This window comes from Kineococcus gurbantunggutensis (assembly GCF_050871925.1).
Lineage (GTDB): Bacteria > Actinomycetota > Actinomycetes > Actinomycetales > Kineococcaceae > Kineococcus.
Genome location: NZ_JBJLSG010000017.1, coordinates 1 through 56,067, shown reverse-complemented (window position 1 = coordinate 56,067; position 56,067 = coordinate 1). Strand labels below are relative to the sequence as shown.

Sequence of the window (56,067 nt, the reverse complement as noted above, 5' to 3'; positions counted from 1 at the left end):
CCCCTCCACCTCCACGCCCAAGACGACGCCCCCCCCCCCCCCGCGCCCCCCCCCCACCCCCCCCCCCCCCCCCCCCCCCCCCCCCCCCCCCCCCCCCCCCGGATCGCGCGCGAGGTGCACGACATCGTCGCCCACAGCGTCTCGGTGATGGTGGCCCTCTCCGACGGTGCGGCCTCAGCCCTGGACCGCGCCCCGGAGGCTTCGCGCCGGGCGCTGGCCGAGCTGTCGAGGACGGGTCGGGAGGCCCTGGGGGACATGCGCAGCGTGCTGGGTTCGCTGGGACCGGACGACGCCGGTGGTGCGCTCGAGCACGGCGCACCGACCTGGCCGACCCCGCCGACCCCGCCGGCCCCGCCGACCTCGCCGACGGAGACGGACCTCGACACGGTCGTCGAGCGGTTCCGCGCCGCGGGCCTGCCCGTGACGACCAGCGGTCTGGAGACCCCGTTGCCGGCCGGGACCGCGCTGCGCCTGGCCGTCGTGCGCATCGTCACCGAGGCGCTGACCAACGTGCTGCGGCACGCGCCGGGAACCCCCTCCGCCGCCGTGGCGCTGCGGCGCACCGGCACCACCGTCGAGGTCGAGATCCTCGACGCCGGCGGCACCCGCGCGGGGGACGACAGCGGGACCCACCGCGGTCTCATCGGCATGCGCGAGCGCGCCGCGCTCCTCGGCGGCCACGTCCAGGCCGGCCCCGGCGACGCGGGCGGCTGGCGGGTCCGCGTCGTGCTGCCGACCGGCGGAGCGGACGAGGGGGACCGCGCGTGACGAGCGTGCTGCTCGTGGACGACCAGGCCCTGCTGCGCATGGGGTTCCGGCTGGTCATCGAGTCCGAGCCCGACCTGGAGGTGGTCGGTGAGGCGTCCGACGGCGCCGTCGCGCTGGAGCAGGTCCGCGCGCTGGCCCCGGACGTCGTGCTCATGGACGTCCGGATGCCCGGGGTGGACGGCATCGAGGCCACCCGGCGCATCGCGGCGGAGCACCCGTCCTCGCGGGTGCTGGTGCTGACCACGTTCGACGTCGACGAGTACGCCTTCGCCGCGCTGCGGTCGGGGGCCAGCGGCTTCCTCGTCAAGAGCGCGCAACCCGCCGAGCTCGTCGACGCGATCCGGATCGTCGCCTCGGGCAGTTCCGTCGTGGCGCCGCGCGTCGTGCGGCGCATGCTCGACCTGTTCGCCCCGCACTTCCCCACCACCGCGGAGGGAGCGCGCGACGGCGGGCTGGACCCCCGGTTGCGGTCCCTGACGCCGCGCGAGCTGGACGTCCTGCGGTGCATCGCCGAGGGGTCCTCCAACGCCGAGATCGCCGAACGCCTCGTCCTGTCGCTGACCACGGTCAAGACCCACGTGGGGAACGTCCTGGCCAAGCTGGGGCTGCGCGACCGGGTGCAGGCGGTCATCGCGGCGTACGAGTCCGGGCTCGTCGGACCGGGCCGGCGGTGGGACGGGCCGGCCTGACGCCGCGCCGGCGCTCTGCGCCGGTCCTGGCCCACGGCACGCCCGCAGACCCCCACGTGCGAGACCGCCTGATCGCGCTCGGCCACGCCGCCGTGCTGGAGCGCACCACCGACGCCGAACTGGACGTCGTCAGCGCCCTGCTGGCGGAGGCGACGGAGGGCGTCGTGCAGCAGCTGAGCCGATCGCCTGCGGCGCAGCGGAGCGCGAGCGCCCGCGGCGCTGCGGGGCGGGTCAGTGCCCGGTGCCCAGGTGCCCGGACAGGCGCTCGTGCACGGCGGCGCTGGCCCGGTTCAGGCCGTGGATGGCCACCCGCTTGCCGCGCGCGGCGTACCTGGTCTCGACCGCGTCCAGGGCGGCGACGGTGGAGGCGTCCCACACGTGCGCCCCGGACAGGTCCACGATCACGTCGTCGGGGTCGTTCGCGTCGTCGAACTGAGCGACCAGGTCGTTGGAGGAGGCGAAGAACAGCGCGCCGCTCACCTCGTAGCGGCGCACCAGGCCGTTCTCGCTGAGCACGCTGGTCACCTGCACCAGGTGCGCCACGCGCCGGGCGAAGAGCAGGGCCGCGAGCAGGACCCCGACGACCACGCCGACGGCCAGGTTGTGGGTGGCCACCACCACAGCGACGGTGGTCACCATCACCGCGGTCTCGGAGCCGGGCATGCGTCGCAGGGTGGCCGGGCGCACGGAGTGCCAGTCGAAGGTGCCCACCGCCACCACGACCATCACGGCGACCAGCGCGGCCATCGGGATGAGCGCCACCACCTCGCCCAGGCCGACGACCAGGACCAGCAGGAACACCCCGGCCAGGAACGTCGACAGCCTCGTGCGCGCCCCGGAGACCTTCACGTTGATCATCGTCTGGCCGATCATGGCGCAGCCGCCCATGCCGCCGAAGAACCCGGTGATGACGTTGGCCACGCCCTGCCCCCAGGCCTCGCGGGTCTTGGACGAGGGCGTGCCGGTGACGTCGTCGACGAGCTTGGCGGTCATCAGCGACTCCATCAGCCCCACCAGCGCCATCGCGAAGGCGTAGGGGGCGATGGTCCGCAGCGTCTCCAGCGTCAGGGGGACGTCCGGGAACAGCGGGGCGGGCAGGGTCCGCGGCAGCGCGCCCTGCTCGCCCACGTCCGGCACCGCCAGCCCGCCGGCCACCACCGCCACGGTGATCACGACGATGGCCACCAGCGGGGCGGGCACCGCGGTGCTCACCCTGGGCAGGAGCACCATGACGGCGATGCCGACCACGACCAGCGGGTAGACCGCCCACGGCACCCCGCGCAGGTGCGGCAGCTGCGCGGTGAGGATCAGGATCGCCAGGGCGTTGACGAAGCCGACCACCACGCTGCGCGGCACGAAGCGCATCAGCCGCGCCACGCCCAGCAGCCCCAGCACCACCTGGAACAGGCCGCCGAGGACCACGGTGGCGATGAGGTGGTCCAGGCCGTGCTCGCGCGCCACGGGGGCGATGACCAGCGCGATCGCCCCGGTGGCCGCGGAGACCATCGCCGGGCGCCCGCCGAGGAGGGCGGTGGAGACGGCCATGGTGAAGGAGGCGAACAGCCCCACCCGCGGGTCGACCCCGGCGATGACGGAGAAGGAGATCGCCTCGGGGATCAGCGCCAGGGCCACCACCAGGCCGGCCAGCACCTCGGTGCGCAGCAGGCGCGGGGAGGCCCAGGCGGGCCGGCGCGGGGAGGCCGCGGGCCCACGCGGTGCGGGTCCGCGCGGTGCGGGCAGGGGGGCGGTCGCCCGTCCAGAACCGGTCAAGGAGCGTGTCCGATCGTGCTCGCGGGGCGCGCCGCAGCGCGTCCCTGGTGGGTGGGGTGCCGGTGGTGTCCACCAGGGCGCGGCGCTGCGCCGGTCGTCGGGGGGTCGCGTCCGGCCCGCCGCGCGCCGGCTCGCGGCGCGTCGGGGGGCGGGACGGCTGACGGCCCTGACTCTAACGTTACGTCAGGGTTGGTGTCCACGAGCGGCCCGGTGCTCGCTGGGGCTGACGCCGAACCGGCGGGAGAACGCCGCGCTGAGGGCGTAGGGGGACCCGTAGCCGACGCGGCGGGCCACGGCGCCCAGGGTCGCGCCCGGCTCCAGCAGCAGGTCCGCGGCCAGGTCCAACCGCCAGGTCGTCAGGTAGGCCATCGGCGGCTCACCCACCAGGCGGGTGAAGCGCCGGGCGAGCGTGGCACGGCTGCTGGCCACCTCCTGCGCCAGCGCCTCGACGGTCCAGGCCCGCTGCGGGCGCTCCTGCAGCAGGTGCAGCGCGGGACCGACCACGGGGTCGGCCGCGGCGGTGTACCACCCCGGCGCCGCACCGTCGCCGGAGTCGAACCAGGTCCGCAGCGCGGCCACCAGCAGCAGGTCCAGCAACCGGTCCAGCACCGCCTCCTGGCCGGCGGCCGCGTGGGCGACCTCCCGCGCCAGCAGGGCCGAGACCGCCGGGACCGCACCGGTGGCGCCACCGCCGCGCACGACGGTCAAGGGCGCCAGCGCCTGCAGCAGGCGACGGCCGAGCGCCCCGTGCCGGGCGTAGGTCCCCGTCAGCACCCGGGTGCCGCCAGCACCGCCACCACCGCTGTCGCCGCCGCTGTTGCCCCACACCCGGGTGCCCCGCCAGCCCAGGGGGACCCGGACCCCCTCCACGGTCGTGCAGCGCTGGCCCGGGCCGATCAGCGCCTGCACGGGCGTGGCGGGTCCGTCGGCCACCACGTAGGGCTCCGGTCCCCGCAGCACCGCCACGTCCCCGGGGCCGATCACCTGCGCCGCCGCCCCCTCGGGCACGACCCAGGCGGAACCGCTCACCACCGCCACGACCGTCAACGGCGCACCGTCGTGCACCCGCAGCGACCACGGCGCGGTCAGCTCGCAGCGCAGCACGAACGCACCGCGGGCCCGGGGACCGGCCAGCAGGTCCGCGAGGGGGTCCACGAGCAGCCACCCTAGGTCCGCGCAGCACGGCCCCGGCAGCGGTTCCCGGGGCGGGTCGAGACGCCGGCGCATCCCCTCGCGCGCCTGGACGATGTCGCGCGCCCGCCGCGCGCGCTTGGCTGCAGCCATGACGACGAGAACCCCCGCGACCACCCCGACGACCACACCGACGACCACACCGGCGGCAACCCCCGCGAGGACGCCGGCCGGCACCACGGCCGGCACCACGACCGGTACCGCGACCGGCGCCGGTGCGCGGCCGGTGCTGGTGCTCGGCGGCACCGGCACCACCGGGCGGCGGGTGGCCCAGCGCCTGCAGCGGGCCGGGCGGGAGGTGCGGGTGGCCTCGCGGGCCGCGCACCCGCCCTTCCGGTGGGAGGAGCCGGGCACGTGGGACCCGTCGCTGGACGGTGCCGGGGCGCTGTACCTGGCGTACTCCCCCGACCTGGCCGCCCCGGGTGCCCCCGAGGTGGTCACCGCCCTGGCCCGCGCCGCCGTGCGGCACGGGGTGCAGCACCTGGTGCTGCTGTCCGGGCGCGGCGAGGAGGAGGCCCAGCGCGCCGAGGCGCAGGTGCGCGACGTCGCGGCGCAGGCGGTGGTCGTGCGGGCCAGCTTCTTCATGCAGGACTTCGACGAGAAGTTCCTGCGCGAGCCCGTGCGCGCCGGCCTGGTGCGCCTGCCGGTGGGGCCGGTGGCCGAGCCCTTCGTCGACGCCGAGGACGTCGCCGACGTCGCCGCCGCGGCGCTGCTGGACCCGGCGCGCCACGCGGGGGCGACGTACGAGGTCAGCGGTGCGCAGCTGCTGACCTTCCCCGAGGCGCTGGCCGTCGTCTCCGCCGCGCTGGGCCGCACCGTGCGCTACGAGCAGGTCCCGATCGCCGGCTACCGGCGGGAGCTGGCCGCGCAGGGCGTGCCCGCCGAGGTGGTGGACCTGCTGACCCACCTGTTCACCGAGGTGCTCGACGGTCGCGGGCAGCGCCTGAGCAGCGGTGTGCAGCAGGCGCTGGGGCGCCGGCCGCGCTCCTTCACCGACTACGCCGCCCGGACCGCGGCCAGCGGGGCGTGGGGTTGATGCACGCCCTGCACCTGGTGGCCGGCACCGGCTGCGCCGTGGTCGGCGGGGTGTTCTTCGCCTTCTCCACCTTCGTGGTGCCGGCGTTGAGGCGCCTGCCCGAGGCCGAGGCGGGGCGGGCGGTGCGCTCGATCAACGCCGCCGCGGTGCGCCCGGCGTTCATGTTCGCGCTGTTCGGGACCGCGGCCGCGTGCGCGGTGCTGGGGGTGGCGGGCGCGCGCCGGGGCGATGCCCGGCTGCTCGCCGGGTGCGCCTGCTACCTGGTGGGCGTGGTGGGGGTCACCCTGGCCGCGAACGTGCCGCTGAACGAGCGCCTGGACCGCCGGCAGGTGGCGTTCGAGGACTTCGCCGTCGCGTGGTCGCGCTGGAACCACGTGCGCACCCTCAGCGGCATCGGTGCCGCGGTCCTGCTGCTGAGCGACGCGGCGGGTCGGGCACCTGTGCCGGTCACGTGAACGGTGCGCCGACGACGGCAGGTTCCCCACCGCACCGCGGGCTCGGCGCTCCACCCGTCAGCGCCGGGGCCCGTCAGCGCGGGGCACCCCGGCGCAGGCGCGCGTGCACGAGCGCGGCGGCCAGCAGGTACGAGCCCGCACCGGCCGTGGCCAGCAGGGTCCGGGCACCGTCCAGCGGCAGCAGCAGGCCGGCGCCGGCGAGCAGGGCGAGGACCGCGCCGAGGCGGTGGTGCACGGTGTCGCGGCGCAGGGCCCCCTCGGCGAGGTAGATCAGCCCCACGACCAGCGCGGACCCGGCCGCCCACAGCAGCGGCTGGACGTCGGGGTCGGCGGTGCTGCGGGTGACGGCGCCGATCAGCAGGAACAGGCCGGCGAAACCCGCCGGCCAGGTGAGGCTGAGCAGCCTGTCCGCACGGGCCTGCTCGGCGGGCGCGCCGCGCTGCGCGCGCACGGCGGTCACGGTGCTCGCGACCGTCCCCACGGCCAGCCCGGCGGCGAGGAGCACCGGGGGCAGGTTCGCGGGCAGGTCCAGCGGTGCGCCGGGCCCGGCGCCCAGGGCGGCGGCGCCGTGGCCCAGGGCGTACGCGGCGGCGAAACCCAGGTACCCGAGGCGGTTGTCGAGCGCCGGGGCCGGGGCCGTGCTCGCGGTCGGTGCGGTCGGTGCGGTCGGTGCGGTCGTCGTGGTGCTCACGGTGGGGTTCCTCTCGGGGTCGTGGGGGTTCCGGGGTCGTGGGGGTTCCGGGGTCGTGCGGGTTCCGGTGTCGTGCGGGTTCCGGGGCGTGGGGGTTCCGGGGCGTGGGGGTTCCGTGGCGTGGGGGTTCCGGGTGGTGCGCGCGGCCGCCGGTTGCGGCGGGGTCACCGCGGCAGGAGGACGACCTTGCCCGCGACGGTGCGGCTCTCGGCGAGCTCGAGGGCCTCGGCGGCCCGCTGCAGCGGCAGGCGGGCGGCGACCTGCGGCTGGAGGACGCCCTCGCCGAGCAGCGCGGTGACGCGGGCGAAGGCGTGCTGCTGGCGGGCGTGGAACCGCCGGGGCCGGCGGCTGCCGCTCCAGAAGTTGTAGAAGGTGGCGCGGCGGCCGTCGGGCAGGGCGCTCCACAGGGCCAGGCGCGCGAACAGCTTCAGGACCGGCAGCCGGGAGTTCCCCTGCTCGTCCCTGGTCGCGGCCGTGCCGTAGGAGACGAGCACGCCGCCGCGCCGCACGAGCCGCCGGGAGTCGCGGATGCCGGGGCCGCCCACGTGGTCGAAGACGGCGTCGACGCCCTCGGGGGCGAGCTCGCGCAGGCGCGCGTGCAGGGCGGGGTCGTGCGCGTCCACGGCTTCGGCGCCGAGCCGGCGCAGCAGCGGGTGGTGGCGCCGGGCGGCGGTGCCGATGGTGCGGATGCCGGCGTGCCGGGCCAGCTGCACCAGCGTGGAACCGACCCCGCCGTTGGCCCCCAGGACCACGACGGTGCCGCCGGGGCGGACCCCGGCCACCTCGTGGAGCATCTGCCACGCGGTGATGCCGTTGACCAGGAGCGTCTCGACGTCGGCGGGATCGAGGCCGTCGGGGACGGGCAGCAGGTCCGCGGCCGCGACCTCCACGTGGCTGGCCCAGGCGCCGGTCTTGACGACCGCCGCGGCGCGCCGGCCGAGCAGTTCGGCGGGCGCCCCCGGGCCGGTGGCCACGACGGTGCCGACGAGGTCGTAGCCGGGCACGAAGGGGAAGGCCGGCTGGTCGTAGTACTTGCCGCGGCGCATCTGCTGCTCGGCGAAGCTGACGCCCGTGGCCTGCACGCGCACCAGGACCCGTCCGGGGCCGGGCGCCTGCTGGGCCACCGAGCGCACCACGAGGCCGCGGGGTTCGACGAGGCCGGGCAGCACGACCTCGGTGCGGGTGGGGGGCACCGCCGGGGTGCCGGTGCGGGTGCTCGCCGGGGCGTTCGCGGCGGCGTCCGGGACGGGTGCGGGGGTGGTGGTCATGACGGGCCTCCTGGGCTCACGACTGAATGCTTACAGCCGTAAGCCTAAGGCCTCAGTGAACAGGTGTAAAGTGACGGATGTGAGCGCACAGCGGACCGAGCGGTCGTCGACGGCGCCACGGGTGCGCAACGCCCGCGGCGAGGGCGCCCGGCTGCGCGAGGAGATCGTGGCCGCGGCCACAACCCTGCTGCAGGCCGGACCGGCCGAGGCGGTCACGCTGCGCGCGATCGCCCGCACCGCCGGCATCGCGGCGCCCTCCATCTACCGCCACTTCCCCGACGTCGACGCGATCCTGCGGGCCGTCGTGGACGAGGCCTTCGACGAGCTGACGGCAGCGTTGCGGGACGGCGCGCGCGGCGAGGACGCGGTGCAGCGGCTGTTCGGCGTCTGCCGCGGCTACCTGGACTTCGCCGAGGCCTTCCCCCAGCGCTACCGCCTGATGTTCGGCGGCGCCTGGAACGCCGCGGCCACCGACGACGAGGACGAGCTGGCCGAGCGCTCGCGCATCGGGCTCGCCACCTTCGCCGTGCTGACCGATGCCCTGCAGGAGTGCGTGGACTCCGGGGCCTCGAGCAGCTCGGACGTCTTCGCCGACACCACCGCCCTGTGGGTGGCGCTGCACGGCCTGGCCGGGCTGCGCCGGACCGCCTCGCTGTTCCCCTGGCCGCAGGGGCTGGACGAACGGCTCGTCACCGCGCTCGCGCGCCTGGGGTGACCCCGCCGCCCCGGGGGGCGTCGCGCAACCGCCCGGGCGCGGAACCCACCGCCGGCGGCAGGGAGCGGCGGGGGCGCTCGCGCGCTGCGGGTCTCAGGAGCGCGTGGCCGTGATGCCCCCGTCGACGGCGATCTCCGCGCCGTGCACGTACCCGGCCCGCTCCGAGAGCACCCACGCCACCACCTCGGCGACCTCCTGCGGGGTGCCCGGGCGCCCGGCGGGGGTGCCGGCGGTCATGGCCTCGATCACGTCGCCGGCCGAGGCGTTGACCGGGGTGCGGGTGGCGCCCGGGGAGACGGTGTTCACGCGCACCCCGCGCGGGCCGAACTCCGCGGCCCAGCTGCGCGCGAGCTGGACCTCGGCGGCCTTGGTCGCGGAGTACAGCCCGACGAAGGGGTGCCCGACGTGGGCCATCCAGGACCCGAGCACGACGATCGCGCCGTGCCCTCGCTCGGCCATCGCCGGGGCCAGCGCGGCGGTCAGCACGTGCGGGGCGCGCACGTTCACCGCCAGCGCGGCCTCCAGGTCGGCGTCGGCGAGGCTGACGGTGTCCACCGCCGGGCACAGGGCCGCGTTGTGCACGAGCGCGTCCAGCCGGCCGCCGGCGGCCTGGACGGCGGCGGCGGCGAACTCGCGCAGCACCTGCGGCGGGGCGCTCAGGTCCGAGGGGACGAACACCGCCCGGCCGGTACCCGTACCGCCACCGGCACCGGCCTCGACGTCCGCGACGACGGACTCGCCGCGCACCGCGTCGCGGCCGGTGACGACGACGTGCCAGCCCTGCGCGGCCAGGGCGCGGGTGGTGGCCGCGCCGATGCCGCTGGTGGAGCCGGTGACCAGGACGGTGCGGGTCCCCTCGGCGGGGGTCCCGGCGGCGCTGCTGCCGGTGGTGGTGCCGGTGGTGGTGGTGCCGGTGCTGCTGCTGGTGGTGGTGCTGCTGGTGGTGGTGGTCATGGCGCCCATCCGATCCGGGCCGCGGGGTGCGCACCAGGGCGCGCGCTGCCTGGTCACGGCGTGACCAGGTCCGTACCGCGGCCCGCTCCTACGCTGGGCCGGTGCCCGCCGACCGCGCCGCCCTGGGAGCGTTCCTGCGCTCGCGCCGAGACCGCCTCACCCCCGCGCAGGCCGGCATCGCCGCCTTCCCCGGCCCGCGGCGCGTGCCGGGCCTGCGCAAGGAGGAGCTGGCGGTGCTGGCGGGCCTGAGCCCGGACCACTACAGCCGCCTGGAGCAGGGCCGTCAGCACACCGTCACCGAGGAGGTGCTCCAAGCGCTCGGCCGGGCGCTGCAGCTGGACGACGTCGAGCGCGCCCACCTGCGCGACCTGGCCGCCCCGGCCTCGCGCCGGCGACGCCCCGGGCCCGAGGCCCCGCAACGACCCGAGCCGGGGATGCTGCGCCTGGCGGGCGCGCTGGAGCACGTGCCGGTGCTGCTGCTGGGACGCCGCTCGGAAGTGCTGGCGCGCAACGGCTTGCTGAGCGCGGTGCTGGGTGCCGCGCTGGACCCGGGGGACTCCTTCGCCCGCTGGTTGTTCCTGGACCCCGGCGCCCGGGTGCGGATCGTGAACTGGGCCGACTTCGCCGCGGCCGCGGTGGGGGCGCTGCGGTACGAGGTGGGGCGCCACCCCGACGACCGGGCCCTGGCCGCCCTGGTCGCCGAGCTGCGCCGGGGCGATCCCGACGTCGCGCGGTGGTGGGACGACCAGCGGGTCACCTTCCGCACGTCGGTGACCAAGCACGTCGCGCACCCGACGGCCGGCCCGCTCACCTTCGGCGTCGAGTCCGTCGTCGGCCCGCACGACCCCGAGCAGCGCCTGGTCGTCTACACCGTCGAGCCCGACTCGCCCACGGCGCGGGTGCTGCCGCTGCTGGCCAGCTGGTCGGGCGCGCCGCCGGCGCCGGCGGGCCGGTGCTCGGGCGCGGGCGGCGTTCAGGGCCGCTGAGCGGCGGGGCGGACCACGACCTCGTTGACGTCGACGTCGCCCGGCTCGCCCACCGCGTAGGCGACCGCCCGCCCGATCGCCGAGGGCGCGATGGCGTTGCGGCGGTACTCGACCATCCCCGCGCTGGCCGCGGGGTCGGTGATGTGCCCGGCCAGTTCGCTCTCCACCACCCCGGGGCTGACGGTCGTCACCCGCACCGTCGGCGGCAGGTCCTGGCGGACGCCCTCCATCAGCGCCCAGACCGCGTGCTTGGTGGCGCAGTACACCGCGGCGGTGGGCACGACCTCGTGGGCCCCGATGGACGCCGTGGTCACGAAGTGGCCCGAGCCCTGCCGCAGGAAGTGCGGCAGGGCCGCGGCGATCCCGTGCAGGACTCCGTTGACGTTGACGTCGACCATCCGGCGCCACTCGTGCGTCAGCAGGGAGGCCGTCGGGGACAGCAGCATCACCCCGGAGTTGGCGACGAGGACGTCGAGGCGGCCGTGCTCGGCGACGACCGCCTCGACCACCCGGCGGTAGGCGTCGGCGTCGGTGACGTCCAGGGCCGCGCTGGAGGCGCTCCCGCCGCTGCGGGCGATGTCGGCGGCGACCTGCGCCAGCCGGTCCTCGCGGCGGGCGGCGAGGACGACGTGGTGCCCGGCGGCGGCCAGCTCGCGGGCGACGGCCTCGCCGATCCCGCTGGAGGCACCGGTGACGAGGACGGTCCTGCGCCCGGCGGTGTCGATGCGTTCGCTCATGACCACGACGGTGCCCGCGCGCCCGCAGCAGGAGGAGACCGCGCCGAGGGTGGTAGCGCCACGGCCACCCCCGCCGCCGCACCGCGCCCTACGGTGCAGGGGTGAGGAGATCGAGGACGGTGGCGGCGTGAGCGGCCTCGGGGAGTACCTGCGCGCCCGCCGCGCCGAGCTCTCCCCCGCCGGCGCCGGCCTGCCGGCCGGGACGCGCCGGCGGGTGCCGGGCCTGCGCCGCAGCGAGGTCGCCCTGCTGGCCGACATCAGCGTGGAGTACTACGTCCGCCTCGAGCAGGGCCGCGAGCGCAACCCCTCACCGGCCGTGCTCGACTCGCTGGTCTGCGCGCTGCAGCTGTCCCGCGACGGCGCCGAGCACCTGTACCGGCTGGCGGGCTTGGCCCCCGCCGCGCGCGCCGCCGGTCCCGAGCGGGTCGGTGCGCGGCTGGCCGGGCTGCTGCTGGCCTGGCCGGCGACCCCCGCACTGGTCCTCGGGCGCGCGCTGGACGTGCTGGCGGCCAACCCCCTGGCCGAGGAGCTGTTCGAGGGTTTCCCGACGACCCGCAACCTCGTGGAGCTCGTCCTGCGCGACCCGCTGGCGCGCTCGCTGTACCCCGAGCGCGACGTCGTGGTGCGCGACAGCGTCGCCGCCCTGCGCCTGGCCGACGGGGCGCACCCCGGGGACGCGCGCATCCGCGAGGTCCGCGAGCGCCTGAGTGAGGACCCGGAGTTCGCCCGGGCGTGGGAGCGGCACGACGCGCGCGGCAAGAGCGCCGAGCGCAAGCGCTTCGCGCACCCGCGGGCCGGCGAGCTGACGCTGCACGTGCAGGCGTTCGACGTGCGCGGTTCGGCGGGGCAGCAGCTGGTCGTCTACCACGCCGAGGCCGGGTCCCCCAGCGCGGACGGGCTGGCGCTGCTGGGCATCCTGGCCGCGCAGCGCACGTCCTCGCGCCCCCGGCCCCGGTGACCGGTCGGGCCGACGGCAGCACCCGCCGCCGGTAGGGTCGCGCCGATGGCTACCGACGGCACGGACGGCGACCTGCTGGCCGTCAGCGACCTGCACGTGGCGTACGAGGAGAACCGCGCGATCGTCGAGCGCCTGCGACCGCGCTCGGAGGGCGACTGGCTGATCGTCGCCGGCGACGTCGGCGACGTGGTGGAGGACGTCGAGCGCACGCTCACGCTCCTGAGCCGCCGCTTCGCCCGCGTCGTGTGGGTCCCCGGCAACCACGAGCTGTGGACGCTGAAGCGCGATCGCCACCCGCTGCGGGGGGTCGCGCGCTACGAGCACCTCGTCGAGGTGTGCCGCGCGCTGGGCGTGCTGACCCCCGAGGACCCCTACCCGGTCTGGACGGGCGCGCGGGGCAGCGTGCGCATCGCACCGCTGTTCACGCTCTACGACTACTCCTTCCTCACCCCCGGCACCTCCACCCCCGCCGAGTCCATGGCCGCAGCGCGCGCCGCCGGCGTCGTGTGCAGCGACGAGCACCTGCTGCACCCCGATCCCCACCCCACCCGCGAGGCGTGGTGCCACGCGCGGGTGAGCGCGAGCGAGCAGCGCCTGGCGGCGGTGGCCGGTGACCTGCCGCTGGTGCTCGTCAACCACTGGCCGCTGGTGCGCGAGCCGACCCGGGTCCTGAGGCACCCGCAGTTCGCGCAGTGGTGCGGCACCGAGCGGACGGCCGACTGGCACACCCGCTTCGGCGCCGCCCTCGTCGTCTACGGCCACCTGCACGTCCCCCGCACCACCACCCACGACGGCGTGCGCTTCGAGGAGGTGTCGATCGGCTACCCGCGGGAGTGGGGGCACCGGGGGCTGCGCGAGGACCTCGCCCGCGTCGTGCTGCGCGGCGCCCGGGCGTGATCGGGCCTTCCGGGCGCACGGGCGTTCGGGCACACTCCGACCGTGGAGCGGCACGAGTTCGGCGCGGCGGTGCGCCACCTGCGCGAGAGCACGGCCCCGGAGTACGTGGGGCTGGCGGCGGGCGGCCGGCGGGTGCGCGGGCTGCGGCGCGAGGAGCTCGGTGAGCTCGCGGGGATGTCCGCGGACTACGTGCGCCGCCTGGAGCAGGGCCGCAGCCACCCCTCGGCCGGCGTGGTCAACGCCATCGCCCGGGCGCTGCGGGCCGGGCGCGCGGACTACGAGCGGCTGTGCGCGCTGGCCGGCTACGCCGCCGCCGAGGGACAGGTGCCCACCGACCTCGGCCCGGGCGCGAGGCGGCTGCTGGAGCGCTTCGCCGACACCCCGATGGTCGTCTCCGACGCGGCGATGAACGTCGTGGCGGTCAACAGCGCGTTCCTGGCCCTGGAGCACTGGAACCTCACCGGGGACCGCTGGCAGTGGAACGTCGCCTGGCGCGCGTTCCGCGACCCGTTCGAGGCCTTCAAGCAGTCCGGGGCCGACGCGGACGACCACGAGGCGGTCCTGGTGACCCAGCTGAGGAACTCCCTGCTGCGCTACCCCGCCGACACCGCCCTCGCCGCGATGGTGGACGACCTGCGCAGCACCAGCCGACGCTTCGACGCGTTGTGGCGCGCACCGCGGCCGGTGGGAGCTTACGAGAGCAGCGCGACGTTCACCCAGTCCGACGGCGACTCCGTCACCCTGGTGGGCAACCTCATCGCCATCCCCGGCGACGACCTGGCGGCCGTGGTGCTGACCGCGGCGCCGGGCTCGGCCGACGAGGCCCGCCTGGCGGAGGTGGTCGGCGCGGTCGAGCGGCGGGCGGTCGTGGAGGTGGGCCGAGCCGGCCCAGGCTGACCGCGTCGGGACCTGCGACGTTGAGCGCGTCACCGGGACGCCTCACGAGCGGCGGCCCGACGGAGCAGCGAGAGGACGAGCACCGTGAACACCACCCGCGCCACGAAGGTCCCGAGCACCACCGGCACCGCGGACACCCCGGGAACCGCGAACGCCCCGGAGACCGCGGAGAGCCCGAGGACCATGCGGGCCGTGCGCTTCCACGAGACCGGCGGGCCGGAGGTCCTGCGCCGGGAGGAGGTCGCCCTGCCGGTCCCCGGCCCCGGGCAGGTGCGCGTGCGGGTGGCCGCCTCGGCGTTCAACGCCGCCGACGACGGCATGCGCGCCGGCTTCCTGCCCATCCCCATCGTGCTGCCGCACGTGCCCGGCTACGACGTCTCCGGAACGGTCGACGCCCTCGGCGAGGGCGTGGAAGACCTGGCCGTCGGAGACGCCGTCATCGGCTTCCTGCCCATGGAGCGCGACGGCGGTGCCGCCGAGCACGTCCTCGCCCCCGCGCAGGCGCTGGTGGCGGCCCCCACCAGCGTCCCGCTGGCCGACGCAGCAGCCCTGCCCTCGGTGGCGCTGACCGCGTGGCAGGCCCTGTTCGACGACGGCGAGCTCACCGCCGGGCAGCGCGTCCTGATCAACGGCGCCGGGGGTGTGGTCGGCAAGTACGCCACCGCCCTGGCCCACCGAGCCAGCGTGCACGTCATCGCCACCGCCAGCCCCCGCAGCGCCGAGGCCGTGCGCGCCGCCGGCGCCGACGAGGTCGTCGACCGCACCACCACCGACCTGCTCCACGCCGTCACCGAGCAGGTCGACGTGCTGCTCAACCTCGCTCCGATCGAGCCCGAGCGGTTCAGCGCGCTGGTGGCGCTGGTCCGCGACGGCGGCAAGGTCGTCAGCACCACCGCCTTCATGGCCACCCCCGGCGACGAAGCCCGCGGCGTCAGCGCGACCACCGTCTTCGTGAGGCCGAACCGCGAGCGCCTGGCCGAGCTGGTCTCCCTGGTCGACGCCGGGCAGCTGCACGTGGAGGTCACCCGCCGCATCCCGCTGGCCGACCTGCCCGCCCTGCACGCCGAAGCCGCCGCCGGCCGCGTCCCGGGCAAGGTCGTCGTCCTGGCCGGGTGAGACCCGCACGGGGCCGCACCGGGCCGCCCCCGGTGCGGCCGGGTGCGGTCGGGTGCGGCCCGGTGGGGACCGGCGCCGGCGGTTCCACCGCTCCTCAGCGCGGCACCGGTGCCGTCGTCCCCGCCGGTGCCCCGTCCGCTCCCGCCGCCCGGACCGGGGCGACGAGGTCGTCCGGGGCCCGCCGGGACCGTCCGGCGCCGGTGGTGATCGCCAGCCCCTCGCGCACCCAGTACTCGAAGCCGCCGATCAGCTCCTGCACCCGGGTGTACCCCATCGAGGCCAGGGTGAGGGCGGCCCTGGTGGCGCCGTTGCAGCCCGGCCCCCAGCAGTAGACGACGATCGGGGCGTCCAGGTCGGGCACCACCGCCGCGATGCCGTCGCGCACCCGCGCGCCGGGCAGGTGCACCGCACCGGGGATGCGGCCCTGGTCCCACCCCGCTGCGGAGCGCACGTCGAGCACCAGCGGTGCTGCACCGCCGGCGCGGGCTGCGGCCAGGTCGGCCGGGTCGGTCTGGTGGGTCAGCTTGGCGGCGAAGAAGTCCACCGCGGGGATCGAGGTCTGCACGCCCACGATCGAACCCGCCCGGGGCCGCGCGCACCAGGACCTCCCCACGGTCCGTGTGCCGTCCGGCCGTCGATCCGCTGGTACTTTCGCCCTCGTGGCGGTGAATCCCCGGTCGGCCCTGGACGCGACCGACCACGGCATCCTGGAGCACCTGCAGCGCGACGGCCGGATGAGCGTCGCCGACCTGGCCCGCGCGGTCAACCTGTCCGCCAGCGCCACGGCCGAGCGGCTGCGCCGCCTCACCGACACCGGCGTCATCACCGGCTACAGCGCCACCCTGGACCCCGAGGCGCTGGGCTACGCCGTGACCGCCTTCGTGCGCCTGGCCTACCCCACGGGCAACTACAAGCCGTTCCACGACCTGCTCGGCACCACCCCCGAGGTGGTCGAGGCCCACCACGTCACCGGCGACGACTGCTTCGTCCTGAAGGTCCTGGCCCGTTCCATGCGCGACCTGGAGCGCATCACCGGCAAGCTGGCGACGCTGGGCGGCATCACCACCAGCGTCGTCTACTCCAGCCCGCTGCCGCGCCGGCGCCTCAGCCCCGCGTAGGGGCGGCGGCGTCCGGGGCCGCGGACTGGCCCGCGGCGGCGGGGACGGCGGCCCGGGCCGCCCGCGCGGGCCGGGTGAGCCGGGTGAGCCGGGTGAGCCGGGTGAGCCGGGTGAGCCGGGTGAGCCGGCCCAGCGCGGCGCACACCGCGAGCACGAGCAGGACCAGCACCACGATGGTCGCCCCCGAGGGGGTCCCCAGGGCCGCCGAGCCCAGGACGCCGCCGACGCTGGTGAGGGCGCCCAGCAGCCCGGCCAGGCGGCACAGCGAGGCGAAGCTGCGGCTGACGTGCTGGGCGGCGACCACGGGCAGCACCATCAGGGCGCTGAACAGCAGCAGGCCGACCGTGCGCATGGAGAGCACGACGGTCACCGCGGTCAGCACCGCCAGCGCCGCGCTGAGGGCCCGGGTCGGCAGCCCCGAGGCGCGCGAGTGCTCCTCGTCGAAGGAGAAGGCGAAGAACCACGGCCGCCACAGGACCGTGACCACCAGCAGGACGACGGCCAGCGCCGCGAACACCCGCACGTCGGTGGGGCTGGTGGTGGTGATGGCCCCGAACAGGTAGCCCTCCAGGTTGGTGGTGGCACCGGCCGGCGCCAGCGACATCAGCAGGACCCCCAGGGCGATGCCGCCGTAGAAGATGACGGCCAGGGCCGCGTCACCGCCGGTGCGCCCGCGGTCGCGCAGGAACTCGATGAGCAGCGCGGCACCGACGGCGGTGCCCAGCGCCGTCCACACCGGCGCGGTGCCGGTGAGCACGCCCGCCGCCACCCCCGCCAGGGCCACGTGGCCCAGCCCGTCGCCGATGAGGGACAGCCCGCGCTGCACGACGAAGACGCCGACCAGCGGTGCGGCGAGGCCGACGACGAGCGCGGCGAACAGCGCGCGCCGCATGAAGCCGTAGTCCAGGACGGCGAGCAGCTCGCTCACGCGGCACCTCCGTGGCGGGGGGTCAGCACCGGCTGCGCGGCGGGGGCGGCGGTGGGCGGGTCGGCGGGCGGCGGGTCCGCGAGGGTCGAGCTGGTGCGCGGGGTGAGCGGGGCCGGTTCCAGGCCGGCGCGGGTCAGGGTCAGCGCACGGGTCAGCGCCGCGGCCACGGCGTCCAGCTCGTGGGTGACCACCAGGACGGCGGCGCCGTCCGCGACCACCCGGCGCAGGGCCGCGACCAGCAGGCGCTGGCTGGCGACGTCCACCCCGGCGGTCGGCTCGTCCAGCAGCAGCAGCCGGGCCCCGGAGGCCAGGGCGCGGGCCAGCAGCGCGCGGCGCTGCTGGCCGCCGGAGAGCAGCCCCCAGGGGGTCTCGGCCAGCTCGCCCAGGCCGACGTCGCGCAGGGCGGCGGCCACGGCCCGGCGGTCCTCGCGGCGCTGGGCGGCGCGCCAGCGCGCCAGCGGCCCGCGCTGCAGCAGCCGGCCGGCGGCGACCACCTCGCGCACGGTGGCGGGCACGCCGGGTGCGCCGGTGTGGCGCTGGGGGACGTAGCCGACGGGCCCGGCGAGCACGTGCAGCTCGCCCTCCACGACGTCGGCCAGGCCCAGCACGGCGCGCAGCAGGGTCGTCTTGCCCGCGCCGTTGACGCCGAGCAGGGCCACGCACTCCCCGGCGGCGATCTCGAGGTCGAGCGCGGGGGTCACCGCGGTGCCGCGGTAGCCCGCGCGGCAGCGGTGCACCCGCAGGAGGGTCCGGTCCGTGGTCGGTGGCACCGGGCGAGGGTACCGGGAACGATTACCAGTCCGTGTATGGTTGCGAATCGTTCTCAGCAACCGGGGTTCGCGCCCCGCCGACCAGGAGATCCGATGCCCCCCCTCGCCCCCCGCCCGCGCCGCTCGCTCGCCCTGACGGCCACGCTGTCCGCCGCGTGCCTGGCCCTGGTCAGCGCCTGCTCCACCGGCGACGAGACCTCCACCCCGGCCGCCCCGCAGAGCGCCACCCCCAGCGCCGCGGCCCCGCAGAGCCCCGCCCCGGCCACCGAGGTCGCCGCCAGCCAGCCGCGCCTGGCCCTGACCTACGACGGCGGCGTGCAGGTCCTGGACGCGAACTCCCTGGAGGTCCTGGCCGACCTGCCCTTCGAGGGTTTCGCCCGCGTGAACCCCGCCGGCGACGGCCGGCACGTGTTCGTCACCGCCACCGGCGGCTGGCACGTCGTCGACGCCGGCGCCTGGGAGGAACCCCACGGCGACCACTCGCACTTCTACACCACCACCCCCCGCGACACCGGCATCGTCTTCGAGGCCGAGGAGGGCGGGCACGTCGTCAACCACGCCGGCCGCACCGTCCTGTTCGACGACGGCACCGGGCGCATCGTCTCCTTCGACAGCGAAGAGGTGGCGGACCCCGACCGCGAGATGCGCGAGATGACCACCCCCTCCGCGCACCACGGCGTCGCCGTGGAGCTCTCCGACGGCTCCACGGTCGTGACCGAGGGGGACGAGGAGTCCCGCAACGGCATCCGCCTGCTGGACCCCTCCGGCACCGAGGTGGCCGCCTCCACCGAGTGCCCCAACGTGCACGGCGAGACCGTCGCCGCCGACGAGGTCGTCGTGGTCGGCTGCACCGACGGCGTGCTCATGGTCAAGGACGGGAAGATCACCAAGATCGACAGCCCGGACGAGTACGGCCGCATCGGCAACCAGTGGGGCCTGGACGACTCCCCGGTCGTCGTCGGCGACTACCGCGCCGAGAAGGACAGCCCCACCGACGCGATCGGCAGGATCTCGCTCATCGACACCGCCACCGGCCAGCTTCGTCTGGTGCAGCTGCCCGCCTCGTACTGGTACCGCTCCATCGGGCGCGGCGAGAACGGCGAGGCCGTGGTGCTCGGCACCGACGGCGCCCTGCACGTGGTCGACACCGCCACCGCCGCCGTGACGCGCTCGGTGCCGGTCATCGCCCCGTGGCAGGTCGCCGAGGACTGGCAGACCCCGCAGCCGCAGGTGTTCACCATGGACGGCTCGGCCTACGTCTCCGACCCGGCCACGAACTCCGTGCACGCCGTGGACATCGCCACCGGCGAGGTGTGGCGCAGCGCCGAGCTGACCGTCCAGCCCAACGAGCTCAAGGGCGTCACCGCCTCGGCCGACGAGCACGCGCACGAGCACGAGGGGACGCACGGCTGATGCGCGCCCCGTCGCGCCTGCTGGCCACCGCCGCCGCGGTGCTGGCGGCCGCCGCCTGCGGCAGCACCGGCGCGGCCGGTGACGACGGGGCCGGTGGGGACCTGCGGGTGACCGTCTCCTCGTACCCGCTGCAGTACGTCGCCGAACGCGTCACCGCCGGGCGGGCCGAGGTGGACAACCTCGTCCCGCCCGGGGCGGACAGCCACGCCCTGGAGCTGTCCGCCCAGCAGGTCGGCCGGCTCGGCGAGGCCGACCTCGTGGTGCACCTGTCCGGGCTGCAACCGGCCGTCGACGAGGCGCTGGAGGCCCAGCCGCCGGCCCACCTGGTGGACGCCGCCGCGCTGGCCGACCTGCACGGCGACCCGCACTTCTGGCTGGACCCGACCCGCATGGCCCGGCTGGCCGAGCAGGTGGCCGGCGCGGCCTCCGAGGTGGACCCCGAGGGCGAGCAGCAGTACGCCGCCAACGCCGAGCGGCTCGCGCGGGAGCTGACCGAGCTGGACCGGGAGTACGCCACCGCCCTGGCCCCGTGCGCCGACGCCACGCTGGTCACCGCGCACGAGGCCTTCGGGTACCTGGCGCAGCGCTACCACCTGCAGCAGGTGGGCATCAACGGCATCGACCCGCACGTGGAACCCTCACCGGCGCGCCTGCGCGACGTCGTGGACACCGTGCGCGGCCGCGACGTGCGCACCGTGTTCTTCGAGGCCACCACCAGCGCGGCCGTCGCCGAGACCCTCGCGCAGGACACCGGGGTGCGGACCTCGGTGCTGCACCCCGTCGAGCGTGTCACGCGGGAGCAGGACTACCCCGGCCTCATGCGCGAGAACCTCACCGCGCTGACCGAGGGCCTGAACTGCCGGTCGTGAAACCCGGGTCGTGAAACCCGGGCCCGGGAACCCGGGCCCGGGACCCGCTCCCGCAGCCCCTCGCGCAGCCCCTCGCGCAGCGCGACGACGGCGATGACCAGCGCCGCGACGGGACCGGCCCAGGGCCAGCCCGGGGCCGCGTTCAGGACCAGCCCGACCGGCAGCACCTCCGACGGGCAGCTGCACAGCAGCGTCTGCCGGGAGTCGGCCACCGCGCTGGCCGACCCCAGCTCGCGGCCGACGCGGCGCTGGGCCGTGGAGAGCACGGGCACGACCGCCAGGCTCAGCGCCGCCAGCGCGATCCCGACCGGCGAGCCGCCGGCCTCCCCGTCGCTGGACAGGGCCCGCACCGGGTCGACGACGACGCAGGCGGCCAGCGCGAAGAAGGACAGGGCGATCACCCGCGGGGCGCGGTGCTCGCGCGCCCGGCGGATCCGATCCTCGCGGGCGGAGAACCGCCACGCCACCGCGGCCGCGGAGGAGACCTCGACGACGGAGTCCAGCCCGAAGCCGATCAGGGCGCCGGAGGAGGAGGCAGCACCGGCGCTCAGAGCCACCACCGCCTCGACGAGGTCGCAGGCGATCGTCGCGGCCGCGAACCAGCGCACGCGCCGGCCCTCGGGGACGGCCACCACGAGCGCGCACCCGCGCAGGCACGCCAGGTGGTTGGGGACGAGCTGGCGCGAGACGCCCAGCAGTTCCGCCAGGTGCGCCGGGCAGGACGACGCCTCCCGCAGGGCCAGCAGCCGGCACCGGGTGGCGTCGGACAGGGCGTAGCCGGAGCGGGCCAGCACCTCGGCACGGGTCACCGTCTCCACGACCCAGACGGTGCAGCTTCCGCCGGGTACCGGGAACCCCGTCGCTTCCACCGGTCGCGCTCCCGCCGCGGCGGGCGCGCACGCGGGACCGGCCCCGGTCAGGCGGGCGGGGACGCGCAGCCGGCCAGCGACCGCGACCACCGCGCGACGACCTCCACGCCGACGCCGAAGTCGCGCTCGCGGGGGCGGCCCAGGAAACCGTGCACGGCGCCGGGCAGCACCCGGTGCTCCAGGGGCACCCCGGCCGCCGCCAGGTCGGCGGCGAAGGGGCCGCTGGAGGCCCGCATGCCGTCCCGCTCGGCGTCCAGCAGCAGCGTCGGCGGGAAACCCGTCAGGCGGTGCCCGCCCGGGAACGCCGCGGGGTCGTCCAGCAGCGCGCGGGAGCCGGTGTAGTTGAGGTTCACCGCCAGCACCGGCCAGCGGGTGTGGGTGAAGCGGCGGCGGCCGCGCAGCTTCGCCCGCAGCGCACGCGGTCGCGGGGGCAGGCGGGCGTGGAAGAACCCGTAGGCCAGGACGGCGCCGTCGATGCGCGGCGCCCCGTCGGCCGCCGCGGTGGTCGCGGCCAGCGCGGTGCCGGCGGCCAGGCAGGCGCCGGCGCTGGCGCCCCCGAGCAGCAGCGGACCGGCGCAGGTGGCTCGCACGCGGGCGAGCACCGCGGACACGTCGTGCACCTGCCCGGGGAAGCGCTCGCGCGGCACCCCGCTCACCGACCGGCGCGGCGACGGCCACCCGGCGGACAGCAGCGGCGCCAAGGGGTAGTCCACGGCCACCACCCGCACGCCACGGGCCGCCAGGGCCCGCGCGAAGGCGTCGGACTCGGGCCCGCCGAGGCCCCCGGCGAGGAAGGCGCCGCCGTGCAGCCACACCAGCGTCGGCGCGAGCGCGCCGGCGGCGGCCACGGGCGGGTCGTAGCAGCGCACCGGCACCGGCTCCCGCGAGCCCGTCAGGACGTCGTCGGCAGCGCGGCGGGCGGTCGGGTGCACCCGGGAACGCTACCGGCGCGATCACCCGGGGCCGGCGCACCGTCGGGTCCCCCGCGCCGGCGTTCCGTTCAGGACGGGGCGGCCGGTGCCGATGGAACGGTGACGACGTGCGTGCGAGCCAGCGCACAGCCGTTCACCCGCACCCGGAGGAAGCCAGACGTGTCGATCAGCAGCGCCGCCGCACCCGCTCGCCCCGCCGGACGCCGCCCCAGCGCGCTGGGGCGCTGGTTCGCCGATCGCCGCGTGCTGACCAAGATCCTGCTCGCGGTGTCGGTGATGGCCCTGGTCGCCGCCGGCGTCGGCGCGCTGGCCGTCAACCGCATGAGCGCGATGGACGCGGCCGCGGAGAGCCTCTACCGCGGTGGCCTGCTGCCCGTGGAGCAGATCAACGAGGTCTCCCTCGACATGCAGCAGACGCGCCGGGACGTGCTGAACCACGCCATCTCCAGCACCGACGAGGCGATGGCGAAGTACGAGGAGGCCATCCGCGAGGCCGACGCCGCGTTCGCGGAGGACCTGGACGCCTACGCCGCGACGGGGCACAACGCCGAGCTGGTCGCCGAGCTGCGCGAGGCGTGGGCGGGGTACCAGCGGGTGCGCGACGAGCAGCTCCTGCCCGCCAGCCGCAGCAACGACACCGCCACCTTCGAGCAGGTCCGCGACAGCGCTGCCGCCCCGCTGACCGCGCGGGCGCAGCAGGCCATCGAGGAGGTGATCGACGCCGAGACCAGCGCCGCGGCGCAGCTGCGCCGGGACAGCGCCGCGGACTACCGCTCCGCGCGCGCCCTGATCCTGGCCGCGGTCGTCGTGGGCGTGGTCTTCGCCGTCGCGGTCGCGCTGCTGGTGGCGCGCGCCATCGCCGGCGCGGTCGCCCGCGTCGCCACGGTCACCCGGGCGCTGGGGAGCGGGGACCTGACCGTCTCCGCCGGCCTGGACAGCGCCGACGAGTTCGGGCAGATGGCTCGCGGGCTGGACGCGGCCACCGCCTCGCTGCGCGCCACCGTCGGCGACCTGGCCGGCACCGCCACCCGCCTGTCGGGGGCGGCCGACGAGCTGTCCGGGGTGAGCGACGCCCTCAGCGAGGGTGCCTCCTCCGCCGCCGGCCAGGCCAGGGGCGCAGCGGGCGACGCGGACTCCGTCAACGCCTCGGTGCAGTCGGTCATGGCCGGCGCCGAGGAGATGAGCGCCTCCATCAAGGAGATCGCCGTCAACGCCTCCGAGGCGGCGCGCTCGGCCACCGACTCCCTGGCGGTGGCCGAGGACGCCCACCAGCAGATCGTCACCCTCGCCGAGGCCAGCGGCCGCATCGACGGCGTCGTCAAGCTGATCACCTCCATCGCCGAGCAGACCAACCTGCTGGCGCTGAACGCCACCATCGAGGCCGCCCGCGCGGGTGAGATGGGCAAGGGCTTCGCGGTGGTGGCCGGGGAGGTCAAGGAGCTGGCGCAGCAGACCGCCCGGGCCACCGACGACATCACCCGCCAGATCTCCGAGCTGCAGTCCAGCAGCAGCGGCGCCGCCGAGGCGGTCGGGCGGATCCGTGACGTCATCGGCCGGATCACCGACTTCAGCACCACCATCGCCTCGGCGGTGGAGGAGCAGGCCGCCACCACCACGGAGATGAGCCGCTCGATCTCCGACGCGGCCACCGCCAGCGGCCGGGTGTCCGCGACGTTCGGGGCCGTCTCGGAAGTGACCTCCGCCGCCGCGACCAGCGCCGAGGCCACCCAGCGCGCCGCCGGCGAGCTGACCGGCATCGCCGGGCGAGTGAACACCCTCGTCCAGACCTTCACCTACTGAGGCAGGGGACACCGATGACCAGCACCACCGGCGCGCTGCGCCCCGGGAGCCCGGTCCCCGCCGCGGCCGGTCCCGCAGCACCCGGTCCCGCACCGGCCGGCGGGTCGGGCGCGTACGGGCTGCAGCTGCCCACCGTGCAGGACGCGCGGTCCTCCGTGGAGCGCGTGCACGGCGCCCGTGCCGCGGAGGTCTGGACCCGCCTGCTGGCGGACGCGGGCCTGCACGGCCGCGAGCACGACAGGGGTTCCCTGGAGCGCCTGCTGCAGGCCATGACCGGCTCCGGCGAGCCCGTGACCGCGCTGTGCGCTCGGGCCCTGCGGATCCGCCTGACCAGCTACGACCGGCTCAGCACCGCCAGCACCATCGTCCACGGGAGCGACCGATGATCGACCACACCAGCACCCTCGCCGACTTCGACCGGCTCGCCGCCGTGGCCGGCTACGACCTGGACGACCCCGACCTGCGGCGCCGGCTGGACGAGCTGTCGGTGCGCACGGCCACGGCGCTGGGGCAGCCGGTCAGCATGGTCAGCCTGGTCCTGGACACCGCGCACCTGGTCGCCGGCAGCACCCCGCTGCCCGGGTGGGGTGCCGACGTCGAGGGCGTGCCGGTGGAGTGGTCCTTCTGCGCCAACGCCGTCGTCACCTCCGCCCCCTACGTCGTCGCCGACGCGGCCCGCGACCCGCTGCAGCACGACAACCCGCTGGTGACCCTCGACGGCGTGGCCTGCTACGCCGGCGTCCCGCTGGTCACCCCCGAGGGCCACACCGTCGGCGCGCACTGCGTCTTCGGGGCGGTGCCGCACGAGTTCACCACCGCCGAGATCGACCACCTGCGGACCGCCGCCGCCGAGGCCGTCGCCGTCCTGGAGGAGCACCGGCTGCCCGCCTGAACCCGCGGCGCACCCGGCGGTGGGCGGGGGCCCGCTCCCCCACCCACCGCCGCTGCGTCAGCTCAGCAGGAAGGTGCTGCCGGCGCCCCCGCCGGACCCGGCGGCGAGACGGCCGCCGTCGTGCCGCAGGAAGGCGCCCGGGGCACCGGCGACCTCGAGCGCCACCCCCTTGCCGGCGGGCCGGCGGTGGAAGCTGGCGCTGCCGGCGAACGCCGACCCGGCCTCGAGCGGGTCGATGCGCACCGCACCGTCGACGACGTGCAGGTACCGGTCGGGGAAGCCGACCGGCTGCAGGGACTCGGTGCCCGCACCGGCCAGGCCGGGCACGAAGCGGAACCAGCTGTCGGCCACCTGGCGCACGTCCCGGTCGACGCGGACGGTGAAGTCGGCGTGCCGCACGAGGGAGCGGGGCGCGTCGGCCGGGGACAACCGCACGATCGGGCCGCCGGAGCCGACGGGGACGCCGAACGAGGGGGTGCCGTCGGCGTTCCAGTACAGCCTCTGCACCCGGGCGTGCCGGTTGGGGTCGTACAGCGGGTCGGTGCCGCTGTAGCCCGCGTAGTCGCGGGCGTGGTAGACGAGGACGTCGGTCACCCCGTCCTCGGCGACGGTGAACGAGTTGTGCCCCGGCCCGTAGCGCTGGGTCTGGACGTTCGTCTCGAACACCGGCTGCGGGCTCTTGACCCAGGAGGACGTGTCCAGCAGGTCCGCGTCCTCGTCGGCAGTGAGCAGGCCCACGCAGTAGCGGTCGTCGGTCGCGCTGGCCGAGAACGTCATGAAGACGCGACCGTTGCGCACCAGCACGGCCGGTCCCTCGTTGACCTTGAAGCCGCGCACCTCCCAGGGCAGCGTCGGCGTGGAGATGCGCGCCGGCCTGCCCTTCAGGGCGAAGGGGGAGGCCATCTCCGCGATGTACAGGCTGGTGTTCACAGCGAGCTCCGGCTCGGCCTGCGCCCAGGCGTAGTAGCGCCGGCCGCGGTGCTCGAACGTGGTCGCGTCCAGCTTGAAGGAGCCCCACGGCGTGGTGAACTCGCGCGGGGTCCCCCAGCCGGCCGGGTCGCGCGGGTCGGGCAGGGCGGACTCCAGGACGTACATGCGGATGTCGAAGACGTTCTCGGCGTCGCCGGCGGCGAAGTAGAGGTACCAGCGCCCGTCGATGCGGTGCAGCTCCGGCGCCCAGACGTGCCCGCCCATCCGGCCCGAGGTGGGCCTGCGCCACACGACGGACTCGGTCGCGGTGCGCAGGCCGGCGATGGTGGGGGCACCGCGCACGACGAGGCGGTCGTACTCCGGCACCGAGCCGGTGAAGTAGTACGTGCCCTGCACCGGTCGGGTGATGAAGGGGTCGGCGCGCTGCTCCACGAGCAGGTCGGGGGTGGTCACGCCGTACACCTGCGCGTCCGTGCGCAGCGCCCCGCCGGGGGGGCGCGGGCCCGCTGCTGCGGGCGTGGCGCCGATCGCGCCGCACGCCGCGGCACCCAGGCCGCCGGCGAGCAGCGAACGGCGGCTGAAGCCTGTGGTCATCTGCTGGTCCCTCACTTGGTCGCGATGCGCAGGACGGTGACGGAGTTGGCCGGGAAGGTGCGGGTGAAGCTGGAGGAGATGCCCCTGACGGTGGAGGTGACGGGCTTGATCGGCTGGGCCGAGCGGGTGTTCTGCGCCTCCGGGTCACCGGCGATGACCGTCATGCGGGCCCGGGGCTCCACCCGGACGTCGCCGAGGTCGATCTTCGTCACCGCCGGGGTGCTCTGGGCGTTGACGACCTTGACGATGAGGTCGCCCGTGCGCTGGTCGCGAGTCACGACCTGGGCGAACGGCTCGGTGACCGCGTCGTCGGCGAAGGAGCCGAAGAGCTGCCCGTCCAGGTACAGCTCCACCTTCGCGCCGCGCACGGAGATCCTCAGGTCGTAGGTGCGCCCCGTCTCGATGGAGTGCCCCTCCTCGGCGAAGATCGTCTCCTTGGCACCGCCGGTGGCCTTCTCCACGACGGTGCGGGTGTTGTTCCACCCGCCGAGGTTCCACCAGTAGTGGTCGCCGGCGCCCTTGACGCCGAAGCCGACGAGGAAGCCCTCCGAGCCGGCGGTCTTGGTGGCCTTGAGGGACACGTCGTAGTCGGTGGCGGTGATGTCGCCGCCCTTGACGAGGGTGTCCTGCGCGGCCGGGTCGGACTGGGTGTACGCGCCGTCCTGCACCGACCACGAGCCGCGGCCGGCCAGGGGGCTCCAGCCGTCGGCGTCGCCGTCGTCGAAGTCGTCGCTGAAGAGCACCTCGCCGTCGGGCGCGGTGACCCGCACGTCGTCGTACCGCGCGGTCGTCGTCCAGGTGGACAGGCCGATCCCGCCGGTGATCGGCTGCGGCTGGACGACCTTCCCGCTGGCCGTCGTCGGCACCACCTGGTCGCCCACGTTGTTCATGAACAGCTTCTGGACCTCGTAGGAGGTGGACCCCCACGACTCGTCGTTGTCGAACCAGATCATGTCCGGCTTCCACTGGACGTTGTCGACGTTGGCCAGCAGGGGCGCGTAGGAGGCCATCTTCACGACGTCGGCGTTGCGCTCCAGACCGGTCATGTAGGCGGCCTCGGCCAGGGAGTTGGACAGCTTGTTGTCCAGGGAGGCGTACTCCCCGAGGAAGACCTTCGGCCCCCGGCGGTCGTAGGAGTCGTAGCGGTCGTTGTTCTGCAGGAACCAGGAGGGGCTGTTGTAGTAGTGCTCGTCGACCATGTCGACGTCGTTGGCGCGGTTGTGCTCCCAGTGCCGGTCGAAGACGGCGCCCTGGTCGTCGGGGCCGGAGTTGGAGATGACGGTGATGTCGGGGTACTTCGCCTCGATGGCGTCGCGGAACTTCACGAAGTTCGCCGCGTACTCGTCGGGCAGGTTCTCCTCGTTGCCCACACCGAGGTGGGTGAGGGTGAACGGAGCCGGGTGGCCCATGTCGGCGCGCAGCTTGCCCCAGGTGGAGGTGACCGGCCCCCTGGCGAACTCGACGAGGTCCAGGGTGTCCTGGATGTGCCGCTGCAGCAGGGCGGGGTCGTCCGTGGCGCGGTTCTGGCCGCACCCGCTGAGCAGGGCGGGGACCACGGGCAGCGGCACGGCGCCGATGTCCTCGGCGAACTGGAAGTACTCGAAGTAGCCCAGGCCGTAGGATTGGTTGTAGCCCCAGAAGTTCGCGTTGGTCGCGCGCTGCTCGACGGGCCCGACGGTGTCCTTCCACTGGTAGGAGCGCGCACGCTGCCAGCCGGAGGCGGCGTCGTAGCCGTGCATGCTGTTCACGTTGACGATGCACCCGCCGGGGAAGCGGACGAAGCCGGGGTCCAGGGCCTGGACCTTCTCGGCGAGGTCCTTGCGCAGGCCGTTGGGCCGGCCCTTGAAGGTGTCGCGCGGGAAGAGCGAGACCATGTCCAGGCGCAGCGTGCCGGTGCCGCCGGCGAGGACCTGCAGCCGTCCGGAATCGGTGGTGCGCCGGGCCGTCAGGGTGCCCGTGTGCTTCACCCAGCCGTCGCCGCTCACCCGCAGGGTGAGCGGGTCGGCGAGGAGCTCGCCGTCGGTGCCGCGCAGGGCGATGCTCAGCGGGGTGCCGGCGGCGGCGTCGGTGCGGGCCCAGACGGAGAAGTCGTAGCGCTGCCCGGCCCGCAGCGCCACGCCCTCGTTGTAACCAGCGTTGCTCACGCCGTACCGGCCGCCCTGCGGGTTGTCCAGGGCGAGCTCGAGGTAGGTGCGGTTGCGCTCGCCCAGGCGTGCGGCGTCGTCCACGGTCCTGGCGCTGCCGGCGCCGCCGCCGGTGGCGGTGGGCGTCCAGGCGGTCATCCCGTTCCAGCCGGCACGGTCGACGGGCAGGAACTCGAAGGAGCGGTTGCGCACGAGCTCGGCGTACAGCCCGCCGTCGGCGGCGTAGTTGATGTCCTCGAAGAAGACGCCGTACATGGTGTCGTCGATCTCCGCGCCGCGGGCGGCGGGGTCGGCGGTGATCGTGTAGTCGGGCGCCGGGGCGCGGTCCGGGGCGGCGGCTGCGGGAGCCGCCGCGCACAGCGGCGCCGCGAGCAGCACGCCGGCGGCGACCGCGGCGAGGGTTCGTCGTGCGGGCATGGATGTCCTCCTCGACATCGAGGGCGTGGTGCGGGACGGGGGTGCCGTCGGCACCGGGACGGCCGCGGGTCGGCCACGGACGCGGGTCGGGCTGCTGTGCCCGAACGGGTGTGAGCGCGAACATAGGCCGCTGCACGCGCTGTGGTCAACCTGTGACGGAACCGCACCGGGCCCGGCGGGCACCGGGCGGTAACCTCGCGCCCGTGGCGGACGAGGACCGGGGACGGCGCGACGACGCCGCCCGCCGCGGGACGGCCCCGGGGAACCGGCGCCCACCGATCATGGCGGACGTGGCGCGCCTGGCCGGGGTCTCCAGCCAGACGGTGTCCCGGGTCGTCAACGACCAGGGGCCCACCAGCCCCGCCACGCGCCAGCGCGTGCAGGAGGCGATCCGGCAGCTCGGGTACCGGCCCAACAAGGCGGCCCGCGCCCTGGCCACCACCCGGTCGGCCACGATCGGCGTCATCGGCACCCAGGGCGGCCTGTGGGGCCCGGGCACGGTCCACCGCAGCGTGGAGAGCGCCGCGCGCGCGGCCGGGTACTCGGTCAGCTCCGTCAGCCTGGAGACGGTCTCGCGCAGCGAGCTCACCGAGGCCGTGGAGCACCTGCTGAACCAGCACGTCGAGGGCGTCATCATGATCGCGGGTTTCGACGAGGCGGTGGAGCTGGCCCGCCAGCAGGACGTGGGCGTGCCCTTCGTCGTGGTCGTCGGTGACGCCGCCTCCGCGCGGCGCGAGACGGACACCGCGCAGTTCGAGGCCGCGCGCACCGCGGTGCGCCACCTGCTGGACCTCGGCCACGTCCGCATCGCCCACGTCGCCGGCCCGCGGGACTGGGTGGAGGCGCGCGCGCGCGAGGCGGGGTGGCGCGCGGCGCTGGAGCAGGCGGGTCTGCGCCCCGCGCCGCCGGTGCGCGGGGACTGGTCGGTGGCCAGCGGGTACCGCGCCGGGCAGCGCATCGCCGCGGCCGGGGAGGCCACGGCGGTCTTCGCGGCCAACGACGAGATGGCCGTCGGGGTCCTGCGGGCCCTGGCCGAGGCCGGTCTGCGCGTGCCCTCGGACGTCAGCCTCGTCGGCTTCGACGACATCCCGCTGTCCGCCTACCTGGTACCGCCCCTGACGACGGTGCGCCAGGACCTGCGGGCGGTGGGGCGCAGCGCGGTGCGCGCGCTGCGCGCGGCGATCGGCGGCCCGGCCGACCCGGCGGGTGACGCGGTGCGAGGTCCCGAGCGGGAGCGGGGGCCGGAGCGGAGCACCGCGGTGCCGCCGCCGCAGCTGCAGGTGCGCACCAGCACCGCTCCCCCGCCCGGTGCGCCGGACCGGGCGGTCGGCGCACCGGGCTCACGGCCGCGGACGGCACCGGGGCCCTGAGCAGCAGCGCCCTCGCGGGGCGTCGCCCGGCGCGGTGGGCGTGCAGCGCCTCCGGCTCGAGCCGACTCCCTGAATCGTTTCGGCCCGGCCCGTTGACAGCACCGCGGCCCTGGGGCGAGGGTGGTAGGAACACGCTTTCCCCCGAGAGCCGTCTCGTTGCGCGATGGTGCGGAAGAGATCGGGGGCCCGGACCCGGGGCGGGGACCCGGTCGTCCGCCCCACCCGGGTCGCCGGCAGCAGGCCGATCGAACGAGGAGCACGACGTTGCGCAAGCCCCTGAGCAGACTGGCTCCCCTGACGGCGGCGCTGGCGGTGGCCGTGTCGCCGCTCGCCCCCACCGCCCCGGCCGCGGGCGCCGCCCCCGCCCCCGCGCCCGCCCTGCGGCAGGTGGAGGAGCTGACCCGCGGCCTGGTCGCCGCGCAGGTCCCGGGCGGGACGTTCCTGAGCTGGCGGTTCCTGGGCGACGAGCCCGACGGGCTGTCCTGGAACGTGTACCGCGCGGACGGCGACGCGGGCTTCGCGAGGATCGCCACGATCGCACCCCGGGACGTGCAGCCCGAGAGCAGCTACGAGACGAACCCCGGCACCGTCAAGGAGGACGTCACCCCGTCCAGCTACACCGACCCGGACGGCAGCCTCACCTCCCGGTACGAGGTCGCGCCGGTGGTCGACGGCGTCGAGGGCGACAGGCAGGGCATGAGCGTGCCGATGCTGTCGAGCCTGCCCGGCCGGCCCGGGCAGGAGAGCCGGGGCGCCGCGCGCTACATCCCGCTCAAGCCGGCCCCGGAGCCCGTGCCGCTGGCGCACTTCACCTACCGCGGCAGCGAGAACCGGTTCGGGCCGGGCACGAACCTCGACCCGGCGGCGATGGTCGTCCCCGGGACCGGCGGGCAGCACTGGTACCAGGTCGACATGGACCTGCTGCGGGAGTTCCGCGTCGCGCACGAGGAGCAGACCAGCGTGACCCGGGCTCAGCTCGACGACTGGGTCGCCCGGCTCGACGAGCACAACACCACCCCCAACGCGCTCGGGAACGCGACCCGCACCGCGCCCCGGCCGCTGACGAACGGGCTCGTGGACGGCAAGGTCACCCGGGCGCTGTACGACGAGCTGGAAGCGGAGTTCATCGAGTACGTCGAGAACCTCGACTCCGGCACCGCGCTGCCCCTGGCCAGGACCGGCACCGGCGCGGTCCACACGTCGATGAGCGCCCCCTACTCCACCCACGACATGACGGTGGCCGACTTCGACGGCGACGGCGAGTACGAGATCGTCGTGAAGTGGCGCAGCACCCAGGCCGACCCGATGTACTCCGAGCCGATCTACAGCGGCACCAGCACCACGACGGCCCCCGAGTACGTCGACGTGTACGAGCTGGACGGCACCCTGCTCTTCCGCGTCGACATGGGCTACAACGTCAGGGCGGCCAACGACCACGAGACCACCCTGTTCGCCGAGGACTTCGACGGTGACGGCGAGGGCGAGCTCATGCTCAAGACCGCGCTCGGCACCCGGATCGGCAACTGGGACGAGGCCACGCAGTCCGTCGTCTTCCCGAACACCTCCAGCACCGTCGTGGGCGGCCGGGACGGGCTGAACGCCACCACGGACGCCTTCGCGGAGTACTTCGCCACCGGCGACGTGCAGTCGCTGGACACCTACTGGTCGCTGCTGAACAGCTTCACCGTCTCCTACCGCAGCCCGACGGCCGGGGGCGGCAACGACGGCCCCAACGACCCGGCCCTGAAGCGGTGGATCAAGACGTACCACGTCGGGCCGATCGGCCGCGCCAAGGACGACCAGGAGTTCTTCTCCGCCTTCGAGTGGGACGCGGCGACGCGCACCGGCGTGCTCGTGGACAGCGCCCGCTACCCCTACCCCTACGAGGGCGGCGTCGACGGCGAGGACTGGGCCGTGACACCGGCCACCCAGCGCGGCAACTTCTCCTACCTGGCCTTCCCCGGCCCCGGCGCCGGGACCTCGACCAGCGACTACAAGGCGCAGGTCATGGCCGAGCGGGAGGCCTACTGGCTGGAGCACCCCTGGAAGCCCGCCTCGTACGGCGACGCGCAGGGCAACCGCGCCAACCGCTACGTCGGCGTCGTGGCGGCCCTGGACGGCGTCACCAAGTACGCCGTCTCCCAGCGCGGCTACTACCAGCGCACGACCCTGGCCGCGTTCACCCTCGCGGACGGGAAGGTCAGGTTCGAGGCCGGCTTCGACTCGGCCGACCCGCAGTACTGGTCCCTGGGCGGCAGCGCCTACGACTACCAGAACCGCGGCAACCACGACACCAAGTCGGCCGACCTCGACGGCGACGGGCGGGACGAGGTCGTGCTCAAGGCCATGGTCCTGGCCCTGGACGAGGACGGGACGAAGATCCTGCCCGAGGTGCTCAACGGCGACACCGTGCCCACGATCGAGGGGCAGCAGGGCGTCCCCCCGGTCGCCGGCGTCTTCCAGTTCGCCACCGAGGAGGTCCGGGAGAACCCCGTCAACGTGTGGGCCCCCCTGCGGCACGGCGACCGCGGCGCGCTGCTGCCGGTCGACGGGGAGAACACCCTGCGGGCGTGGTCGGGGATGGAGGAGCACCTCCTGGACGACATCCGCACGGGCCGGCACCAGGGCTGGCTGCCCGGGCCGGCCGGCTACGACCCGATGAGGGGCAAGCGGCGCGACGAGCGGGGCGGGATCGTCCACGAGGACTCGCTGCTGTACGGGGTGTACGCCGGCAGCGACGACGAGGGCAGCGTGGCCGGCAACTTCTCCCACCGCTGGCCGGGCGCGCAGGCCGGCTCGGCGGGCGTGACCACCGAGGTCAGGAGCATGGTCACCGGCGAGGTCCTCACGACCACCGGCGTCCGCCACGGCATCGCGGCGGGGCAGAACGCCATCTGGTTCGGCGGGGGCCTGACGCACATGGCCGTCGACGGCTCCACCGTCAACGCCGTCGACGACCTCACCTTCGCCGCGTCGCCGTACCTGCAGACCGGCCTGACGTCCACCGGCAACAAGAGCACCCCCACGCTCAAGGCCGACCTGCTCGGCGACTGGCGCGAGGAGCTCGTGCTCAGCGCCACCGGCAACCGCCTCGCCGTCGTCACGACCCTGGCGCCGACCGCGTACGGCATCCGCACGCTGATGCACGACCCGATGTACCGCAACGGCGTGGCCAACAAGAACAACGGCTACGACCAGGTCGGCTTCGCGAGCTTCTACCTCGGCGACGAGGCCGAGCTGCCCCCGGCGCGGACCGACACCGTCGTCGGGGCACCGGCCGACGTCGCCGGCGCGCTGGCCGTGCTCGAGGGGTACGTCACCCGCGGCCAGGTCTCCGGGCCGGTCGTGCAGCGGCTGCGCGACGCGCTGCGCCGGGCCGAGCGGCACGCCGGGGCCGACCGGCCCGAGGCGGCGGTCGCCGCGCTCGAGCGCGGGCTGGACCGGCTCGAGCGCCCCGGGCGCCGCGACTCGATCACCGCGAAGGCCCGCGGCGACCTGGCCGAGCGGTTCCGCCGCCTGGTCGACGACCTCGGCTGACGCGGGCGGGCCGCGCACCGCGGCCGCCGCGCCCGGGGCGGGTCCGGCGAACCGTGCTGCGGGCGAACCGCCGCTGCGCCACGATGACGCCGTGGTCGCCCACCCCACCGATGACGTGCTGCGCCAGCTCGGGCGCGTGGCCGTCGCCACCGCCGCGGTGGACCACGCCCTCTTCCGCCTGTGGACCACCCTGGACCGCACCGCCGTCAACGGCAGGGCCCGCGGCGACCGGGTCCGCGCGGGCAAGGGGACCCGCACCAGGGTCCGCAAGCTGGCGTGCGAGCGGCTGACCGGGCAGCTGCTCGACGAGGTGCTGCAGGGCGTGGAGACCGCCGAGGCCCTCCTCGAGCGCGAGCACCGCAGCCGGTACCAGCACTGGGCGCTGGGCGAGGAGCCGCCCGCGGGCGGGGCGGGAGACGGGTCGCACCCCGGCCCGGAGCGCTGGCAGCGGGCCCCCGACGAGCTCAGCCGGTGGCGCCCCTCGCGCGGCGGCGCGCCGGTCGACGCCGCACCCCGCGACCCGGAGGAGGACCTGGAGCCGCTGGGGCGGTTGCACGACGAGCTGATCGCCCTGGTCCGGCGGCTGGAGGACCTCACCTGCGGCGTCGCGCGGGCCCGCGACCTGGGCGACCCGCCGGAGTGGGACGGCCCGGCCCCGCGGGGCCGGCGCCTGACGGCCACCTACAGCACCCAGGGCAGCGGCCCCGGCAGCACCCAGGGCAGCGCCGGGGGCGCCGGTGCGCTGGTGCTGACCTCGCCCGAGACGGGCCTGCGGCACGGCAGGGTGGCGCTGCACGACGGCGGCGAGGACGCCGGCGGGAGCGGCGGGGAGGACTCCGCGCACCCGGGTGCGCCCGCCCGGCCGGGGAGCGGGGTCGCCGACCGGCACGCGGGCCCGGGGTGGTACCGCCTGCTCCCCTGGGCCGGTCAGCTCGGCGCGCTGCCGATGACCACCGAGGTGCTCGACCGGGCCCTGGAGCGCTCCGGGTGGCACCGCGTCATGCCGTGGGTCGACGGCAGGGACGGCGCCTCGACCTCCACGACGGTCGAGCGGATCGGGCGGGGTGCCCTGCAGCGCGCCCGGCTGGCCCGCTGGTCGTGAGCCGCCCGCCCCGACCGCGGCCGGCGGACCGGGGCGCCGCGGCGGGTGGTGCTGACGGTGGCGTCGGCTAGCGTGCCGGGGTCGAGACCACGGCCGGTGCCCACCGGCCGGGCGAGGTGCCCCGCGGTGTCCGCGCGGTGCCGTGAGGGGCGAGGAGGACCGGCAGCCGTGGCGTTCCGCACCCGCAAGGCGATCACGATCACCGCCACGTCCTTCGCCACCCTGACGCTGATCCCGTGGGCCTTCGAGGCCACCCGCACCCAGCGGGTGCTGCTGGTGGCCGGTGCCGTGCCGATCGCGGTCCTCTTCGGCGCCATCGCCGGCTGGACGCCCCCGGCGCCGCCGCGAGCGGGCACGGGGACCCCGCCGGCCGGCGCCACCGGGAGCACGGCGGCCGCCGCCGCAGCGGCGCGGGCAGCCGCCCCCTCGCCGGCCCCCACCGCCCCGGGCGGGCCCCCCGGGGCACCGGCCGCCGGGACGGACCCGGCCACCGGCGCCCCCGCCCCGACGACCGCACCGGCGCCCGGGCCCGCGACGCGCCCGCGGAGGCAGCGCACCTGAGCGCGGGACCACCGCCGCCCAGCGCCGGCACCCCCGGACGGCCGGGCTCAGCGGGCCCCGCCCGAGCGGATCAGGTCGACCCACGCGCTCAGCCGCGGCTGCTCGGCCAGGTCGGCAAACTCCACCCCGCCCAGGCCCGCGGCGCGCCAGCGCTCGACCAGGGTCATGAGCCGCACGGAGTCCAGCCCCCGGTCGAGCAGGTCCTCCTCCGGGTCGATCGCCGCGCCGTCGCACCCCAGCAGCCGGCCCACGTCGGCCCGCACCAGGGCGTCGACGTCCCCCACCCGCTGATCCACCCGCTGATCCACCCGCTGCTCCCCCACCCGCTGCTCCACCTTCGGGTCGTGCACGTCGTCCTCCTCGTCGCGATCGGTTCGTGCCTCGGCGCCGCGCTCAGGCGCCGAAGAGCTGCCCCAGGGTCCGCAGGGCGCCCACCGCCCCGTCGTAGTCGGGCCGGTAGCTGGTGGCGGGCAGCTCCCACACCCGGCCGGCGGCGAACGAGGGCAGCGCGGCGTACACCGGGTCGGCCTTGAGCTCCTGCAGGCTGCGGCCGCCGAGGCCGACGACGAAGGCGTTGGGCGCGTCCGCGACCCCGGCCAGCAGCTCCGGGCTGACCTCGAAGGAGTCGCCGCTGCCGTACAGCTGCGGGTTCCCCGCCTTGGTGACGACGTCGTCGGGCGTGAAGCCGACCTCGGCGGTCAGCGCCGGCAGCGCGGCGTCGGCGGGCACCAGGTACGGCTTGCCGTTGGGCAGGGACAGCAGGAACACCGTGGCCCCCTCGGGAGGGGTGATCGCGGCGGCGACCTCCTGGACCTGCCGCTCGTAGGTGCTCGTCAGCCGCTCGACGCCCTCGCTGCGCCCGGCGGCCTCGGCGACGGCCTCGAGCTGGTCCTGCCAGGCGGTGGTGCCGGTGGGCACCAGCACCGTCGGCGCGATCGCGCTGAGGGCGTCGTGGTTCTCCTGCGCCTGCACGGCCGTGATGCCCTGCCCGCCGCCGATGATGAGGTCCGGCTGCGCCGCGGCGACGGCCTCGACGTTGAGCTGCTCCCCGGCCGGCAGCGCGGCGGTGCCCTGCTCGCGGGCCTGCGCCGCCCACGAGGGCGGGAAGCCGCCCTCCAGGTCGGTGACGCCCAGCACGCGGGTGTCGGTGGCGACCACCGGGGCGTCCAGGGCGAACAGGTAGCCGGCCAGGCCGCCGGAGAGCACGACGATGCGCTGCGGGTCGCCGGGCACGGTGATCTCGCCCTGCTCGGTGCTGATCGTGCGGGTGGCCGGGGCGGCGGGGGCGCTCGACGGCGCCGCCGCCGGTCCGGCGGCGCTGTCGCCGGAGCCGCAGCCGGCCACCAGCAGCGCCAGGGCGCCGGCTCCCGTCAGCAGCGCCCTGCGGCGCGGGCGCACCTCGCCCGCGGGGGCGCCGGGGGCGCGACTGGGGGTGGCGCCGGGGGTGGCGCCGGGGGTGGTGGGCGCGTTCATCGGGTGCCTCGCTCTCGACCACCGTCGGTGGTCATCGTGGGTCCTTCGGGGGTGCGCACCGCCAGGGCACCGGCGAGCAGCGGCACGAGGGCGAGCCAGCCCTCGCGCGTGACCATCGCCTCGTGCTCCAGCGGGACGGGGGTGAGGACGAGCGGGCCGCGGTGGGCGCGGACCCAGGCGGCGGCCAGCTCGTCGTGGTGGGCGGCGGCGGTGACGACGGTCAGCGCGCCGCGGTAGTCCGCCGGCCGCGCCCCGGCGAGCAGGCGCAGGCAGTGCGCCCAGCTGCGCCGCACCGCCGGCGGCCAGGAGGGGTCGGCGGGCCGCTCGGGCGCGTCGCGGCGGTGGCCGGGGGGCGGGGCGTCCAGCACACCGGCGAAGGCGACCCGCTCGCCGGCCCCGGTGAGGTGCTGGGCCAGGGCCGGCACCACCGAGCCGCCGAAGGAGTAGCCCAGCAGGTGGTACGGGCCGTGCGGCTGGCGGCGGCGGACGACCGCGGCGCAGCGCCGCACGAGCGCGTCCCAGTCCGCCGGGGCCGGTTCGGTGGACTGCAGCGCCAGCACCGGCCGGTCCACCGGGAGCTGCTCGGCCAGCCCGGTGAAGGGCCAGGCGGTGCCGCCGGCCGGGTGCAGGCAGAACAGCGGTTCCCCGGCGCCGCCGGGGCGCAGCTCCACGAGCGCGTCCGGGCCGCCGCCGGCACCGGCGGGTCCGCCGATGGGTCCGCCGACGGGTTCGCCGACGGGTTCGCCGACCGGTTCCCAGGCCGGTTCCCCGGCCGGCCCACCGGCGGGCGCGGCGGCCACCACGCGCAGCGCCGGGGCGGTGAGCAGGTCGGCGACCGGCAGCGAGCGCCCGGTGCGGGCGGCGAACACCGCGGCGCAGCGCATCGCCGTCAGCGAGTCCCCGCCCAGGTCGGGGAAGCTCTCGTCCGGGTCGGCGCCGGTCAGCCCGAGGACCTCGGCGACGACCTCGCACACCTGCCGCTCCGACCCGGTGGGCACCCGGCCCGCGCCGGCGGGGGCGGGGGCCGGCAGCGCGGCGCGGTCCAGCTTGCCGTTCGGCGTCAACGGCAGCGCCCGCACGGCGACGACCCGGGCCGGGACGGCGTGCGCGGGCAGCTGCTCGCGCACCGCCGCGCGCACCGCGTCGAGCGCGGCGTCCAGCCCGTCCAGCTCACTCCCGCCGCCGGTGCAGCGGCCGGGGTCGAGCACGACGTGGCCGACGATCCGCGGCACGGGACCGTCGGTGCGCACGGTGGCCGCGGCCTGCACGACGCCCGGGCAGCGCGCCAGGGCCGCCTCGACCTCCCCGAGCTCCACGCGGGCACCGCGCACCTTGACCTGGCCGTCGCGCCGGCCCAGGTGCTGCAGCTCCCCGTCCGGGCGGCGGCGCACCAGGTCGCCGGTGCGGTACATGCGCGAGCCGTCCGCGGCGAAGGGGTCGGCCACGAACGCGGCGGCCGTGGCGCCGAACCGGCCCAGGTAGCCGTGGGCGGTGCCGTCGCCGGCCAGGTACAGCTCGCCGACCGCGCCCACCGGCACCGGCCGCAACCCCGAGTCCAGCACGTGCACGCGGGCGTTGCGCACCGGCCGGCCCAGGCACGGCGTGGCGCTGGCCCGCACCGGTGAACCCGTCGCGTTGATGGTGAACTCCGTGGGCCCGTACAGGTCGTAGCCGTCCACGCCGTCCTGCTCGCGCAACCGGGTCCACAGGTGCGGCGGGACCGCCTCGCCGCCCAGCAGCACCAGCAGCGGGGTGCGCTCGCCGTCCAGCAGCCCGGCCGCCAGCAGTTCGCGCGCGTAGGAGGGCGTCACGTTGACCACGTCGACGCCGACCTCGCGGTAGTGCCGCACCAGGGCGACCGGGTCCAGCCGCGCCCGCTCGTCGACGACGTGGACCTCGTGGCCGGCGAGCATCCAGAACAGCTCCTCCCACGACATGTCGAAGGAGAAGGAGACGGTGTGGGCGATGCGCAGGCGTCGCCCGCCGGCGGTGCGGGCGGTCGGGGTGAAGATCCGCTCCAGGTGGTTGTGGAACATCGTCGTCAGACCGCGGTGGCCCACGACGACGCCCTTGGGGGTCCCCGTGGAGCCGGAGGTGTGCAGGACGTAGGCGGGCTGGTCGGGGTGGCGGGGCCCGGCCACGGCGTGCTCGGCGACCACCGGCGGCGGCGCGGCGCCGTCGAGGACGGCCGCGGTGGCCGGGTCGTCGAGCAGCACCGCCACCGCACCGGTGCCCGCGGTGGCGGGACCGCAGCGCCCGGCGGTGGAGACGACCAGGCGGGCGCCGGCGTCGCGCACCAGGGCCTGCGAGCGCGCCGCGGGCGAGGCGGCGTCCAGCGGCAGGTAGGCCGCCCCGGTGCGCAGCACCGCGAAGAGGGCCACCACGTGGTCGGCGGTGCGCGGCAGCGCGACCGCCACCACCGACCCCGGGCCGGCGCCGCGGGCGGCGAGGACCCGCGCCAGCCGGTCCACCCGCCGGTCCACCCGCGCCGCGCTCAGGCGCACCTCCCCGCACACCAGCGCCGTCCCGTCCGGGTCGGCGGCGGCGCGCTCGCGCAGCAGCGCGTCGACGCTGCCGCCGGGCTCCCCCGGTGCGGGCACCGCCACCGGCGCCGGCACGAGGTCCGCCTGCTCGGCCACGGCGGCCGCGGTGCCGGCGACCGCGACCCGCTCGCCCTGCTCGGCGAGCAGGGTGAGCACGTGCACCAGGTGCTCCAGCACGCGCGCGGCCGCCGCGTCGGGGACGAGGTCCGCCCGGCTCTCCAGGGTCAGGCCGAGCGCCGTGCCGCCGTCCAGGCCGGGGTCGGCGTCCAGGGTGAGGGCGTAGTGGGTCCCGTCGACCGCGTGCAGGGCGCGCACGCCGTTGCGCCGCAGCGCCTCCCGGTGCGCCCGCTCGTCGCGCGGCAGGTTGCGCACCACCAGCAGGGTGTCGAAGAGCACCGGGTGCCCGGCGCCGCGCTGGACGTGCCCCAGGCCCAGCCGGTGGTGCGCGGTCAGCGCTCCCTGCTCGGCGCCGGTGCGGCGCAGCAGGTCCGCGAGGTCCTCGGCGGGCCGGGTGCGCACCCGCACCGGCACGGTGTTCAGCAGCAGCCCGACGACGCCCTCGGTGCCGGGCACGGACGGGTCGCGGCCGGAGACGGTCCAGCCGAAGACGACGTCGTCCTCCCCGGTGCACGCGCGCAGCGTCAGGCCCCAGGCGGTGGCCAGCACGCAGGCGGGTGTCACGCCCAGGCGCCGGGCGAGCCGCCGCAGGCCCTGCGCGGTGGCGTCCGGCAACCGGCGGTGGGTGCGCACCGGCAGCAGCCCCGCCGGTGCCTGCGCCTGCGCGCCCGCGCCGGCGGGCGGGCCCCACGCGCCCGCCACGAGGGTCGGTGCGCCCAGCCCGTCCAGGTACCGCGCCCACGCCGCGCGCGCCGCGCCGTCCGCTCCCCCGCCGGCGGTCCCCTCGTCGGGGTCCTCCCCCTCGGCGTCCTCCTCCGCGGCGTCCTCCTCCGCGGTGGGTGCGAGCCGCCCGGCCGGCAGGAGGTGGTCGGCCGGCTGCGGGGCCGGCGGCAGGAGGGTATCCGGGTCGCGCCCCGCCAGCGCCGCCTCGTGCAGGGTGAGCAGGTCGGTCAGCAGGACCGCCTGCGACCAGGCGTCGGTGAGCAGGTGGTGCAGGGTGAGCAGCAGGCGCCCGCCGTGCGCGGTGCGCGCCAGCACGAAGCGCAGCAGCGGCGGTGCGTCCAGGGCGAACCCGGCGCTGAACTCCTCGTGCGCCAGTTCCCGCAGCGCGGCCTCCGGGTCCTGCGCCGCGGTCAGGTCCACCTCGCGCCACGGCACGTCCGAGCCGTCGGCGGCGAGGTCGACGACGAACTGCACCGGGCCGGGGAAACCCTCGTGGGTGAAACCCGCGCGCAGGCCGGAGTGCCGGCGCAGCAGCGCACCCGCCGCCGCGCGCCAGGCCGCCGCGTCGAGCGCGCCCGGCGTGGCGGCGTCGAGGTCGGCGGCGAGCTGGACGACGTAGCGGTCGCGCTCGCCGTCGAGGGTGGACTGCGCGTACATCCCCTCCTGCAGCGGTCCCAGCGGCAGGACCTGGCGCCAGGCCGGGTGCAGGGCGTCCAGCCGTCGCCGCTGCGCCGCCTCGAGCGGCAGACCGGTGCGCTGCGGCGCGACGGGTCCGGGCAGCGCGGCGCGGTCGAGCTTGCCGTTGAGGGTCAGCGGGAGCGCGTCGAGCACGGTGACGACGTCGGGCACGACGTGCTCGGGGACCTGCGCGGCCAGCGCGGCGCGCACGGCGGTGCCCTGGAGGTGGGCGCCGGGGGCTGCCACGACGTGGCCGAGCAGGCGGGTGGTGCCGGTGCCGTCGGCGCGGGCGACGGCCGCGGCGGCGGCGACGCCGGGCACGCGCCGCAGGGCCGCCTCCACCTCCCCCAGCTCGACGCGGAAACCGCGCACCTTCACCTGCTCGTCGGTGCGGCCCAGGAACTCCAGCCGGCCCGCGCGGCGGCGCACCAGGTCGCCGGTGCGGTACAGCCGCTGCCCGCCCCGCGCGGTGGGGTCGGCGGTGGGATCGGCGGTGGGGTCGGCGACGAAGCGTGCCGCCGTCAGGGCGGGCCGGCCCAGGTAGCCGCGGGCGACCTGGGCGCCGCCCAGGTACAGCTCGCCGACGGCGCCGTCGGGCACCTCGCGCAGCGCGCCGTCGAGGACCCGCACGCGCACGTCCGTCCACGGGCCGCCGATGGTGACGGCCTGCCCGGCGCCCTCGTCCTCGGCCGCGTCGGCGGGGGCGAGGTCGGCGCCGGTGGCCCACACGGTGGCCTCGGTGGGCCCGTACACGTTGCGCACCGCGGCGCAGCGCGCCAGCAGCAGGCGGGCCAGGTCGGCCGGCAGCGCCTCGCCGCCGGCCAGCGCCCGCACGCCGCCCAGCCGGGCGGCGTGCTCGTGCTCCAGCAGCGGCCGCCACAGCGAGGGGGTGGCCTGCACGACGGTGGCGCGCTGCGCGGCGATCAGCTCGTGCAGCGCGTCGGGGTCGCGCACGGTGGCGCGGTCGGCGAGGACCACGGTGGCGCCGACGGTCAGCGGGACGAGCAGTTCCAGCACGGCGATGTCGAAGGAGACCGTCGTGACGGCCACCAGCCGGTCGCCGGGGCGGACCCAGCCGTCCTCGACGGCGCTGCGGGCGAAGGCGGCCAGGTTCGCGGTGCTCACCAGCACGCCCTTGGGGCGCCCCGTGGAACCGGAGGTGTGCAGGACGTAGGCCAGGTGCTCCCCCGCCGGGGGCACCGGCGGCAGCGGCGCTGCCGGCTGCGCACCGGTGGTCCCCGGGACCTCGTCGAGCAGGAGCGTGGTGCAGCCGGGAGCCAGCTCGTCCAGGACCGCGCGCGCGTCGCCGCCCTGCCCGGAGGCGGTCAGCAGGTGGCCCGGTGCGGCGTCGGCGAGCACCTGCTCCAGGCGCCGGCGCGGGTGGTCCACGTCCAGCGGCAGGTACGCCGCACCGGCGCGCAGCACCGCCAGCAGCGCCACGACCAGGTCCGCGCCGCGCGGCAGGGCGACGGCGACGAGGTGCTCGGGCCCGGCGCCGGCGGCGAGCAGCCGGGCGGCGAGGGCGTCCACCCGTGCGGTGAGCTCGGCGTAGGTGAGCTCGCGGTCCCCGGCGACCAGCGCGACGGCGCCGGGGGTGCGCAGCGCCTGGGCGGCGACGTCCGCGGCGACCCCCGGCGGCGGCGTGCGCCGCTGCGGCGGGTCCACCGGCGCGGGTCCCCCGTGCGGGCGGTCCGCCGGAACGCGGGCCGCCGGGAGCTCGGGGTCCTGCGGTGCGGGGTCCTGCGGCGCGGGGGTGTCCGCGGTGGTGCGCGCCAGCGCGGCGAGGCCCGCGGGGGTGCGGGCGGCGAACACGTCGGGAACCCGCACGCGCACGCCGCGCCCGCGCAACCGGCCCACGAGGCGCATCGCCGTGATCGAGTGCCCGCCGAGGACGAAGAAGTCGTCGCCGGGCGCCACCGAGGGCACCTCCAGCACGGCGGCGAACTCGGCGCGCACGGCCTCCACGGTGGCGGGTCCCGCCGGCGAGGAGGTCCCCGCGCCCACCGGCACGGATCTGGTCACGGACGCGGCCGCGGCCGCTGCGGGAGCGGTCGCGACGCGAGGGGTTCCGGTGGGAGGGGTTCCGGCGTGAGGAGTTCCGGTGGGAGGGGTTCCGGCGCGAGCGGCCGTGGGCAGGTCGGGGACGGTGGTGGCGGGGTCGTGCACGAGCGCGGTCAGCAGCTCGGCCAGCCGCCGCACCAGGTGCCCGGCCCGTGCGGCGTCGACGGCGGGGTCGTGCTGCAGCTCCAGGCGGAACGGTTCCCCGGGCGGGGCGAGCAGGGTCAGCGGGTAGTGGGTGCTCCCGCGCCGGTGCACGTCCAGCACGCGGGAGCGGTCCGGGTGCTCGGTCGCGGCGCTCGCGACGGGGAAGTTCTCGAAGACGACGAGGCTGTCGAAGAGGCGACCGAGGCCGGCGGCGCGCTCGACGTCGGCCAGGGCGGTGTGCTCGTGCTCCTGGGCGCGGAACTGCTCGGCCTGCAGCGCGGCGGCGTGCTCCAGGAGCGGCTGCCCGGGCACGGCACGCGCCCGCACCGGCACGGTGTTGCTGAACAGGCCCACCATCCGCTCCACGCCGGGCAGGTCGGCGGGGCGGCCGGAGACGACGGCGCCGAAGACCACGTCGGCGCGGCCGGCGGCCTCGGCGGCGACGACGGACCAGCAGGCCTGCACGAGGGAGTTCAGGGTCAGTCCGTGCCGGCGGGCCAGGTCGGGCAGTTCCGCGGCGGCCGCTCCGAGGGGGACGGCCGCGGTGCGCGCGGGGGCGCCGCTCGGCTCGGTCCCGGCGGCCAGGAGGGTCGGTGCGCTCAGCCCGGCCAGCCGCTCGCGCCAGAACTCCTCGTCGCGGGCGCGGTCCCGCTGCGCCAGGCGCACCAGGTGCTCGCGGAAGGGCGCGGGGGCCGGCAGGTGCGTCCCGCCGCAGTGGTGCAGGTCGAGCAGCTCGGCGACGACGACGGGGGTGGACCAGCCGTCGGTGACCAGGTGGTGCGCGCCCAGGACGAGGCGGTGGCGGGCCTCGCCGCCGGGACCGTCGCCGGGGCCGTCGGGGGTGGCGTCGGGGGCGCCGTCGGGGGCGGCGTCGGGGGCGGCGTCGGGCAGGCGCACCAGCAGCGCCCGCAGCAGCGGCGCGCGGCCCACGTCCGGCGCGGCGGCCGCGAACTCCTCCTCCAGCGCGTCGGCCGCCCGCTCCGCCGCGCGCCGGGGCAGGGCCGAGAGGTCGACGCTGCGCCAGGGCACCGCCGCGGTGCGCGGCAGCACCTGCACGGGCCGCGCCAGCCCCTCCCAGCAGAACGCCGCCCCGAGCTGGGGGTGGCGGGCGAGCACGCCGTCCAGGGCGGCGCGCAGCCGCTCGGGGTCCACCGGGCCGGCCAGGTCCAGGCGCGCGGTGAGGGCGTAGGCGTCGGTGCCGGCGGACTCCCGCGCGCTGACGGCGTGGAAGAGCAGCCCCTCCTGCAGCGGGGTCAGCGGCAGCACGTCCTGCAGCGGTCCGTGCATGGCCTCGAGGGCGTCGAGGTCGTCCTGGTCCAGACCGCTCGCGGTGCAGTCGGAGGGGGTGAGCCCGCCGGGGAAGCGGCCGGCGTGCACGGCGAGGGCGGCCAGCGCCTCCTGCCAGTGCTCCTGCAGGTCCTCCACGGCGGCGGGGGTCAGCACGCCGGCGGCGGCGTTCCACTCCACGTGCAGCGCCCCGTCGGCGTCGGCGGCGGCGTTGAGGGAGAGCGCCTCCGCCAGCGCCTTGGCGGGCGGTTCGACGGCGGTGAACCCCGTCGCGCCGCTCACCCCGTCCGCGCGGTCCGCGCCGCGCGGGTCCGCCGGGCCGCGGCCGAGGTAGTTCAGCAGGACCTGCGGGGCGGGCAGGGCGCTCAGCTCGGCGCGGGTGCGCGGGTCCAGGCGCCGCAGCACCCCGAAACCGGTGCCGGCGCCCGGGGTGGTGGCCACGGCCTCCTTGGCCGCGCGCAGCAGCCGGCCGGCGGCGGCGCCACCGGCGAGCGCGTCGGCCAGGTCCTCCTCGGAGGCCACCGCGTCGGCGGGCACCCGCACGGGGAACTCGGTGGTGAACCACCCCACGGTGCGCGAGGTGTCCAGGCCGGGCAGCAGCTCCTCGCGGCCGTGCCCCTCCAGGGCGACCACGCGCCAGGGCGCGCGCGCCCGGCCCGCCTGCGCGTCCCAGGAGCGCAGGGCCAGCACGAGGGCGGCCAGCAGGACGTGGTCGGGTCGGGCGCGGTGGGCGGCGGGCAGGTCCTCCAGCACGGCGGCGGCGACGGCGGGCGGGGTGCTGGTCGTGGTGCGCCGCAGGCTCGCGGCGCGGTCGCGGGCGGGGTCCAGCGCCCGCTCCCCCAGCGGGTGCGCGGGCCCGTCGAGCACGCGGCGCCAGTGCGCCAGCTCACCGGCGCGGGCGCCGGTGCGGCCCTGCTCGGCCAGGGCGGTGGCGTGCCGGCGCCAGGAGCCGCGCACCGCCGGCAGGTCGGGGCGGGTGCCGGTGCGGGCGGCGTCGGCGGCCGCGGCGAGGTCCTCGCGCAGCACCCGCCAGGAGACGGCGTCGACGGCCAGGTGGTGCACGGCCAGCAGCAGGCGCTCGCCGCGCGGGGTGCGCAGCAGCGCGGCGGCGACCACCCGGCCGGTGCGGGGGTCCAGCCGCGCGCACAGCCGCTGCGCGGTCTCGTCCGGCGCGCTCCCCCGCGCACCGGGCTCGGGCCCCTCCTCCAGGCAGTCCTCGGCGCGCACGGCGCCGGCCGGGCGCACGAGCACCTCGCCGGCGCCGTGCAGCAGCAGGCGCAGCGCGTCGTGGTGGTCCAGGACGGCCTGCAGCGCGGTGCGGGCGCGGGCCGGGGTGAGCGGGCCGAGGTCCAGCAGCGCCCAGTGGGCGTAGCCGGCCAGGTCGGCCGCGCCGGGCACGGCGGCGAGCAGGTCCGCCACGACGGGGGTGGGCGGCACGGGCCCGGTGCCGTCGTCGGGGGCCTGGGGCCCCTGCTCGTCCAGGGGGCGGGCGGCGGCGGCCAGCGCGGCCAGGTCGCCGCGGGAGAGGACCTCGCGCGGGCGCACGTGCAGGCCGTGGCGGCGCAGGCGGCTGCTGACGCCGATGGCGCTGATGCTGTCCCCGCCCAGGGCGAGGAACTCGTCGGCCGGCCCGACGTCGGCGGCGCCGAGCACCTCGGCCACGACGGCGCACACGGCGCGCTCGCTCGCGGTGCGGGCGCTGCCGGCGGCCCGGGCGGTGCCGGTGGCCGCGGGGGCCGGCAGCGCGGCCCGGTCGACCTTGCCGTTGGCCGTCAGCGGCAGGGCCTCGAGCACCACGACGGCCGCGGGCACGAGGTGGGCGGGCACGCGGGTGCGCAGGTGCTCGCGCACCGCCTCGCCGTCCAGGGCGCCGGGGGCCGCGGACGGCGCGGCGGTGACGTAGCCGACCAGCCGCGCGGTGCCGGTGGTCCCGGTGCCGGTGGTGCCGGTACTGCCGGTGCGCAGCAGCGCGACGGCGGCGGCGACGCCGGGCGCGGCGGCCAGCGCGGCCTCCACCTCGGGCAGCTCCACCCGGTGCCCGCGGACCTTGACCTGCTCGTCGGTGCGGCCCAGCAGCTCCAGCCCGCGCCCGGGCACCCAGCGGCCCAGGTCCCCGGTGCGGTACATCCGCTCCCCGGGCGCGCCGAAGGGGTCGGCCACGAAGCGCGCCGCGGTGCCGGCGGGACGGTGCAGGTAGCCGCGGGCCAGGTTCGGGCCGGCCAGGTACAGCTCGCCGGGGACGCCGTCGAGCACGGGGCGCAGCGCCGCGTCCAGCAGGTGCGCGCGGGTGCCGGCCAGCGGGGAGCCGACGTGCGGGGCGGGGCCCTGCACGCGCGCCAGGAGCGCGTCGACGGTGCCCTCGGTGGGGCCGTAGGCGTTCCAGGCGGTGAGCGGCGCCTCGGCGAGCCGGCGCCACAGCGCGGGCGGCAGCGCCTCGCCGCCGACGACGAGGGTGCCCGGCGGGGCCGGGGAGCGCAGCAGGCCGTGCTCCAGGAGCTGGGCGGCCATCGCCGGGGTGGTGTCCACGACGTCGACGCGGTCGCGGGTGAAGGCCTCGACCAGGGCGCGGGGGTCGCGCACCTGCTCCTCGTCGTACAGGTGCACCCGGTGCCCGCACAGCAGCCACAGGAGCTGGTCGACGGAGGCGTCGAAGGCGAAGGGGGCGGTGTGCGCGGTGCGCAGCGCGCGCCCGGCGCGGCGGGCGGCCTCGGCGTACACGGTGTGGCGGTGGTGGTGCAGCAGCGTGGCCAACCCGCCGGTGCGGGTGAGCACCCCCTTGGGCTCCCCCGTGGAGCCGGAGGTGAAGGTCAGGTAGGCCAGGTGCTCCCCGTGGCGCTCGGCGGACAGCTCCGCGGGCGCCAGCGGCGCCGCGGGGAGCGCGGCGAGGTCCTCGGCGGCCGGGTCCAGGACCGGCACGCCGGGCGCGGCGGCGGCGCCGCCCGGCCCGCGGGTCAGCAGCAGCACGGCGCCGGAGGCGGCCAGCACCTCGGCGCGCCGGGCCGCGGGGTGCTCCGGGTCCAGCACGACGAACGCCGCCCCGGCGTCCAGCACGGCCAGCAGCGCCACGACGAGGTCCGCCGAGCGGGGCAGGGCCACGGCGACGACGTCGTCGGCGCCGGCGCCGCGCGCGCGCAGGGCCCGGGCCAGGCGGTGCACCCGGGCGGCGAGGTCGCCGCGGGTCAGCGTCGTCCCGGCGCACACCAGCGCCGGGGCCGCCGGGTCGGCGGCGGCCAGCTCGTCCAGGACCTCGGGCACGGGTCGCGGGGCGCGCCCGGCCGGCGGGGCGCCGGCGGCGGGGCGGGCGCGCTCGGCGAGCAGCCGGGCGACGTCCGCGGCCGGGGCCAGGTCGGTGCGGCCCAGCGCGGCGGTGCGCGGCTCCTCCAGCAGGGCCAGCAGCAGGTGCTCCAGCGCGCCCAGCCGGCGGCGCAGGGCGTCCTCGCCGGTGCTGCGGGCGTCGACCTCGAAACCCAGCAGCAACCCGCCGTCGGGCAGGGGGGTGACGGTCAGGCCGTGCTCCTCCGGCGGGCCGCCGGCGACGTTGCGCAGCTCGCCGCGGGCCCCGGCGAAGTCCAGGTGCAGGTCGAACGCCTTGACGTTGATCCCCGCGCCGTGCAGCAGCGCGCCGGGGACGCCGGTGTCGGCGGGCAGGTCCTCGCCGCGGTAGCGCTGGTGCGCGCGCAGCTCGCGCAGCCGCTCGCCGACGCGCGCGGTGAGGTCGGCCAGGGTGTCGCCGGGGTCGACGGCCACCCGCAGCGGCAGGACGTTCACGGCCATCGTCGGGGTGCGCAGCGACGGGCCCGAGCGGGCCATGACCGGCAGGGCGAGCACGACGTCGCGCTCCCCGCACCAGCGGTGCAGGAAACCGGCGTAGGCGGCGATGAGGACGTCGGCCCAGGTGCTGCCCAGGTCCTCGGCGACCGCGCGCAACCGGGCCACGGCGGCGGCGGGCAGCGCGGTGCGGGCGCCGACGGTGCGCCGGGCGGGGCCCTCCGGGGCCGGCGGGCGCGAGCCGAGGTCGGGGGCGGGGTCCAGCACGCGCCGCCAGTGCTCGCGGTCGGCGGCGTGGCGCGCGCTCGCGCGGTACTCGGCGTCGGCGGCCACCACGTCGGCCAGCCGCCCGAACGGGCACGGGGGCACCGCGGTGCCGCGCACGAGGGCGGTGTGGTGGGCGGCGACGCGGCGCGAGACCAGCGCCGCGGAGTACCCGTCGACGAGCAGGTGGTGGTACAGCTGCACGCACCACACCTCGCGCTCGGACAGGCGCAGCAGCCGGTGGTGGACCAGGTCGCGGTCCACCACGGCGCGGGAGTGCTCGGCGGCGCGGGCGCGCTCGGCCTCCACCAGGGCCTCGGCCACCGCGCGCGGGTCGGCCTCGCCGCGCAGGTCGACCACCTCGGGCGCCGGGACCGGTCCGTCGGTGACGACCTGCACCGGCCCGTCGGGGGTCTGCGCGATCCGCACGCGCAGGGTCTCCGCCTCGGCGACGGTGCGGCGCACCGCCTCGGCGAGGGCGTGCGGGTCCACCGGTCCCTCGCCGCGCACCTGCAGCACCTCCCCCACCAGGTAGTGCGGGGAGGCGGGTTCCAGGCGCTGGGCGTGCCAGACGCCGAGCTGGGCGGCGGTCAGCGGCAGGGTGGTGCTCACGGTGCTCTTCTCCTGCGGATCGGGTGGCGTGCTCGCCCGGTGCGTCACCCGGGTGGTCGCCCCGGCGGTGGCCCGGGCGGCGCTCACGCCTCGTCGGTGGTTTCGTCGCTCTCGTCGTGCTCGGGGTCGTGGTCGGCGACGCCGCGCTTCCAGTAGCCGGTGACGAGGTGGTCGACCGCGCCGGGGCCGGCGTCGTGCCGCAGCCGGCGGCGCAGGGGCTTGACGGCCCCGGCCTCCCCGGCGACCCAGACGAGGGTGGGCCCGCCGGCGGGCAGCGGCACGGCGCGCACGGCGTCGGCCAGGGCGGTGCCCGTGCCGGCGGGGGCGCCGCCGCGGTGCACCCAGCGCACCTCGACGCCGGCGGGGGCGGGCATCGGCACCTCCTCGGCGGCGTCGGCGACCTCCACCAGCGCCCAGCCGCGGGCGTGGGCGGGCAGGGCCTGCAGGTGCCGGGCGATCTGCGGCTGCGCGCTCAGGTCGCCGGCGAACAGGTGGTGCTCGTAGCGGTCGGGCAGCACCAGACCCCCGGGCGGTCCCGCCACGTGCACGCGGGCACCGGGCTCGACGCGTAGGGCCCAGCCGGAGGCCAGCCCGCCGGGGTGGACGGCGAGGTCGACGTGCAGCTCCCCGGCCACCGGGTCGTGGTGGCGCACGGTGTACTCGCGCGAGGTGGGCAGCGGGCGCGGCCAGCGCAGCGCGTCGCCCTCGGGCACCGGCAGGCGCAGCCCGCCGCCGGGGTCGGGGAAGAGCAGCCGCACGTGCTCCTCGGGCACGTGGCTCTGGAAACCGCTCAGCTCCTCCCCGCCGAGGACGAGGCGCACCAGGCCCGCCGACAGCCGTTCGCGGCGCAGCACGCGCAGCGCGCGGATCCCGATCGGGTAGGCGACCTTCGAGGGCGCGCTCGCGGCGCGGGCGGCGGCGATCCGCTGCTGCAGGTCGCCGGCGGCGCGGGCGCCGGGGCGCGCGCGGGCGGGCCCGGTGGTGGGCCCGGTGGTGGCGGGCCCGGTGGTGGTGCTCACCGGATCCGGTCCCGCAGGGCCTCGCGCAGGCTGCGCGGGCGCAGGTCGCTCCAGTTCTTCTCCACGTGCGCCAGCGCCGCCTCGCGCGGGCCGGGGCCGAAGACGGTGCGCCAGCCGGCGGGGACGGCGGCGAACGAGGGCCACAGGGAGTGCTGGTCCTCGTCGTTGACGAGCACCAGGAACTGCCCGGCCTCGTCGTCGAAGGGGTTCGTGCTCACGGGGGTTCCACCTCTGGGTCGGGAGCGGTCGGGCGCGGCCGGTCCGGACGCGGACCGAGCGGGGGCCGGGCGGGGGCGGTTCAGGCGGGCACGGCGCGCGGCGCCCGGGCGTGCCGCAGCACCGACTCGAGCACCTCGCCGGCGCGGGGGGCCGCGTTGGACAGCAGCGAGGAGCTCAGCCCGTGGGTGTGCTCGGTGCCGCCGAGCAGGTGCACCGCGCAGGTGACGTCGGGGTCGGTGACCAGGCGGTGGTCGCGGGTGACGAGCACCCGCCCGTCGTCGTCGCGGTGCACCGCCGCCCCCAGGCCCTGCGGGCCGCCCAGCAGGGCGGTGGGGTCCGGGTGCTCGTAGCCGGTGGCGCACACCAGCAGGTCCGCGCGCAGGCGCCGCACCAGGCCGCTGGTGCGCTCGGCGACGGCCACGTCGAGGCCGTCGCCGTCCTCGCGCACCTGCAGCAGCTCGCTGGCGCGGTGCAGGTGCAGGCGCGCGGTGCCGGCGACCTTCTCGGCGTACTCGGTGCGGTACAGGTCCTGGATGAGGTCCAGGTCCACCACGGAGTAGTTCGTGCCCGCGTGCCGGCGCAGCAGCTCCTCGCGCACGCCGCCGGGTGCGGTGTGGAACTCGTCGACGGCGCCGGGGTCGAAGACGCGGTTGGCGAAGGGGCTGTCGTCGGCGGGGCTGAAGCCGAAGGAGCGGAACACCGAGTGCACCCGGGCGCGCGGGTACCGGGCGTGCAGGTGCTGCACCACCTCCGCGGCGCTCTGCCCGCCGCCCAGGACCACGAACACCGGTTCGGGCGGCAGCACCGGTTCCAGGGCGGCCAGGTCGGGCAGGAACGTGGCGGTGTGCCGCACCCGGGCGCCGGTGCGCAGCGAGCGCGGCACCCGGGGGCGCAACCCCGTCGCCAGGCTCACCGAGCGGGTGAGCACGCCGGTGCCGTCGGACAGCTCGGCCTCCAGCAGCTCCACCCGGCCCCCGCGGCGCACCGGGTGCAGCGCGGTGACCTCGGTGCCGTAGCGCACCGGGCAGCGCACCCGGTCCGCGGCCCACTGCAGGTAGTCGTGGAACTCCAGGCGCGTGGGGTAGAACGTGCGGGCGTTGACGAAGTCGGCCAGCCGTCCCCGCTCGTGCAGGTAGGCGACGAAGCTGGCGCCGCTGGTGGGGTTGCGCTGGGTGACGAGGTCCTTGAGGAAGGAGACCTGCATCGTCGCGCCGGGCAGGAGCATGCCGCGGTGCCAGCCGAAGCCCGGCTGGCGCTCGACGAACAGCGTGCGCAACCCGGCACCGCCGGTCGCGGCGCGGTGCTCGTCCACGGCCAGGGCCAGGGCCAGGTTGGCGGGGCCGAAACCGACGCCGAGCAGGTCCAGCACGGGCGCGCTCACGCCGTGGCCCCCGCGGCGGAACCGGCGCGCGCGGGCGCGAGCGCCGCGGCGGCGGTGGCGGTGCTCAGCACGACGCCGCAGGTGGCGGCGACCCAGCGCAGCGCCGCGTCGTGGCGCTCGCGGTCGAAGTCGGCCACGGCATCGGCGACGACGAAGGCCTGCACGTCGCGCATGAACGCCTCGCAGGCGCTGACCTGGCAGCCGATGCCGGCGTAGACGCCGGTGACGACGAGCTGGTCGCGCCCGGCGCGGGCCATCCGCTCGGCCAGCGGCGAGCGCTGGAAGGCGGAGTAGCGCCACTTGGTCAGCACCGTGTCGCCGGGGCGCGGGGCCAGCTCGGCGACGATGCCGGCGCGGTGCGGGCGCCGCCCGAGGCCCTCGCCCCAGAAGTCGGTCAGCAGCGCCCGCTCGCGCGCGTCCTGGTGCGCCGGCTGGGCGGTGTAGACGACGGGCACGCCCGCGGCGGCGGCGGCCCCGCGCAGGCGCGCGGTGTTGCGCAGCAGCTGCGCGCGCAGGGCGGAACCGCGGCCGTAGACGTCGAGGAAGTGCTCCTGCAGGTCGTGCACGAGCAGCACGGCGCGGCGGGGGTCCACCGTCCACGGCACGCGCGGCGCGGGCAGCCGGTCCGGTGCGGGCATCGGGTAGTCGACGCCGGTGGGCAGGGGGGTCGTCACGGTGCGGGCTCCTGGACGAGGTCGGCGAGGGCGGCGCGCAGCTGCCGGCGGCTGGTCTTGCCCACGGCGGTCAGGGGGAAGCGCTCGACCAGCTCGACGCGGTCGGGCACCTTGAAGGCGGCCAGGCCGGCGGCGCGCACGTGCGCGCGCAGCTGGGCGGTGGAGGGGCTGGTGCCGGGTCGGGCGACGACGAAGGCGCAGGTGCGCTGGCCGAGGAAGTCGTCGGGCACGCCCACCAGCGCGGCGTCGTGGACGTCGGGGTGGGTGAGCAGGACGTCCTCGACCTCCTCGGCGGACACCTTCTCGCCGCCGCGGTTGACGCGGTCCCCGGCGCGGCCCTCCACCACGAGGTTGCCGTCGGGGCGCAGCCGCACGACGTCGCCGGTGCGGTAGAAGCCGTCGGCGGTGAAGGCGGTGCGGTCGTGCGCCTGCGCGCCCAGGTAGCCGCGGATCGTGTAGGGGCCGCGGGTGAGCAGGAACCCCGGTTCGCCGGGCGGGACGTCGCGGTCGTCGTCGTCGACGACGCGGACCTCGTCGTGCGGGCTGAGGGGGCGGCCCTGGGTGTGCACGACGACGTCCTCGGGGTCGTCCAGGCGGGTGTAGTTCACCAGGCCCTCGGCCATGCCGAACACCTGCTGCAGCCTCGCGCCGAGCACCGCGGGCACGCGGCGGGCCAGTTCCGGGGTGCACTTGGCGCCGCCGACGCCGACGACCCGCAGGGAGGACAGGTCGTGCCCGCCGCCCTGCGCCGCGGCGGTCCACAGCAGCGCCAGCGGCGGGACGAGGGAGACGTGGGTGACGCCCTCGGCGGCGACGAGCGGGAAGGCGGTGGCGGGCGCGGGGTCGGTGGCCAGCACGACGGTGCCCCCCGCGCACCAGGTGCCCAGGATCCCCGGTGAGCTCATGGGGTAGTTGTGGGCGACGGGCAGCACGACGAGCATCCGGCTCTCCGGGCCCAGGCCGCAGATCCGCGCGCTCTCGGCGACGGTGTAGGCGTAGGTGTCGTGGGTGCGCGGGATGAGCTTGGGCAGCCCGGTGGTGCCCCCGGACAGCTGCAGGAGGGCCACCTCGCCGGGCGCGGGCGCCGGCGGCAGCGCGGCCGGCGCGCCGTCCGGGTCGGGCACCGCCAGGTCGGCCAGGTCGCCGAACTCCTCGGCGTCGCCGGCGACGAGGACGTGGCGCAGCCGCACCCCGTCGGCGCGCAGCAGGTCGCGGGCCAGCTCGCGGTGGTCGCAGCGGGCCGTGCCGGTGCCGGTGACGTCGGTGGTGACGAACACGCTCGCGCCGCTGGTGGCGGCCACGTGGCGCAGTTCCGCGCAGCGGTGCGCGGGCAGCGCGAAGACCGGCAGGGCGCCCAGGCGGAACAGCCCGAGCACGACGGCGGGGAACTCGGCGGTGTTGGGCAGCTGCAGCAGCACCCGGTCCCCGGCCACCACGCCGAGGCGGGCGAGGCCGGCCGCGGTGCGCAGCGCCCGCGAGCGCAGGTCCGCGTAGCTCTCGCGCACCGGTTCGCCGGTGGCGGTGCTCGCCACGAGGGCCGTGGCGCCGGGCCGCTGCAGGGCGCTGCTCTCGAACTGCTCCCACAGGCCGACCGCGGGCAGGTGCGCGCTCACCACTCGATCCCCAGCGCGCGGGCGGAGGTGCGGAACTTCGCGGCCGTCTCGGCCAGTTCGGCGCGCGGGTCGGAGGCGGCGACGACCCCGGCGCCGGCGAACAACCGCACGGAACCGCCCTGCACCTCGGCGCAGCGGATGGTGACGGCCCACTCCCCGTCCCCGTCGGCGTCGCACCAGCCGACGGCGCCGGTGGCGTAGCCGCGCTCGAACGGTTCCAGCTCGCCGATGAGGTCGCGCGCGGCGGCGACCGGCACGCCGCACACCGCGGGTGTGGGGTGCAGCGCCGCCAGCAGGTCCAGCGAGGTCGTGGCGGGGTCGGCCAGGACGCCGCTGACGGGGGTGGCCAGGTGCCACAGCGCGGCGCTGCCGCGCACCTGCGGGGTCGCCGGGACGTCCAGCTCCCGGCAGAGGGGGGCCAGCGCCGCGCGCACGGCGTCGGCGACGACGGCGTGCTCGTGCAGGTCCTTGGCCGAGCGCAGCAGCGCGGCGGCGCGGGCGGCGTCCTCGTGCGGGTCGTCGCAGCGCGGCGCGGAACCGGCCAGCGGGCAGGCGCTGACGCGCCGCCCGCGCCGGGAGACCAGCAGTTCGGGGCTGGCCCCCAGCAGGGTGCGCACCGGTGCGCCCGCGGTCCGCGCGGCCGCTGCCGGGCCGGTGGGCTCCAGGGGCGGCAGGGGCGGCAGGGGCGGCACGTCGACGGCGTAGACGAACGCCTCGGGGTCGGCGGCCAGCAGCCGGGCCAGCACGGCGGGCACGTCGACGCCTCCGGGCAGGTCGGCCTCCAGCAGGCGCCCCAGGACGACCTTGCCGAGCCGGTCGTCCCCGGCGCGCAGGCGCTGCACGGCGGTGGCCACCGCGGCGGCGTAGCCGTCGTCGTCGGGCGTGGAGCGGGTGGTGGCGCCGCGACCGACGGGGGCGGGGGCGGGGGCCGGCGGCGGTGCACCGGTGGCGCGCAGCAGGCGCTCGGGCACCCGCAGCGCCGCCGGGGTGCCGGCGGCGAAGGGCACGGCGCCGACGGCGAGGCCGGGGCCGCCGCTCCGGCGGTCCGCGCGCAGGACCGCGTCGACCTGCGCGGCCAGCGCGGGGCCGGCACCGGCGGTGGAGCCGATCCGCGCCCGGGAACCGCCGGCCAGCAGGTGGCGGCCGCCGGCGGAGAACCACGCGGTGGTGCCGGGCCGGTAGGCGGCCAGCAGGTCCGCGACGCCCCCGACCGCGCGACCGGCGGCGTCGCCGGCGGGAGGTGGCGGTTCGGACGTTCGCACGGGTCCGGGCGTTCGCACGGGCGTGGACGTGCTCGTGGGCGCAGGGGTGGGCACGGGGTTTCTCCGGGGTTCTCGGTGTCGTGCTGTCGTGGGGGCGGACGGTGCCCGCGCGGGGTCCGCCGTGCGGGCACCGCCGCGCGGCGGTCACCGCCGGGAGCGGGGCCCGCGGGCGGGTGCGCGGTCAGTCGCGCAGCGAGGCGCCGCCGTCCACGAGCAGGTCGGTCATGGTGATGTGCCGGGCCGCGTCGGAGAGCAGGAAACCCACGGCCTCGGCGACGTCGACGGGGTCCGCGACGCGTCCCAGGGGGATGCCGAGGCGGAAGGTCCCCGGATCGCCGTGGACGGCCGCGGTGCGGCCGGCGGCGGCGTCGGGGTGCAGGGTGCGTTGCATGGGGGTGTCGGTGGACCCGGGTGAGACGACGTTGCAGCGGACCCCGGCGGGGGCCAGTTCCAGCCCCAGGCAGAGCACGTAGCGCGTGGCGGCGGCCTTGGAGGCCGCGTAGGCCGCCATGCCGGCGCGAGGGAGTTTCGCGGCGTTGGAGCTGACCGCGACGATCGCACCGCGGCCGCGGGTGGCCATGCGCGATCCCGCTGCGCGGCAGACGTTCCGGGTCCCGGTGGCGTTGACCGCGAAGGACTCCTCCCACGCGGCGTCGTCGGTGTCGAGCGCGCCGCCGGGTCTGAGCAGGCCCGCGACGTGGGCGAGCCCGGTGACCGGGCCCACCTCGCGCTCGACGCGGGGGGGGGGGGGGGGGGGGGGGGGGGGGGGGGGGGGGTGGGGGGCGGGGTGGGGGGGGGGGGGGGCGTGTGGCGGGGGGGGGGGGTGGGGGCGGGCGACTGCTTCGGGGTCGTGGT

Annotated in this window: 43 protein-coding genes; 20 read left to right on the top strand and 23 right to left on the bottom strand. The window is 77.2% G+C overall.

What is annotated here, in order from left to right; all coding sequences use genetic code 11:
- Positions 1-102: 102 nt before the first annotated feature.
- Positions 103-768, top strand: coding sequence for a sensor histidine kinase (locus ACRYR7_RS05175; protein ID WP_432571003.1), 666 nt, complete (start codon positions 103-105; stop codon positions 766-768).
- Positions 765-1,457, top strand: a complete 693-nt coding sequence (locus ACRYR7_RS05170) for a response regulator transcription factor (RefSeq protein WP_432570998.1) — start codon at positions 765-767, stop codon at positions 1,455-1,457. The genes ACRYR7_RS05175 and ACRYR7_RS05170 overlap by 4 nt, the downstream gene beginning before the upstream one ends.
- Before the next feature lie 231 nt (positions 1,458-1,688).
- On the opposite strand, the gene ACRYR7_RS05165 is transcribed toward ACRYR7_RS05170, so the two are convergent.
- Both ACRYR7_RS05165 and ACRYR7_RS05160 read right to left on the bottom strand, forming a co-directional pair.
- Positions 1,689-3,197 carry a SulP family inorganic anion transporter gene (locus ACRYR7_RS05165; RefSeq protein ID WP_432571002.1) on the bottom strand — a complete coding sequence of 503 codons (1,509 nt, stop codon included), beginning with the start codon at positions 3,195-3,197 and terminating at the stop codon, positions 1,689-1,691.
- Between the two features lie 213 nt (positions 3,198-3,410).
- Positions 3,411-4,382: an AraC family transcriptional regulator gene (locus tag ACRYR7_RS05160; RefSeq protein ID WP_432570997.1), complete on the bottom strand. Its 972-nt coding sequence runs from the start codon at positions 4,380-4,382 to the stop codon at positions 3,411-3,413.
- 127 nt (positions 4,383-4,509) lie between these two features.
- On the opposite strand from ACRYR7_RS05160, the gene ACRYR7_RS05155 reads away from it, so the two are divergent.
- Both ACRYR7_RS05155 and ACRYR7_RS05150 read left to right on the top strand, forming a co-directional pair.
- On the top strand, positions 4,510-5,454 hold the full coding sequence (locus tag ACRYR7_RS05155) for an NmrA family NAD(P)-binding protein (protein ID WP_432570996.1): 945 nt from the start codon (positions 4,510-4,512) through the stop codon (positions 5,452-5,454).
- A complete protein-coding gene (locus tag ACRYR7_RS05150) occupies positions 5,454-5,909 on the top strand; it encodes an anthrone oxygenase family protein (RefSeq protein ID WP_432570995.1) in 456 nt (151 codons plus the stop codon). The genes ACRYR7_RS05155 and ACRYR7_RS05150 overlap by 1 nt, the downstream gene beginning before the upstream one ends.
- 73 nt (positions 5,910-5,982) lie before the next feature.
- Here the strand turns inward: ACRYR7_RS05150 and ACRYR7_RS05145 are convergent, their stop codons facing one another.
- Positions 5,983-6,600, bottom strand: a complete 618-nt coding sequence (locus ACRYR7_RS05145; protein ID WP_432570994.1) for an ABC transporter permease — start codon at positions 6,598-6,600, stop codon at positions 5,983-5,985.
- Between the two features lie 164 nt (positions 6,601-6,764).
- Entirely contained in the window at positions 6,765-7,868 is a 1,104-nt protein-coding gene (locus ACRYR7_RS05140) for a medium chain dehydrogenase/reductase family protein (RefSeq protein ID WP_432570993.1), read from the bottom strand.
- 79 nt (positions 7,869-7,947) lie between these two features.
- Between ACRYR7_RS05140 and ACRYR7_RS05135 the strand changes: the two genes are divergently transcribed.
- Positions 7,948-8,583 (top strand): TetR/AcrR family transcriptional regulator, encoded by a 636-nt coding sequence (locus ACRYR7_RS05135; RefSeq protein ID WP_432570992.1) that lies wholly within the window; start codon positions 7,948-7,950, stop codon positions 8,581-8,583.
- Positions 8,584-8,676: 93 nt separating this feature from the next.
- On the opposite strand, the gene ACRYR7_RS05130 is transcribed toward ACRYR7_RS05135, so the two are convergent.
- Positions 8,677-9,537 carry an SDR family NAD(P)-dependent oxidoreductase gene (locus ACRYR7_RS05130; RefSeq protein ID WP_432570991.1) on the bottom strand — a complete coding sequence of 287 codons (861 nt, stop codon included), beginning with the start codon at positions 9,535-9,537 and terminating at the stop codon, positions 8,677-8,679.
- Between the two features lie 101 nt (positions 9,538-9,638).
- Between ACRYR7_RS05130 and ACRYR7_RS05125 the strand changes: the two genes are divergently transcribed.
- A complete protein-coding gene (locus ACRYR7_RS05125; protein WP_432570990.1) occupies positions 9,639-10,523 on the top strand; it encodes a helix-turn-helix transcriptional regulator in 885 nt (294 codons plus the stop codon).
- Here the strand turns inward: ACRYR7_RS05125 and ACRYR7_RS05120 are convergent.
- The gene (locus ACRYR7_RS05120; protein WP_432570989.1) at positions 10,511-11,260 is read right to left on the bottom strand and encodes an SDR family oxidoreductase; all 750 of its coding nucleotides are present in this window, start codon (positions 11,258-11,260) and stop codon (positions 10,511-10,513) included. The two genes, ACRYR7_RS05125 and ACRYR7_RS05120, sit on opposite strands and share 13 nt — an antisense overlap.
- A 127-nt stretch (positions 11,261-11,387) precedes the next feature.
- On the opposite strand from ACRYR7_RS05120, the gene ACRYR7_RS05115 reads away from it, so the two are divergent.
- The 4 genes from ACRYR7_RS05115 to ACRYR7_RS05100 all read left to right on the top strand — a co-directional run bounded on the left by ACRYR7_RS05115 (position 11,388) and on the right by ACRYR7_RS05100 (position 15,128).
- The gene (locus ACRYR7_RS05115) at positions 11,388-12,218 is read left to right on the top strand and encodes a helix-turn-helix domain-containing protein (protein ID WP_432570988.1); all 831 of its coding nucleotides are present in this window, start codon (positions 11,388-11,390) and stop codon (positions 12,216-12,218) included.
- Between the two features lie 45 nt (positions 12,219-12,263).
- Positions 12,264-13,115 (top strand): metallophosphoesterase family protein, encoded by an 852-nt coding sequence (locus ACRYR7_RS05110; protein WP_432570987.1) that lies wholly within the window; start codon positions 12,264-12,266, stop codon positions 13,113-13,115.
- A gap of 42 nt (positions 13,116-13,157) precedes the next feature.
- Complete coding sequence (locus ACRYR7_RS05105) at positions 13,158-14,012, top strand: MmyB family transcriptional regulator (protein WP_432570986.1); 855 nt, start codon at positions 13,158-13,160, stop codon at positions 14,010-14,012.
- Positions 14,013-14,195: 183 nt separating this feature from the next.
- Entirely contained in the window at positions 14,196-15,128 is a 933-nt protein-coding gene (locus tag ACRYR7_RS05100; RefSeq protein WP_432571001.1) for an NADP-dependent oxidoreductase, read from the top strand.
- A gap of 94 nt (positions 15,129-15,222) precedes the next feature.
- Here the strand turns inward: ACRYR7_RS05100 and ACRYR7_RS05095 are convergent, their stop codons facing one another.
- On the bottom strand, positions 15,223-15,693 hold the full coding sequence (locus ACRYR7_RS05095) for a rhodanese-like domain-containing protein (RefSeq protein ID WP_432570985.1): 471 nt from the start codon (positions 15,691-15,693) through the stop codon (positions 15,223-15,225).
- 94 nt (positions 15,694-15,787) lie between these two features.
- Here ACRYR7_RS05095 and ACRYR7_RS05090 point away from each other — a divergent pair, with 94 nt between their 5' ends.
- Positions 15,788-16,246 (top strand): Lrp/AsnC family transcriptional regulator, encoded by a 459-nt coding sequence (locus ACRYR7_RS05090; protein ID WP_432570984.1) that lies wholly within the window; start codon positions 15,788-15,790, stop codon positions 16,244-16,246.
- Here ACRYR7_RS05090 and ACRYR7_RS05085 read toward each other — a convergent pair.
- The gene (locus ACRYR7_RS05085) at positions 16,233-17,174 is read right to left on the bottom strand and encodes a metal ABC transporter permease (RefSeq protein WP_432570983.1); all 942 of its coding nucleotides are present in this window, start codon (positions 17,172-17,174) and stop codon (positions 16,233-16,235) included. The genes ACRYR7_RS05090 and ACRYR7_RS05085 overlap by 14 nt on opposite strands.
- On the bottom strand, positions 17,171-17,944 hold the full coding sequence (locus ACRYR7_RS05080; protein WP_432570982.1) for a metal ABC transporter ATP-binding protein: 774 nt from the start codon (positions 17,942-17,944) through the stop codon (positions 17,171-17,173). Before ACRYR7_RS05080 ends, ACRYR7_RS05085 begins: the two co-directional genes overlap by 4 nt.
- Positions 17,945-18,037: 93 nt before the next feature.
- Here ACRYR7_RS05080 and aztD point away from each other — a divergent pair, with 93 nt between their 5' ends.
- Positions 18,038-19,357, top strand: a complete 1,320-nt coding sequence (gene aztD / locus ACRYR7_RS05075; protein WP_432570981.1) for a zinc metallochaperone AztD — start codon at positions 18,038-18,040, stop codon at positions 19,355-19,357.
- Positions 19,357-20,226 carry a metal ABC transporter substrate-binding protein gene (locus ACRYR7_RS05070; protein ID WP_432570980.1) on the top strand — a complete coding sequence of 290 codons (870 nt, stop codon included), beginning with the start codon at positions 19,357-19,359 and terminating at the stop codon, positions 20,224-20,226. Before aztD ends, ACRYR7_RS05070 begins: the two co-directional genes overlap by 1 nt.
- On the opposite strand, the gene ACRYR7_RS05065 is transcribed toward ACRYR7_RS05070, so the two are convergent.
- Together ACRYR7_RS05065 and ACRYR7_RS05060 are read right to left on the bottom strand one after the other, a co-directional pair.
- Positions 20,163-20,888 (bottom strand): cation diffusion facilitator family transporter, encoded by a 726-nt coding sequence (locus ACRYR7_RS05065; RefSeq protein WP_432571000.1) that lies wholly within the window; start codon positions 20,886-20,888, stop codon positions 20,163-20,165. The two genes, ACRYR7_RS05070 and ACRYR7_RS05065, sit on opposite strands and share 64 nt — an antisense overlap.
- Before the next feature lie 254 nt (positions 20,889-21,142).
- Entirely contained in the window at positions 21,143-22,027 is an 885-nt protein-coding gene (locus ACRYR7_RS05060) for an alpha/beta hydrolase (RefSeq protein WP_432570979.1), read from the bottom strand.
- Between the two features lie 159 nt (positions 22,028-22,186).
- Between ACRYR7_RS05060 and ACRYR7_RS05055 the strand changes: the two genes are divergently transcribed.
- The 3 genes from ACRYR7_RS05055 to ACRYR7_RS05045 are packed head-to-tail and all read left to right on the top strand — an operon-like array spanning position 22,187 to position 24,719.
- Positions 22,187-23,827: a methyl-accepting chemotaxis protein gene (locus ACRYR7_RS05055; protein ID WP_432570978.1), complete on the top strand. Its 1,641-nt coding sequence runs from the start codon at positions 22,187-22,189 to the stop codon at positions 23,825-23,827.
- Between the two features lie 14 nt (positions 23,828-23,841).
- Positions 23,842-24,213: a hypothetical protein gene (locus ACRYR7_RS05050; RefSeq protein ID WP_432570977.1), complete on the top strand. Its 372-nt coding sequence runs from the start codon at positions 23,842-23,844 to the stop codon at positions 24,211-24,213.
- The gene (locus tag ACRYR7_RS05045; protein WP_432570976.1) at positions 24,210-24,719 is read left to right on the top strand and encodes a GAF domain-containing protein; all 510 of its coding nucleotides are present in this window, start codon (positions 24,210-24,212) and stop codon (positions 24,717-24,719) included. The genes ACRYR7_RS05050 and ACRYR7_RS05045 overlap by 4 nt, the downstream gene beginning before the upstream one ends.
- A gap of 57 nt (positions 24,720-24,776) precedes the next feature.
- Here the strand turns inward: ACRYR7_RS05045 and ACRYR7_RS05040 are convergent, their stop codons facing one another.
- Positions 24,777-26,243, bottom strand: a complete 1,467-nt coding sequence (locus tag ACRYR7_RS05040) for a family 43 glycosylhydrolase (RefSeq protein ID WP_432570975.1) — start codon at positions 26,241-26,243, stop codon at positions 24,777-24,779.
- An 11-nt stretch (positions 26,244-26,254) separates the two neighbouring features.
- On the bottom strand, positions 26,255-28,804 hold the full coding sequence (locus tag ACRYR7_RS05035; protein ID WP_432570974.1) for an alpha-L-arabinofuranosidase C-terminal domain-containing protein: 2,550 nt from the start codon (positions 28,802-28,804) through the stop codon (positions 26,255-26,257).
- A 203-nt stretch (positions 28,805-29,007) separates the two neighbouring features.
- Between ACRYR7_RS05035 and ACRYR7_RS05030 the strand changes: the two genes are divergently transcribed.
- From ACRYR7_RS05030 to ACRYR7_RS05015, 4 genes are all read left to right on the top strand, one after another.
- Positions 29,008-30,174, top strand: coding sequence for a LacI family DNA-binding transcriptional regulator (locus tag ACRYR7_RS05030; RefSeq protein ID WP_432570973.1), 1,167 nt, complete (start codon positions 29,008-29,010; stop codon positions 30,172-30,174).
- Between the two features lie 264 nt (positions 30,175-30,438).
- Positions 30,439-33,711: a rhamnogalacturonan lyase family protein gene (locus tag ACRYR7_RS05025; protein ID WP_432570972.1), complete on the top strand. Its 3,273-nt coding sequence runs from the start codon at positions 30,439-30,441 to the stop codon at positions 33,709-33,711.
- A gap of 91 nt (positions 33,712-33,802) precedes the next feature.
- Positions 33,803-34,813, top strand: a complete 1,011-nt coding sequence (locus ACRYR7_RS05020) for a hypothetical protein (RefSeq protein WP_432570971.1) — start codon at positions 33,803-33,805, stop codon at positions 34,811-34,813.
- A gap of 168 nt (positions 34,814-34,981) precedes the next feature.
- Positions 34,982-35,374, top strand: a complete 393-nt coding sequence (locus ACRYR7_RS05015) for a hypothetical protein (protein ID WP_432570970.1) — start codon at positions 34,982-34,984, stop codon at positions 35,372-35,374.
- Between the two features lie 47 nt (positions 35,375-35,421).
- Here ACRYR7_RS05015 and ACRYR7_RS05010 read toward each other — a convergent pair whose 3' ends face one another.
- The 10 genes from ACRYR7_RS05010 to ACRYR7_RS04965 all read right to left on the bottom strand — a co-directional run bounded on the left by ACRYR7_RS05010 (position 35,422) and on the right by ACRYR7_RS04965 (position 55,936).
- On the bottom strand, positions 35,422-35,724 hold the full coding sequence (locus ACRYR7_RS05010) for a phosphopantetheine-binding protein (protein WP_432570969.1): 303 nt from the start codon (positions 35,722-35,724) through the stop codon (positions 35,422-35,424).
- Positions 35,725-35,767: 43 nt separating this feature from the next.
- Positions 35,768-36,847 (bottom strand): Fe2+-enterobactin ABC transporter substrate-binding protein, encoded by a 1,080-nt coding sequence (locus ACRYR7_RS05005; RefSeq protein ID WP_432570968.1) that lies wholly within the window; start codon positions 36,845-36,847, stop codon positions 35,768-35,770.
- A complete protein-coding gene (locus ACRYR7_RS05000) occupies positions 36,844-49,044 on the bottom strand; it encodes an amino acid adenylation domain-containing protein (protein WP_432570967.1) in 12,201 nt (4,066 codons plus the stop codon). Before ACRYR7_RS05000 ends, ACRYR7_RS05005 begins: the two co-directional genes overlap by 4 nt.
- An 83-nt stretch (positions 49,045-49,127) precedes the next feature.
- A complete protein-coding gene (locus tag ACRYR7_RS04995; protein WP_432570999.1) occupies positions 49,128-49,979 on the bottom strand; it encodes a siderophore-interacting protein in 852 nt (283 codons plus the stop codon).
- 80 nt (positions 49,980-50,059) lie between these two features.
- Entirely contained in the window at positions 50,060-50,281 is a 222-nt protein-coding gene (locus tag ACRYR7_RS04990) for an MbtH family protein (RefSeq protein WP_432570966.1), read from the bottom strand.
- 80 nt (positions 50,282-50,361) lie between these two features.
- Positions 50,362-51,663 (bottom strand): lysine N(6)-hydroxylase/L-ornithine N(5)-oxygenase family protein, encoded by a 1,302-nt coding sequence (locus ACRYR7_RS04985; protein WP_432570965.1) that lies wholly within the window; start codon positions 51,661-51,663, stop codon positions 50,362-50,364.
- On the bottom strand, positions 51,660-52,337 hold the full coding sequence (locus tag ACRYR7_RS04980) for an isochorismatase family protein (protein WP_432570964.1): 678 nt from the start codon (positions 52,335-52,337) through the stop codon (positions 51,660-51,662). Before ACRYR7_RS04980 ends, ACRYR7_RS04985 begins: the two co-directional genes overlap by 4 nt.
- The gene (locus tag ACRYR7_RS04975) at positions 52,334-53,950 is read right to left on the bottom strand and encodes a (2,3-dihydroxybenzoyl)adenylate synthase (RefSeq protein ID WP_432570963.1); all 1,617 of its coding nucleotides are present in this window, start codon (positions 53,948-53,950) and stop codon (positions 52,334-52,336) included. The genes ACRYR7_RS04980 and ACRYR7_RS04975 overlap by 4 nt, the downstream gene beginning before the upstream one ends.
- Positions 53,947-55,212 carry an isochorismate synthase gene (locus tag ACRYR7_RS04970; protein ID WP_432570962.1) on the bottom strand — a complete coding sequence of 422 codons (1,266 nt, stop codon included), beginning with the start codon at positions 55,210-55,212 and terminating at the stop codon, positions 53,947-53,949. The genes ACRYR7_RS04975 and ACRYR7_RS04970 overlap by 4 nt, the downstream gene beginning before the upstream one ends.
- A 181-nt stretch (positions 55,213-55,393) precedes the next feature.
- Positions 55,394-55,936 (bottom strand): SDR family oxidoreductase, encoded by a 543-nt coding sequence (locus ACRYR7_RS04965; RefSeq protein ID WP_432570961.1) that lies wholly within the window; start codon positions 55,934-55,936, stop codon positions 55,394-55,396.
- Positions 55,937-56,067: the final 131 nt, after the last annotated feature.

Excerpts from the sequence above, each read along its gene's own strand:
- ACRYR7_RS05155 (WP_432570996.1), top strand. The coding sequence starts at position 4,510 with ATGACGACGAGAACCCCCGCGACCACCCCGACGACCACACCGACGACC.
- ACRYR7_RS05130 (WP_432570991.1), bottom strand. The coding sequence starts at position 9,537 with ATGACCACCACCACCAGCAGCACCACCACCAGCAGCAGCACCGGCACC.
- ACRYR7_RS05110 (WP_432570987.1), top strand. The coding sequence starts at position 12,264 with ATGGCTACCGACGGCACGGACGGCGACCTGCTGGCCGTCAGCGACCTG.
- ACRYR7_RS05040 (WP_432570975.1), bottom strand. The coding sequence starts at position 26,243 with ATGACCACAGGCTTCAGCCGCCGTTCGCTGCTCGCCGGCGGCCTGGGT.
- ACRYR7_RS05005 (WP_432570968.1), bottom strand. The coding sequence starts at position 36,847 with ATGAACGCGCCCACCACCCCCGGCGCCACCCCCGGCGCCACCCCCAGT.
- ACRYR7_RS05070 (WP_432570980.1), top strand. The coding sequence starts at position 19,357 with ATGCGCGCCCCGTCGCGCCTGCTGGCCACCGCCGCCGCGGTGCTGGCG.
- ACRYR7_RS05120 (WP_432570989.1), bottom strand. The coding sequence starts at position 11,260 with ATGAGCGAACGCATCGACACCGCCGGGCGCAGGACCGTCCTCGTCACC.
- ACRYR7_RS05035 (WP_432570974.1), bottom strand. The coding sequence starts at position 28,804 with ATGCCCGCACGACGAACCCTCGCCGCGGTCGCCGCCGGCGTGCTGCTC.
- ACRYR7_RS05100 (WP_432571001.1), top strand. The coding sequence starts at position 14,196 with ATGCGGGCCGTGCGCTTCCACGAGACCGGCGGGCCGGAGGTCCTGCGC.
- ACRYR7_RS05140 (WP_432570993.1), bottom strand. The coding sequence starts at position 7,868 with ATGACCACCACCCCCGCACCCGTCCCGGACGCCGCCGCGAACGCCCCG.
- ACRYR7_RS05150 (WP_432570995.1), top strand. The coding sequence starts at position 5,454 with ATGCACGCCCTGCACCTGGTGGCCGGCACCGGCTGCGCCGTGGTCGGC.
- aztD (WP_432570981.1), top strand. The coding sequence starts at position 18,038 with ATGCCCCCCCTCGCCCCCCGCCCGCGCCGCTCGCTCGCCCTGACGGCC.
- ACRYR7_RS05050 (WP_432570977.1), top strand. The coding sequence starts at position 23,842 with ATGACCAGCACCACCGGCGCGCTGCGCCCCGGGAGCCCGGTCCCCGCC.
- ACRYR7_RS05045 (WP_432570976.1), top strand. The coding sequence starts at position 24,210 with ATGATCGACCACACCAGCACCCTCGCCGACTTCGACCGGCTCGCCGCC.